General features: G+C 72.6%; 49 protein-coding genes and 1 riboswitch (1 of these 50 only partly in view). Of the genes, 28 read left to right on the top strand and 21 right to left on the bottom strand.

From position 1 onward, the window contains the following. Window positions 1-106: 106 nt before the first annotated feature. Complete coding sequence (locus ACIQCJ_RS35065; RefSeq protein ID WP_391043902.1) at window positions 107-1,396, bottom strand: glycosyltransferase 87 family protein; 1,290 nt, start codon at window positions 1,394-1,396, stop codon at window positions 107-109. Between the two features lie 91 nt (window positions 1,397-1,487). Between ACIQCJ_RS35065 and ACIQCJ_RS35070 the strand changes: the two genes are divergently transcribed. Together ACIQCJ_RS35070 and ACIQCJ_RS35075 are read left to right on the top strand one after the other, a co-directional pair. Then, on the top strand, window positions 1,488-2,618 hold the full coding sequence (locus tag ACIQCJ_RS35070; RefSeq protein WP_355334230.1) for a glycosyltransferase family 4 protein: 1,131 nt from the start codon (window positions 1,488-1,490) through the stop codon (window positions 2,616-2,618). Window positions 2,619-2,737: 119 nt separating this feature from the next. Then, window positions 2,738-4,375 (top strand): GMC oxidoreductase, encoded by a 1,638-nt coding sequence (locus ACIQCJ_RS35075; RefSeq protein WP_391159803.1) that lies wholly within the window; start codon window positions 2,738-2,740, stop codon window positions 4,373-4,375. Between the two features lie 10 nt (window positions 4,376-4,385). Here ACIQCJ_RS35075 and ACIQCJ_RS35080 read toward each other — a convergent pair whose 3' ends face one another. Then, window positions 4,386-6,182, bottom strand: coding sequence for an AMP-dependent synthetase/ligase (locus tag ACIQCJ_RS35080; protein ID WP_355334225.1), 1,797 nt, complete (start codon window positions 6,180-6,182; stop codon window positions 4,386-4,388). A gap of 242 nt (window positions 6,183-6,424) precedes the next feature. Here ACIQCJ_RS35080 and ACIQCJ_RS35085 point away from each other — a divergent pair, with 242 nt between their 5' ends. From ACIQCJ_RS35085 to ACIQCJ_RS35110, 6 genes are all read left to right on the top strand, one after another. Continuing rightward, complete coding sequence (locus ACIQCJ_RS35085) at window positions 6,425-7,186, top strand: metallophosphoesterase (RefSeq protein WP_355334223.1); 762 nt, start codon at window positions 6,425-6,427, stop codon at window positions 7,184-7,186. A 109-nt stretch (window positions 7,187-7,295) separates the two neighbouring features. After that, window positions 7,296-7,820: an SRPBCC family protein gene (locus tag ACIQCJ_RS35090; protein ID WP_391124148.1), complete on the top strand. Its 525-nt coding sequence runs from the start codon at window positions 7,296-7,298 to the stop codon at window positions 7,818-7,820. A gap of 4 nt (window positions 7,821-7,824) precedes the next feature. Continuing rightward, the gene (locus ACIQCJ_RS35095) at window positions 7,825-9,108 is read left to right on the top strand and encodes an ArsA-related P-loop ATPase (protein ID WP_402713891.1); all 1,284 of its coding nucleotides are present in this window, start codon (window positions 7,825-7,827) and stop codon (window positions 9,106-9,108) included. A 148-nt stretch (window positions 9,109-9,256) separates the two neighbouring features. Further along, window positions 9,257-9,661 (top strand): DUF5304 family protein, encoded by a 405-nt coding sequence (locus ACIQCJ_RS35100; RefSeq protein ID WP_355334216.1) that lies wholly within the window; start codon window positions 9,257-9,259, stop codon window positions 9,659-9,661. Between the two features lie 55 nt (window positions 9,662-9,716). Continuing rightward, window positions 9,717-10,658, top strand: coding sequence for an ROK family glucokinase (locus ACIQCJ_RS35105; RefSeq protein ID WP_355334214.1), 942 nt, complete (start codon window positions 9,717-9,719; stop codon window positions 10,656-10,658). 4 nt (window positions 10,659-10,662) lie between these two features. After that, window positions 10,663-11,508 carry an endonuclease/exonuclease/phosphatase family protein gene (locus tag ACIQCJ_RS35110; RefSeq protein ID WP_401852896.1) on the top strand — a complete coding sequence of 282 codons (846 nt, stop codon included), beginning with the start codon at window positions 10,663-10,665 and terminating at the stop codon, window positions 11,506-11,508. Window positions 11,509-11,542: 34 nt separating this feature from the next. Here the strand turns inward: ACIQCJ_RS35110 and ACIQCJ_RS35115 are convergent, their stop codons facing one another. Then, window positions 11,543-12,223, bottom strand: a complete 681-nt coding sequence (locus ACIQCJ_RS35115) for a hypothetical protein (RefSeq protein WP_402713894.1) — start codon at window positions 12,221-12,223, stop codon at window positions 11,543-11,545. Further along, window positions 12,216-13,040 (bottom strand): alpha/beta fold hydrolase, encoded by an 825-nt coding sequence (locus tag ACIQCJ_RS35120; RefSeq protein ID WP_355334207.1) that lies wholly within the window; start codon window positions 13,038-13,040, stop codon window positions 12,216-12,218. Before ACIQCJ_RS35120 ends, ACIQCJ_RS35115 begins: the two co-directional genes overlap by 8 nt. Window positions 13,041-13,304: 264 nt before the next feature. Here ACIQCJ_RS35120 and ACIQCJ_RS35125 point away from each other — a divergent pair, with 264 nt between their 5' ends. The 5 genes from ACIQCJ_RS35125 to ACIQCJ_RS35145 all read left to right on the top strand — a co-directional run bounded on the left by ACIQCJ_RS35125 (window position 13,305) and on the right by ACIQCJ_RS35145 (window position 18,116). Continuing rightward, entirely contained in the window at window positions 13,305-14,171 is an 867-nt protein-coding gene (locus ACIQCJ_RS35125; RefSeq protein ID WP_402713896.1) for a lysophospholipid acyltransferase family protein, read from the top strand. A gap of 25 nt (window positions 14,172-14,196) precedes the next feature. Beyond that, window positions 14,197-15,525: a MacS family sensor histidine kinase gene (macS, locus tag ACIQCJ_RS35130; RefSeq protein WP_402713898.1), complete on the top strand. Its 1,329-nt coding sequence runs from the start codon at window positions 14,197-14,199 to the stop codon at window positions 15,523-15,525. Continuing rightward, on the top strand, window positions 15,522-16,205 hold the full coding sequence (locus ACIQCJ_RS35135; RefSeq protein WP_188285457.1) for a response regulator transcription factor: 684 nt from the start codon (window positions 15,522-15,524) through the stop codon (window positions 16,203-16,205). The genes macS and ACIQCJ_RS35135 overlap by 4 nt, the downstream gene beginning before the upstream one ends. 71 nt (window positions 16,206-16,276) lie before the next feature. Further along, the gene (locus ACIQCJ_RS35140; RefSeq protein WP_355334200.1) at window positions 16,277-17,305 is read left to right on the top strand and encodes a 6-phosphofructokinase; all 1,029 of its coding nucleotides are present in this window, start codon (window positions 16,277-16,279) and stop codon (window positions 17,303-17,305) included. A 154-nt stretch (window positions 17,306-17,459) separates the two neighbouring features. Next, entirely contained in the window at window positions 17,460-18,116 is a 657-nt protein-coding gene (locus tag ACIQCJ_RS35145; RefSeq protein ID WP_355334198.1) for a hypothetical protein, read from the top strand. Between the two features lie 84 nt (window positions 18,117-18,200). Here the strand turns inward: ACIQCJ_RS35145 and ACIQCJ_RS35150 are convergent, their stop codons facing one another. Together ACIQCJ_RS35150 and ACIQCJ_RS35155 are read right to left on the bottom strand one after the other, a co-directional pair. Next, window positions 18,201-20,153, bottom strand: a complete 1,953-nt coding sequence (locus tag ACIQCJ_RS35150; RefSeq protein WP_402713901.1) for an anthranilate synthase family protein — start codon at window positions 20,151-20,153, stop codon at window positions 18,201-18,203. A gap of 262 nt (window positions 20,154-20,415) precedes the next feature. After that, window positions 20,416-23,181: an N-acetylmuramoyl-L-alanine amidase gene (locus ACIQCJ_RS35155; protein ID WP_402713951.1), complete on the bottom strand. Its 2,766-nt coding sequence runs from the start codon at window positions 23,179-23,181 to the stop codon at window positions 20,416-20,418. A gap of 375 nt (window positions 23,182-23,556) precedes the next feature. Between ACIQCJ_RS35155 and ACIQCJ_RS35160 the strand changes: the two genes are divergently transcribed. Together ACIQCJ_RS35160 and ACIQCJ_RS35165 are read left to right on the top strand one after the other, a co-directional pair. Further along, window positions 23,557-24,906, top strand: a complete 1,350-nt coding sequence (locus ACIQCJ_RS35160; protein WP_355334194.1) for a class II 3-deoxy-7-phosphoheptulonate synthase — start codon at window positions 23,557-23,559, stop codon at window positions 24,904-24,906. 151 nt (window positions 24,907-25,057) lie between these two features. Further along, a complete protein-coding gene (locus tag ACIQCJ_RS35165; protein WP_391159792.1) occupies window positions 25,058-25,387 on the top strand; it encodes a (2Fe-2S)-binding protein in 330 nt (109 codons plus the stop codon). A gap of 57 nt (window positions 25,388-25,444) precedes the next feature. On the opposite strand, the gene bfr is transcribed toward ACIQCJ_RS35165, so the two are convergent. Next, window positions 25,445-25,924, bottom strand: coding sequence for a bacterioferritin (gene bfr, locus ACIQCJ_RS35170; RefSeq protein WP_188284346.1), 480 nt, complete (start codon window positions 25,922-25,924; stop codon window positions 25,445-25,447). Between the two features lie 159 nt (window positions 25,925-26,083). Between bfr and ACIQCJ_RS35175 the strand changes: the two genes are divergently transcribed. Beyond that, window positions 26,084-26,698, top strand: a complete 615-nt coding sequence (locus ACIQCJ_RS35175; RefSeq protein ID WP_355334188.1) for a sulfite oxidase-like oxidoreductase — start codon at window positions 26,084-26,086, stop codon at window positions 26,696-26,698. 4 nt (window positions 26,699-26,702) lie between these two features. Here ACIQCJ_RS35175 and ACIQCJ_RS35180 read toward each other — a convergent pair whose 3' ends face one another. The 6 genes from ACIQCJ_RS35180 to thiO form a co-directional block, all read right to left on the bottom strand. Beyond that, complete coding sequence (locus tag ACIQCJ_RS35180; protein ID WP_402713904.1) at window positions 26,703-27,263, bottom strand: DUF4396 domain-containing protein; 561 nt, start codon at window positions 27,261-27,263, stop codon at window positions 26,703-26,705. 95 nt (window positions 27,264-27,358) lie between these two features. Continuing rightward, window positions 27,359-28,216, bottom strand: coding sequence for a deoxyribonuclease IV (locus ACIQCJ_RS35185; RefSeq protein ID WP_402713906.1), 858 nt, complete (start codon window positions 28,214-28,216; stop codon window positions 27,359-27,361). Between the two features lie 40 nt (window positions 28,217-28,256). Then, window positions 28,257-30,245, bottom strand: coding sequence for a Stk1 family PASTA domain-containing Ser/Thr kinase (gene pknB, locus ACIQCJ_RS35190; RefSeq protein WP_402713908.1), 1,989 nt, complete (start codon window positions 30,243-30,245; stop codon window positions 28,257-28,259). Window positions 30,246-30,472: 227 nt separating this feature from the next. Continuing rightward, window positions 30,473-31,285, bottom strand: coding sequence for a thiazole synthase (locus tag ACIQCJ_RS35195; protein ID WP_402713910.1), 813 nt, complete (start codon window positions 31,283-31,285; stop codon window positions 30,473-30,475). Window positions 31,286-31,288: 3 nt separating this feature from the next. Further along, a complete protein-coding gene (gene thiS / locus ACIQCJ_RS35200; protein ID WP_188284340.1) occupies window positions 31,289-31,495 on the bottom strand; it encodes a sulfur carrier protein ThiS in 207 nt (68 codons plus the stop codon). Then, the gene (gene thiO / locus ACIQCJ_RS35205; RefSeq protein ID WP_402713913.1) at window positions 31,492-32,763 is read right to left on the bottom strand and encodes a glycine oxidase ThiO; all 1,272 of its coding nucleotides are present in this window, start codon (window positions 32,761-32,763) and stop codon (window positions 31,492-31,494) included. Before thiO ends, thiS begins: the two co-directional genes overlap by 4 nt. After that, window positions 32,759-32,871: riboswitch (TPP riboswitch) on the bottom strand. It overlaps the preceding gene by 5 nt. A gap of 109 nt (window positions 32,872-32,980) precedes the next feature. Here thiO and ACIQCJ_RS35210 point away from each other — a divergent pair. The 5 genes from ACIQCJ_RS35210 to ACIQCJ_RS35230 all read left to right on the top strand — a co-directional run bounded on the left by ACIQCJ_RS35210 (window position 32,981) and on the right by ACIQCJ_RS35230 (window position 37,795). Continuing rightward, entirely contained in the window at window positions 32,981-34,153 is a 1,173-nt protein-coding gene (locus ACIQCJ_RS35210) for an NAD(P)/FAD-dependent oxidoreductase (protein ID WP_402713953.1), read from the top strand. Between the two features lie 65 nt (window positions 34,154-34,218). After that, window positions 34,219-34,593 (top strand): Rv2175c family DNA-binding protein, encoded by a 375-nt coding sequence (locus ACIQCJ_RS35215; protein ID WP_355334168.1) that lies wholly within the window; start codon window positions 34,219-34,221, stop codon window positions 34,591-34,593. Window positions 34,594-34,621: 28 nt separating this feature from the next. Beyond that, window positions 34,622-35,287 (top strand): thiamine phosphate synthase, encoded by a 666-nt coding sequence (gene thiE, locus ACIQCJ_RS35220; RefSeq protein ID WP_402713915.1) that lies wholly within the window; start codon window positions 34,622-34,624, stop codon window positions 35,285-35,287. A gap of 583 nt (window positions 35,288-35,870) precedes the next feature. Continuing rightward, window positions 35,871-36,788: a methylenetetrahydrofolate reductase [NAD(P)H] gene (gene metF, locus ACIQCJ_RS35225; RefSeq protein ID WP_355334163.1), complete on the top strand. Its 918-nt coding sequence runs from the start codon at window positions 35,871-35,873 to the stop codon at window positions 36,786-36,788. 44 nt (window positions 36,789-36,832) lie between these two features. Further along, on the top strand, window positions 36,833-37,795 hold the full coding sequence (locus ACIQCJ_RS35230) for a hypothetical protein (protein WP_402713918.1): 963 nt from the start codon (window positions 36,833-36,835) through the stop codon (window positions 37,793-37,795). Between the two features lie 24 nt (window positions 37,796-37,819). On the opposite strand, the gene ACIQCJ_RS35235 is transcribed toward ACIQCJ_RS35230, so the two are convergent. The 4 genes from ACIQCJ_RS35235 to ACIQCJ_RS35250 all read right to left on the bottom strand — a co-directional run bounded on the left by ACIQCJ_RS35235 (window position 37,820) and on the right by ACIQCJ_RS35250 (window position 43,376). Further along, a complete protein-coding gene (locus ACIQCJ_RS35235; RefSeq protein WP_402713920.1) occupies window positions 37,820-40,102 on the bottom strand; it encodes a germacradienol/geosmin synthase in 2,283 nt (760 codons plus the stop codon). A gap of 219 nt (window positions 40,103-40,321) precedes the next feature. Next, the gene (locus tag ACIQCJ_RS35240) at window positions 40,322-41,836 is read right to left on the bottom strand and encodes a phytoene desaturase family protein (RefSeq protein ID WP_402713921.1); all 1,515 of its coding nucleotides are present in this window, start codon (window positions 41,834-41,836) and stop codon (window positions 40,322-40,324) included. 35 nt (window positions 41,837-41,871) lie between these two features. Further along, a complete protein-coding gene (locus ACIQCJ_RS35245) occupies window positions 41,872-42,480 on the bottom strand; it encodes a DUF4126 domain-containing protein (RefSeq protein ID WP_355334153.1) in 609 nt (202 codons plus the stop codon). Window positions 42,481-42,761: 281 nt separating this feature from the next. Next, window positions 42,762-43,376: a TetR/AcrR family transcriptional regulator gene (locus ACIQCJ_RS35250; protein WP_402713923.1), complete on the bottom strand. Its 615-nt coding sequence runs from the start codon at window positions 43,374-43,376 to the stop codon at window positions 42,762-42,764. Between the two features lie 164 nt (window positions 43,377-43,540). On the opposite strand from ACIQCJ_RS35250, the gene ACIQCJ_RS35255 reads away from it, so the two are divergent. The 3 genes from ACIQCJ_RS35255 (at window position 43,541) to ACIQCJ_RS35265 (ending at window position 45,636) form a co-directional block, all read left to right on the top strand. After that, window positions 43,541-44,038 carry an SAV_6107 family HEPN domain-containing protein gene (locus ACIQCJ_RS35255; protein WP_355334148.1) on the top strand — a complete coding sequence of 166 codons (498 nt, stop codon included), beginning with the start codon at window positions 43,541-43,543 and terminating at the stop codon, window positions 44,036-44,038. A gap of 151 nt (window positions 44,039-44,189) precedes the next feature. After that, window positions 44,190-44,960 carry a methyltransferase domain-containing protein gene (locus ACIQCJ_RS35260; RefSeq protein WP_391043951.1) on the top strand — a complete coding sequence of 257 codons (771 nt, stop codon included), beginning with the start codon at window positions 44,190-44,192 and terminating at the stop codon, window positions 44,958-44,960. Window positions 44,961-45,207: 247 nt separating this feature from the next. Continuing rightward, complete coding sequence (locus ACIQCJ_RS35265; RefSeq protein WP_355334142.1) at window positions 45,208-45,636, top strand: DUF3040 domain-containing protein; 429 nt, start codon at window positions 45,208-45,210, stop codon at window positions 45,634-45,636. A gap of 448 nt (window positions 45,637-46,084) precedes the next feature. On the opposite strand, the gene ACIQCJ_RS35270 is transcribed toward ACIQCJ_RS35265, so the two are convergent. The 4 genes from ACIQCJ_RS35270 to ACIQCJ_RS35285 all read right to left on the bottom strand — a co-directional run bounded on the left by ACIQCJ_RS35270 (window position 46,085) and on the right by ACIQCJ_RS35285 (window position 51,757). Continuing rightward, the gene (locus tag ACIQCJ_RS35270; RefSeq protein WP_391043952.1) at window positions 46,085-48,487 is read right to left on the bottom strand and encodes a transglutaminaseTgpA domain-containing protein; all 2,403 of its coding nucleotides are present in this window, start codon (window positions 48,485-48,487) and stop codon (window positions 46,085-46,087) included. Continuing rightward, a complete protein-coding gene (locus tag ACIQCJ_RS35275; protein ID WP_402713926.1) occupies window positions 48,484-50,019 on the bottom strand; it encodes a DUF58 domain-containing protein in 1,536 nt (511 codons plus the stop codon). The genes ACIQCJ_RS35270 and ACIQCJ_RS35275 overlap by 4 nt, the downstream gene beginning before the upstream one ends. Then, window positions 50,019-51,041, bottom strand: coding sequence for a MoxR family ATPase (locus tag ACIQCJ_RS35280; RefSeq protein WP_188283215.1), 1,023 nt, complete (start codon window positions 51,039-51,041; stop codon window positions 50,019-50,021). The genes ACIQCJ_RS35275 and ACIQCJ_RS35280 overlap by 1 nt, the downstream gene beginning before the upstream one ends. A 152-nt stretch (window positions 51,042-51,193) precedes the next feature. After that, window positions 51,194-51,757 carry a carbonic anhydrase gene (locus ACIQCJ_RS35285; RefSeq protein WP_355334136.1) on the bottom strand — a complete coding sequence of 188 codons (564 nt, stop codon included), beginning with the start codon at window positions 51,755-51,757 and terminating at the stop codon, window positions 51,194-51,196. A gap of 268 nt (window positions 51,758-52,025) precedes the next feature. Here ACIQCJ_RS35285 and mraZ point away from each other — a divergent pair, with 268 nt between their 5' ends. The 4 genes from mraZ to ACIQCJ_RS35305 all read left to right on the top strand — a co-directional run. Beyond that, a complete protein-coding gene (gene mraZ / locus ACIQCJ_RS35290; RefSeq protein ID WP_355334133.1) occupies window positions 52,026-52,457 on the top strand; it encodes a division/cell wall cluster transcriptional repressor MraZ in 432 nt (143 codons plus the stop codon). 198 nt (window positions 52,458-52,655) lie between these two features. Continuing rightward, entirely contained in the window at window positions 52,656-53,633 is a 978-nt protein-coding gene (gene rsmH / locus ACIQCJ_RS35295) for a 16S rRNA (cytosine(1402)-N(4))-methyltransferase RsmH (protein ID WP_355334131.1), read from the top strand. 356 nt (window positions 53,634-53,989) lie between these two features. Continuing rightward, window positions 53,990-54,484 carry a cell division protein FtsL gene (locus ACIQCJ_RS35300; protein WP_391043959.1) on the top strand — a complete coding sequence of 165 codons (495 nt, stop codon included), beginning with the start codon at window positions 53,990-53,992 and terminating at the stop codon, window positions 54,482-54,484. Between the two features lie 66 nt (window positions 54,485-54,550). Then, window positions 54,551-56,280 carry the 5' portion of a peptidoglycan D,D-transpeptidase FtsI family protein gene (locus tag ACIQCJ_RS35305; protein ID WP_402713929.1) on the top strand. It continues 397 nt past the right edge of the window, so the window shows 1,730 of its 2,127 coding nt (coding positions 1-1,730); its start codon is at window positions 54,551-54,553; the stop codon falls past the right edge of the window.

The following is a 56,280-nucleotide window of genomic DNA, read 5'->3' on the forward strand; positions in this document are numbered from 1 at the left end:
CAAGGCGGAGGGTCGTCCTCATAGTGGGCCTATTCGGATGAGCCCGACAACGCAGCGAGCGTGCGTGCCAGGCGCCGCCAGCCAGGCGAGACTTTGCGGACACGCTCTAGCCCTTGTCGTGCACCCCGACCCGCTCGGCTCGGGTCAGCACCGCGGCCGGGGCGTCGGCGGGCTCCCCCTCGACCGCGCCGCGCGCCGCGCGGCGCGGCACGGTGGCCGCCCACAGCCGACGGCAGGCGCTCAGGGACGCCAGGACGAGCAGGCCGTTACGGGTGACGATCAGCGCCACGCCCAGCTTGTCGCTGTGGGCGATGTCCTCGAAGAAGATCGGGAACTCCAGCGTGGTGAAGAGCGTCGCGCCCAGCATCAGCGCGACCGGCCGCCGTACCACCGACTCCCGCAGCGTCATGCAGACCGCGCCGATGCCGACCAGCCACACCATGTACTGCGGGCTGATCACCCGGCTGGTGGTGGTGAAGACCAGCACCGCGGTGAAGGCCGCGTCGAAGGGCGTGGCGACCGAGTACGAGCGGGCCCGTACCCGCCACAGCAGCAGCCAGGCGAAGGCCAGCAGGGACAGCGCCATCGCCGCGGTGCTCACCAGGTGCACATGCGGGCCGATGAACTCGACCGACCCGTAGTGCATCCGCGCGGTGCCGTGCCAGCCGAAGTGCCGGGCGATGTGGAAGACGGTGGCGCCCAGCGACTCGACCTCGGTGCCGCGGTCGCGCTGGAAGGTGAGGAAGGACAGCGAGCCCGGCATGGCCAGGTGGAAGGCGAGCGCGATCACCGCCATCGTCACCGCCGCCGAGATCCACGACCGCCGGGTGGTACGGCCGCGGGGCGTCCCGATGAGCAGCAGCAGCGGCCACACCTTGAGCATGGCGCCCACCCCGGCCAGCACCCCGCCCGCCTTCGGGCGGCGCGGCAGCAGGAGCAGCCCCGCCACGGCGACGGCGGTGACCATCACGTCGTAGCGGGCGTAGATGATCGGGCCGAGCAGCGCGCCGCCGCCGACCCAGACCCACACCCCTGCCATCCGGCCGCCGCGCCTGACCCGCGAGTCGCGCAGCAGCACCGCCAGGATCACCGCGTCCGCCAGGAAGGCCAGCCAGAAGAAGGCGGCGGTGTAGCTGAGGAAGGGCAGCAGGCCGGGCGCGAGGATCACCAGCGCGGCCCCCGGCGGGTACTGCCAGGTCACGTCGTGCAGCGGGAAGCTGCCCGTGCTCAGCACCCCGTACCAGCGGTGGTAGACGGACGAGACATCGTGGGCGATGTACTGGCCGGGAAAGTGGACGACCTCGAACACGAACAACAAGAACGCGGCTCGGGTGACGACCCAGGTGAGCACGGCCCAGCCACGACCGCTGATATGTGTGTTTGTCACGATACGCATCATGCGGTGAGCGGCGGCCCGGTCGCGGGACGGACGCGGCCGGTGGCGGCCAGCCGGGTGAACACCGCGTGAGCGGGTACTGTCGGCGGCGATGGACAAGACCCTGATCGTGACCAACGACTTCCCGCCCCGGCCCGGCGGCATCCAGTCCTTCGTGCACAGCATGGCGCTGCGGATGGACCCGGGACAGGTCGTCGTCTACACCTCCACCTGGAAGGACGGCGCCGAGGTCGCCCGCTTCGACGCGGAGCAGCCCTTCCCCGTGGTCCGCGACCGCACCTCGATGCTGCTGCCCACCCGCAGGGTCACCCGGCGCGCCGCCGACCTGCTGCGGGAACACGGCTGCTCCTCCGTCTGGTTCGGCGCCGCGGCCCCGCTCGGCCTGATGGCGCCCGCGCTGCGCAAGGCCGGGGCGCGGCGGCTGGTCGGCACCACGCACGGGCACGAGGCGGGCTGGGCGCAGCTCCCCGCCAGCCGCTCGCTGCTGCGCCGGATCGGCGAGGGCACCGACACCCTCACCTACCTCGGCGAGTACACCCGCTCCCGGATCGCCGCCGCGCTGACCCCGGCCGCCGCCGCCCGGATGGTCCAACTGCCGCCGGGTGTCGACGAGAAGACCTTCCACCCCGGCTCGGGCGGCGCGGTGGTGCGGGCCAGGCTCGGCCTCGCCGACCGCCCGGTGGTGGTGTGCGTGTCGCGGCTGGTGCCGCGCAAGGGCCAGGACACGCTGATCCAGGCCATGCCCCGGATCCTGCACGAGGTGCCGGACACCGCGCTGCTGATCGTCGGCGGCGGACCGTACCGGGGGGACCTGGAGAAGCTGGCGGAGCGGACCGGCGTCGGCCACGCGGTGCGCTTCACCGGGCCCGTGCCGTGGGAGGAGCTGCCCGCCCACTACGGCGCCGGTGACGTCTTCGCGATGCCGTGCAGGACCCGGCGCGGCGGCCTGGACGTCGAAGGGCTCGGCATCGTCTACCTGGAGGCGTCCGCGACCGGGCTGCCGGTGATCGCGGGCGACTCCGGCGGCGCGCCCGACGCGGTCCTGGACGGCGAGACCGGCTGGGTGGTCGCGGGCGGCTCGCCCGCGCAGTGCGCCGACCGCGTCCTGACCCTGCTGCGCGACCCCGAACTGCGCGCCCGGATGGGCGAGCGCGGCCGTCGCTGGGTCGAGGACGCCTGGCGCTGGGACCTGCTGGCGCAGCGGCTCACGTCCCTGCTGTAACCCGATGGGCGCGGTCACGGCCGCCGTCCCGGCGCCGTCGTCGTACGAGAACCGGCCGCCGTAAAAGACCATGCGTCATGGGCATGGAGGGTTCACGCGGACCCGCCCATCATGCGCGCATGACATCAGACCTGACGCGCCGTCACTTTCTGGGACTCGGCGCCCTCCAGACCGCAGCAGCACTCGGCCTCACCCGTATCGCGCTCTCCGCGACCCCCGCGTCCGCCGCGCAGGCGGAGCCCGCCGCCACCACCTTCAGCCCCGCGATCGTGATCGGCTCCGGCTACGGCGGCGCCGTCGCCGCCCTCCGGCTCGGCCAGCGCGGTGTCACCACCACCGTCCTGGAGATGGGACGGCTGTGGGACACCCCCGCCGCCGACGGCAAGATCTTCTGCAACACCAGCTCGCCCGACCAGCGGTCGATGTGGTTCCGCAGCCGCACCGAGGCGCCGCTGGCGACCTTCCTCTGGCTCGACCTCGTCAACAAGGACATCACCCCCTACCCCGGCGTCCTGGACCGCGTGCACTACGGCGACATGTCCGTCTACGTCGGCCGCGGCGTCGGCGGCGGCTCCCTGGTCAACGGCGGCATGGCCGTCACCCCGTCGCGCGCGTACTTCGAGGAAGTCCTCCCGCAGGTCGACTCCACCGCGATGTACTCCACGTACTTCCCGCGCGCCACCAGCATGCTCGGCGTCAACACCGTCGACCCCGCCTGGTTCGAGTCCACCGAGTGGTACCAGTTCGCCCGCGTCTCCCGCGACCAGGCCCACAGCGCCGGCCTCAGCACCACCTTCGTGCCGAACGTGTACGACTTCTCGTACATGAAGGCCGAGGCCGCGGGCACCGCCACCAAGTCCGCGCTGGACCAGGAGGTCATCTACGGCAACAACCACGGCAAGCGCAGCGTCGACAAGACCTATCTGGCCTCGGCGCTCGGCACCGGGCACGTCACCATAGAGACCCTCAGCCGGGTCAGAGCCGTGAGAAGAGCAGCCGACGGCACGTACGTGCTCACCGTCGACCGGATCGACCTGACCGGCGCGGTCGTGGAGACCCGCGAGGTCGGCTGCCGCTACCTCTTCCTCGCCGCGGGCAGCCTCGGCTCCACCGAGATCCTGGTCAGGGCCCGCGAGACCGGCACCCTCCCGCGGCTCAACGCGAGCGTGGGCACCGCCTGGGGCGGCAACGGCAACATCATGCTCGCCCGCGCCAACTACCTGTGGAATCCCACCGGGGCGCACCAGTCCACCATCCCCGTCATGGGCATCGACGACTGGTCCAACGCGAGCAACCCGGTCTTCGCCGAGATCGCCCCGCTCCCGATCGGCTTCGAGACCTGGATCAGCCTCTACCTGGCCATCACCAAGAACCCCGAACGCGGCACCTTCTCCTACGACGCCGCCACCGACTCCGCCCGGCTGAACTGGACGCTCGCCCAGAACCAGCCCTCGGTCAAGGCCGCCAAGACCCTCTTCGACCGGATCAACCGCAAGCAGGGCACGATCTACCGCTACGACCTCTTCGGCGGCAACAAAGCCTTCGCCGACGACTTCTGCTACCACCCGCTGGGCGGCCTGCCGCTCGGCCGCGCCACCGACGCGTACGGCCGTGTCAGCGGCTACGACCACCTCTACGTCACCGACAGCTCCCTGATCCCCGGCTCCATCGGCGTCAACCCGTTCGTGACGATCACCGCGCTCGCGGAGCGGCTCATGGACAGCGCCCTCGCCGAAATCAGCCCGTCCGGCGTGTGAGGACAGAACCTCAGCGCTGGTAAAGGGCCTCGATCTCCGCCGCGAAGTCCGTCAGGACGACATTCCGCTTCAGCTTCAGCGACGGCGTGACGTGGCCGGACTCCTCCGTGAACTGGGTCGGCAGAATACGGAACTTCCGCACCGACTCGGCCTTGGAGACGGCCGCGTTGCCCTCGTCCACCGCGCGCTGCACGGCCGCCAGCAGCTCCGGGTCGGCCGCCAGCTCGGCGACGCCCGCGCCCGCCTTGCCGTGCTGCTCGGCCCAGTGCGGCAGGAACTCCTCGTCCAGGGTGATCAGCGCCGCCACGAACGGGCGCCCGTCACCGACCACCATGCACTCGGCGACCAGCGCGTCCGCCCTGATCCGGTCCTCGATCACCGCGGGCGCGACGTTCTTGCCGCCCGCCGTCACGATGATCTCCTTCTTCCGGCCGGTGATCGACAGATAGCCGTCCTCGTCGAGCGAGCCCAGGTCACCGGTGTGGAACCAGCCGTCGGAGACCGCCTCCGCGGTCGCCGCCTCGTTGTTCCAGTACCCGGTGAACAGGTGCTCGCCGTGCAGCAGCACCTCGCCGTCGTCCGCGATCCGCACGGTCGACCCGGGCAGCGGCTGGCCGACCGAACCGATCTTCGTACGGTCCCAGGGGTTGAACGCCGTGGCCGCGCAGGACTCGGTGAGGCCGTAGCCCTCCAGCACCGTGAAGCCGATACCGCGGTAGAAGTGGCCGAGGCGCTCGCCCAGCGGCGCGCCGCCGGAGATCGCGTGGGTGGCCCGGCCGCCGAGGACCGCGCGGAGCTTGGCGTACACGAGCCGGTCGAAGACCTTGTGCGTGAACCGCAGCTTCAGCGACGGGCCCGCCGTGGTGTCCAGCGCCCGGCTGTACTCGATCGCGGTGGCCGCCGCGCGGTCGAAGATCTTGCCCTTGCCGCCCGCCTCCGCCGTGGCCCGCGCGGTGTTGTAGACCTTCTCGAAGACCCGCGGCACCCCCAGGACCATCGTCGGCCGGAACGAGCCGAGGTCGTCGGTGAGGTTCTTGACGTCCGGCACATGGCCGAGCCTGATCGGCGCCATCACGGCCGCGACCTCGACCAGCCGCCCGAAGACGTGGGCCAGCGGCAGGAAGAGCAGCACCGAGGAGTCGCCGGTACGGAACAGCGGGCTCAGCCGCTCCACCACGTTGCCGCACTCCGCGAAGAAGCTGCGGTGGCTCAGCACACAGCCCTTGGGGCGGCCCGTGGTGCCCGAGGTGTAGACGACGGTCGCGGGGGAGTCGGCGCCCGCGCTCGCGCTGCGCTCGTCCACCACCGCGTCGGAGATGTCGGTACCCGCCGCGTTCAGCGCGTCCACCGCGCCGGTGTCGATCCGCCACAGGTGCTTGAGCCGCGGCAGCCGCTCCCGTACGGACTCCACCGCGCTCTCGTGCGGCTCGGACTCCACGACCGCCGCGACCGCGCCCGAGTCGCTGAGGATCCACTCGATCTGGGACGCCGACGACGTCTCGTAGACCGGCACGGTGACCGCGCCCGCGCTCCAGATAGCGAAGTCCAGCAGCGTCCACTCGTACCGAGTCCTGGACATCACGGCCACCCGGTCGCCCGGCTGCACGCCCGAGGCGATCAGACCCTTGGCCGCGGCGCGCACCTCGGCGAGGAAACCCGTCGCGCTGACGTCCTGCCACCGGCCCGCGGAGTCCTTGCGGGCGACGACGGCGGTGTCCGGATGCTGAGCGGCGTTGCGGCGGATCAGATCCGTCAGATTGGCGTCCGCGGGGACCTCGTACAGGGCCGGAAGACTGAACTCACGCAAGGCGGCTGCTCCTCATCGGTGCCACGGCGCACCCGGAGGGAAGATGTGGACGGCGTGGACGTTACCCATCGGTAAAGCTCTGGCGATAGGGGGGCCGTACAGATGTTCTCAGCGTCACACACACATCACACGCGCTTCACACACCGGGGCGGAGCGGCTGGGTTCCTGCCCGGAAGAGTAGTCCAGCGCCCGGCCGGGCCGCCGCTGACCCGCTAGGGCTTGCCCAGCTATAAAGTGTCCGCATGCGGGTCCATGTGGTGAGTGACGTCCATGGCGCTGCCGAGGCCCTGAGCCGGGCCGGGGACGGCGCGGACGCGCTGGTCTGCCTGGGCGACCTGGTCCTCTTCCTCGACTACGCCGACCACTCCCGCGGCATCTTCCCCGACCTCTTCGGCGTCGCCAACGCCGACCGGATGGTCGAGCTGCGCACCGCCCGCCGCTTCGACGAGGCCAGGGTCCTGGACCAGGAGCTGTGGGCCGGGACCGACCGGCGCACCGCCATCGAGTCCGCGGTACGCAAGCAGTACGCGGAGCTGTTCGCCGCCTTCCCCGCCCCGACGTACGCCACCTACGGCAACGTCGACATCCCGGCCCTCTGGCCGGAGTACGCGGGCCCCGGCACCACCGTCCTGGACGGCGCGACCGCCGAGATCGGCGGCCGGGTCTTCGGCTTCGTCGGCGGCGGCCTGCGCACCCCGATGCGCACCCCGTACGAAATCTCCGAGGAGGAGTACGCGGCCAAGGTCGCCGCCCTCGGCCCGGTCGACGTGCTCTGCTCCCACATCCCGCCCGCGATCCCGGAACTCTGCTACGACACCGCCGCCCGGCGCTTCGAGCGCGGCAGCCAGGCGCTGCTGGAGGCGATCCACACCGTCCGGCCCAAATTCGCGCTCTTCGGCCACGTCCACCAGCCGCTGGTGCCGCGCACCCGGATCGGCCGCACCGAATGCGTCAACGTCGGGCATTTCAACCACACCCGCCGGCCGTGGGTCCTGGAGTGGTGACCCGGCCGCCGGACGCGACCGGCGGCGCCCGCAGCGGTGACGGCCGCCCCACCTGCACGCGGTAGCCTTCAGCAGCAATGGCATGCGATGTCCCGGAGGGGCTACGGCGATGGCGGAACACACGAAGTCGAGCATCACGATCGAGGCGGCTCCGGCCGCCGTCATGGGCGTCATCGCCGACTTCGGCCGCTACCCGGAGTGGACGGGAGAGGTCAAGGAGGCGGAAGTCCTCGCCACCGACGCCGAAGGCCGCGCCGAGCAGGTCCGGCTGGTGCTCGACGCCGGGGCGATCAAGGACGACCACACCCTGGCGTACACCTGGATCAGCGCCACCGAGGTGCGCTGGTCGCTGGTCAAGTCCCAGATGCTGCGCACCCTCGACGGCTCCTACGCCCTCGCGCCGCGCGACGGCGGCACGCGCACCGAGGTGACGTACCAGCTCACCGTGGACGTCAAGATCCCCATGCTCGGCATGATCAAGCGCAAGGCGGAGAAGGTCATCATCGACCGGGCGCTCGCGGGCCTGAAGAAGCGCGTCGAGTCCGGGAGCGGCGAGGGCGGGGACGCGGCCGGCGTGCCGGACTCCGCCGACGCCGCGGCCGACTCCGCCGCCAAGCCCGACGACCCGGCCTGACCCGGTGACCCGCGCCCCGCGACCGCCCCGCACCCTGCTCGTCACCGGCCACGGAGGCGCGGGCCGCACCACGGTCGCGGCGGCGACCGCCGTGGCCGCCGCCCGCGACGGCGTCCGTACGGTGCTGCTCACCGGCGACCGCGCCGACGTGGCCGCCCTGCTGCCGCTGTCCGCCGCGCCCGAGGCCGCCGGACCGCTGTCCGGATCACCCGCGCTCGGCCGCCCCAGCGCGGTGGACGGCGTGCCGGAACTGCGGGTCGCGGCCGTCGACACCGCCGCCTCCTACCGGGCCGCCACCCTCGACCTCCAGCAGCGGATCGGCACCCTGCTCGACATGCTCGGCGCGGCCCCCCTCGACCCCGAGGAGCTGACCGAGGTCCCCGGCGCCGACGCGCTCGCCCTGCTGCGGGCGCTGCGCGACGTGCACACCGTCGGCCACGACGACCGGCCGCCGTGGGACCTGGTCGTCGTCGACCTGCCGCCCGTGCGCGACGCCGTCGCGCTGCTCGCCCTGCCGGAACAACTGCGGCGCTACCTGCGGCGGTTGCTGCCCGCCGACCGGCAGGCCGCCCGCGCGCTGCGCCCGGTGCTCGCCCAGCTCGCCGGGGTCCCGATGCCCGCCGAGTGGGCGTACGAGGCCGCCGCCCGCGCCGACCGCGAGCTGTCCGCCGTGCAGTCGGTGATCGAGGACACCGGGACGACCGTGGCGGTCGTCGTGGAGCCGGGACCGCACGCCGAGCGCGTGCTGCGCGACGCCCGTACCGGACTCGCCCTGTTCGGCCACCGCCTCGAAGCCGTGGTCGCCAACCGGCTGCTGCCCGCCGACTCCGCCGACCCCTTCCTCGCCGGGCTCGGCGCCCGCCAGCAGGACCGGCTCAAGGCGATGGCCGAGACCTGTGCGGCCGACGCGGTGGCGCTGCGCGAACTGCCGCACCTGGGCGCGGAACCGCAAGGACCCGCGGAACTGGCGGCGCTGGCCGTCGACACCTTCGAGCACCGCTCTCCTCGAGCCGGTGTCTCGGGTTCGCGGGCCGCGGACCCCTGGACCGTCGACGACCGCCTCGCGGCCGAGGGCCACTTCGTGTGGTCGCTGCCGCTGCCCGGCGCGAGCCGCGAAGGGCTCGACCTGGTCCGCCGCGGCGACGAACTCGTCCTGGACGCGGGCGGCTTCCGGCGGATCGTGCCGCTGCCGTCCGCCCTGCGCCGCTGTACGGTCTCCGGCGCCGCGCTGCGGGACGGCGTGCTGCGCGTACGGTTCACGCCCGACCCGGCGCTCTGGCCGAACTGAGCGGGCGCCCCCGGCCCTCCCCGGGCTCCCCGGCGCCGGCTGCCCGTTCCCGGCTGCCTGCCGCCGGTACCCGCTGTCCCGTCGGCCGGTCGGGTACCGTCGAGGGAGCCGACGCAACCAGCCCGGAGCGCCCCTTTTGGAGCCGATCATGAGCGAATCCACGGAACGTCCCGACGCCGACGCCTGGGCGAAGGCCAGCGCCGAGGACATCGCGGCCGAGCACGCCAGACGGCGCGAGCAGGCGGGGCAGGGAGTCGGCAGCGCGGGCGAGGAGCTGCGCCGCCTCGCGGAGGCGTTCGGCGAGGCCGTCACGGACAAACTGGGGGCGCTGCGGAACCCCGCGGTACAGATGGCCGCCCAGGGCGTCATGTCCCAGGTGCGTTCAGTTGTCGAACCCATCAAGGACCGTAATCCGGATGTGTTCGACCATCTGACGGCCGCGGGAGCCGAACTGCTCGCCGCATACCGCTCTGCGGTGGCCCAACACGAGACGCGGTGGACGGGCGAGGACCGCGCTCCGAGTTCACCGACTGAACACATCGACCTCGACTGACCTCCCCTCCGGTACGGTTCTCCTAAGCGGGGATCGACCGAAAACTGAGGGACACATGGGACTCACCATCGGCGTCGACATCGGCGGCACCAAAATCGCGGCCGGCGTGGTCGACGAGGAAGGCTCGATTCTCGAGACCGTCAAGGTGCCGACGCCGCCGACTCCCGAGGGCGTCATCGACGCGATCGTGGAGGCGGTACGCCAGGTCAGCACCGGTCACCAGATCGAAGCCGTCGGCATCGGCGCCGCCGGCTATGTCGACGACAAGCGCGCCACCGTCCTCTTCGCCCCCAATATCAACTGGCGGCACGAGGCACTGAAGGACAAGGTCGAGCAGCGTGTCGGGCTCCCCGTGGTCGTGGAGAACGACGCCAACGCGGCGGCCTGGGGCGAGTACCGGTTCGGTGCCGGGCAGGGCCATTCCGATGTGATCTGCATCACGCTCGGAACGGGTCTCGGCGGCGGCATCATCATCGGCAACAAGCTGAGGCGCGGCCGGTTCGGCGTCGCGGCCGAGTTCGGTCACATCCGGGTCGTGCCCGACGGGCTGCTGTGCGGTTGCGGCAGTCAGGGCTGCTGGGAGCAGTACGCGTCCGGGCGCGCGCTGGTCAGGTACGCGAAGCAGCGGGCCAACGCGACCCCGGAGAACGCGGAAGTGCTGCTCGCCCTCGGCGACGGCACGGTGGACGGCATCGAGGGCAGGCACATCAGTGCCGCCGCCCGCCAGGGCGACCCGGTCGCCGTCGACTCCTTCCGCGAGCTGGCCCGTTGGGCGGGCGCGGGGCTGGCCGACCTGGCCTCGCTCTTCGACCCGTCGGCGTTCATCGTCGGAGGCGGTGTGTCGGACGAGGGCGAACTGGTCCTCGACCCGATCCGCAAGTCCTTCCGGCGCTGGCTGATCGGCGGGGAGTGGCGTCCGCACGCGCAGGTGCTGGCCGCCCAACTCGGCGGCAAGGCGGGGCTGGTGGGCGCGGCCGACCTGGCACGACAGGGCTGACACGATGACAGTGGAGGATCTGCCGAGTTCCGCCACCGAGCCGGGGGGCTCGGCGGTCGTCCGCGTGCTCAGCTACAACATCCGTTCCATGCGGGACGACACGGCGGCGCTGGCCCGGGTGATCCGAGCCTGCGCCCCCGATCTCGTCCTCGTCCAAGAGGCTCCGCGGTTCTTCCGATGGCGTAAGGCCGCGGCCCGCCTCGCCCGTGCGTCCGGCCTGGTGTACGTGACCGGCGGGGCGACCGCCGCGGGCCCGATGATCCTTTCCTCGCTCCGCGCGCATGTGGAGCGGGTGGAGGATCCGCTCATGCCGCACCGGCCCCCGCTGCACCAGCGGGGGTTCGCGACCGCCGTGCTCAGGATCGGCGGCGCGCGGCTGGCCGCCGTCTCCACCCACCTGAGCCTGTCGCCCGCCGAGCGGTACGAGCAGGCCGGATACGTACTGGACCGGGTGGCCGCGATGGGCGAGCCGTATGTGGTGCTGGGCGGCGACTTCAACGAGCCGCCGGACCGCCCCGGCTTCTCCCGGATCGCCGACGTCCTCCAGGACGGCTACGCCACCGCGCCGTGGGGCGCCGAGATCACCAACCACCGGGCGCCGTTCCAGCGGATCGACGCCGTCTTCAGCACACCGGGCATCGAGGTGCTGGGCTGCGGGGTCCCGTTGGGCCTGCCCGGAGTCAACGAGGCCGATCTGTACGCGGCCACCGACCACATGCCGGTGCTCGCCGCGCTCCGCGTACCCGCCACCGCGATGGAGGCGGAAGCGGAGGGCGACGCGGAAGCGGAGGCCGGGGCGGACGCGCGGGCCGGTACCGAGGCAGAAGCCGAGGCGGAAGCGGCGGGTTAGCCCCGCCGCCGCTCCTCGTCAGGGACGCGGGGCCTCAGACGACGGCCCCGCCGCCCGGCAGGTCGTCGTCGTCCTCTCCCGTACGCATCCGCGCGACCAGCGTCGTGAAGCCGCCGAGGAATCCGCCGACGCCCAAGAGGATGGCCCACCAGGTGAGTTCGACCTGGAAGAGGACGAAGCCCAGCATGAGCAGCGGTCCGCCCAGGACCGCGATCCAGGCGAATTTCGTGGTGACGTCCGCGTCGGGCAGCGGCGGCGGCTCGGGCGGCACGTAATGCGCGTCCTCGTCGTCGTCGGCCAGTTCGTAGTCGCGCGGACCCTGGATGACCGGGTGCACGACGATGCTGCGGCTGGAGCCGGGCAGCGCGGGACGTCCGGCGTCCGCCTTCGTGCCGGTCCCGGCCTCGCCCTCGTCGTCCTTCTCGGCGTCCTGCTCCGCGTCCGCCGAGCCGTCCCCCGGGCTGTTCCCCGAGGCACGCCCGGAGCCGGCCCCCGAGCCGTCCGCCGACCGGTCGCCCGGCCGCTGACCCGTGCCCGACGTGGTGGGTCCCGAGGCCGTCTCCGTGACGTTCTCCGAGTCCGGCCACGCCACCGACCCCGGCTCGGGTTCGTCGTCGTATCCGGCGATCAGCGCGGCCCACGCCGCGTCCTCGTCGAGCGGCGGACGGGCCGGCTCCTCCTGCGGTGCGGTGCCCTCGTCCTCGCGGTCAGCCACCGGCCGTACCCCCCTTTACCGCTTCGTCGGCCGCGCCGCCCTCGGCGAGGTCCCCTGCGGGCTCCCCACCCGGCCGGGACAGCCGCTGGATGAAGTCGTACGACTCCGTGAAGATCTGCTCGGCGTCGTGGTCGAGCGTGGCGACGTGGAAGCTGCGCTCCAGCACCCGCTCGGTGACATCGGTCGAGGAGACCTTGCTGAGCACCACCGCCGAGTTCGACGGGTGCACCACATGGTCGACCCTGCTGTGCAGGAGCAGCAGCGGCTGGGTGACCTGCGGCAGCCCGGCGTGCACGACGGGCCAGAACTTGCTGAGCGAGTGCACGGCGTGCAGCGGCGTCCGGTCGTAGCCGAGTTCGGCGCCGCCCTCACGGGCGATGTCGCTGGCGATACCCGGCACCGACGGCACCAGGTGCCGCAGCACGGGCACCGCCTTGAGCTGGAGGCTGTCGGCCTTCACCGACGGGTTCACCAGCACGAGCCCGCTGATCGCGGCGCCGTGCCGCTCGGCCAGCCGCAGCGCCAGTGTGCCGCCCATCGACAGACCGCAGACGAAGACCTGCGAGCAGCGGTCGGACAGCGACCGCAGCTCGCGGTCGACCTCGGCGTACCAGTCCTGCCAGCCGGTGACCTGCATGTCCTGCCAGCGGGTGCCGTGGCCGGGCAGCAGGGGAACGGAGACGGTCAGCCCGCGGGCGGCCAGATATTCGCCCCAGGGACGCATGGACTGCGGTGTACCGGTGAATCCGTGACAGATCAGGACGCCGATCTCGCCGCCGTCATGGCGGTACGGCTCGGCTCCGGGCATGAGCGGCACCGTGGGTCTCCTGTTCGAGGGCGCGATCGCGGGTACACGAAGGTGAGAGGTTCAGCGTACGCGGACCGGATACCAAGCGGTAAGCCCCGTCGGTGGCCGCGGCGAGCGTGGCCCGGCGACCGTGGCGTGACCATGGCACCTTCATGGCGGCGGCACGACGGTGCCGTGATGTCGTCACGGCGTGGCCGCGGTGCCGGGGTGCGTGGGGAGAGACCGGGCCCGACTGGCGTTAAGGTCTTCCCGTCGGCTACAGGAGGTCCTCGGTTGTTCTACGGTGCGATGAAGATCGCCATCGGCTCGCCGCTCAAGGCTGCCTTCCGCCCCTGGGTGGAGGGCCTGGAGAACATCCCCAGGGAAGGGCCGGCGATCCTGGCGAGCAACCACCTGTCCTTCTCGGACTCCTTCTTCCTGCCCGCGATGCTGGACCGCAAGGTCACCTTCATCGCGAAGGCCGAATACTTCACCTCCCCCGGAGTCAAGGGGAAGCTGACGGCCGCCTTCTTCAAGGGCGTCGGACAGCTCCCGGTGGACCGCTCGGGCGCGCGCGGCGCGGGCGAGGCCGCGGTCAAGAGCGGCATCGCGGTGCTGGAGCGCGGTGAGCTGTTCGGCATCTACCCCGAGGGCACCCGCTCGCCCGACGGCCGCCTCTACCGCGGCAAGCCCGGCGGGCTCGCCCGTGTCGCGCTGGCCAGCGGCGCCCCGGTGATCCCGGTCGCGATGATCGACACCGAGAAGGTGCAGCCGGTCGGCCAGGTGATGCCCAAACTCTCCATCCGCCCCGGCATCCGGATCGGCAAGCCGCTGGACTTCAGCCGCTACCACGGCATGGAGGGCGACCGCTTCATCCTGCGCTCGGTCACCGACGAGGTGATGTACGAGATCATGAAGCTGTCCGGCCAGGAGTACGTGGACATCTACGCCACCGCCGCCAAGCGCCAGATCGCCGAGGCCGCCAAGCGCGCCGCCGAACTGGAGAAGGCGGGGGGCCGGGACTCCGGTACGGGCGGGGAATCCGGTACGGGCGGGGAATCCGGTACGGGCGGGGACTCCGGCACCGGGGACTCCGGCACCGGGGGAACCGGCGAGGGCGGCCCCGGCGACATAAAGCAGGAGCAACCCGCAGGCCAGTGACCGGCCGCGGGGGAGGGGACCCGGCATGAGGATGTCCGTCGAACAGCCGCTGTGGCGCGCGCTGGTCGCCTACCGTGTCCTGACCCTCGGCTACGCGCTGTCGCTGTACGTCTACGCGTACCACGACCTGCTGCACCCGCTCGGCGCGGGTGCGTACATGCTGGTGCTCGCGGTGTGGACGCTGTCCACGCTCGGCCGCGTGATGTCGGCCGAGCGCTGCACCAAGCGCTTCCTGACCATCGACCTCACGGTCGCGATCACCGGCATCCTGCTCACCGCCGTGGTCGACACCCAGGCCAGGATCGACTCGGGCTCCTTCACGCTGCCGTCGATATGGACCGCGGGCTCGGTGCTGGCCTTCGCCGTCAAGGGCGGCTGGCGGTGGGCCGCGGTCGCCTCCACGCTGGTCGCCGCCGCGGACCTGATCGAGCGCGGCACCCCCAGCCGCGACACCCTGCACAATGTCGTGCTGATCTGGGTGGCGAGCATCGCCATCGGCTATGTGGTCGAGGTCGCGCGGGCCAGTGAGCGCACCCTGGCCCGCGCCCTCCAGATCGAGGCCGCCACCCGGGAGCGCGAGCGGCTGGCCCGCGACATCCACGACGGCGTCCTCCAGGTGCTCGCCATGGTGCAGCGGCGCGGCAACCAGGCCGGGGGAGAGGCCGCGGAGCTGGGCCGGATGGCGGGCGAGCAGGAGGCCGCGCTGCGCACCCTGATCACCGGCGGCCCGCTGCCCGAGGCGCGCGGCGCCGGTGACGCCCTGACCTCAGGCCCGCACGACCTCACCACGCTCCTCACGCCGTACGCCTCGGCGAGCGTCACGCTGTCCGCGCCCGGCACGCCCGTCCTGCTCGCACCGGACGCGGCGGCCGAACTGACCGCCGCCGTGGGCGCGGCGCTGGACAATGTGCGCAAGCACGCGGGTGACGGCGCGCACGCCTGGATTCTGGTCGAGGACGAGCCGGACGCGGTGCTGGTCAGCGTGCGGGACGACGGCCCGGGCATTTCCGAGGGGCGGCTGGCCGCGGCGGAGGTCGAGGGGCGGCTCGGTGTCGCCCAGTCGATCCGCGGCCGGCTGCGGGACCTCGGCGGCACCGCCGTGGTGGAGTCGGTGCCGGGCCAGGGCACGGAGGTCGAACTGCGGCTGCCCAGGGGGCCGTCGAAGGACACCGACCCCGCGCCCGCGTTCGAGCCCGCTGCCGAGCCCGACCCCGACCGCGCGCCCGTGTCCGAGCCCGGACCCCCGCCCGTGTCCGAGCCGGAGGACACCGACCCCGCGCCCGTATCCGGCCCTGACCCCGTGTCCCGGCCCGTGCCCGTACTCAGCGAGACAGAGGGAAGCAGGACCGCATGACCGATCAGTCCGTGACGGTGATGGTCGTCGACGACCACCCCATGTGGCGCGACGCCGTGGCCCGCGATCTGTCCGACTCCGGCTTCACGGTGGTGGCCACCGCGGGCGACGGCCCCGAGGCGATCAGGCGGGCGCGCGCCGCCCGCCCGCAGGTGATCGTCCTCGACCTCAACCTGCCCGGCGCCTCAGGCGTGCAGGTGTGCAAGCAGGTCATGTCGGACGACCCCGCCGTCCGCGTCCTGGTGCTGTCCGCCAGCGGCGAGCACGAGGACGTCCTGGAGGCGGTGAAGTCCGGTGCCACCGGCTATCTGCTGAAGTCCGCGGGCCGCGACGAACTGGTCGACGCGGTGCGCAGGACCGCCGTCGGGGACCCGGTGTTCACACCGGGCCTGGCCGGACTCGTGCTCGGCGAGTACCGCAGGCTCGCGACCGTGCCGCCGCCCGCCACGACCGGCGAACCCGCCGCGCCCCGGCTCACCGAGCGCGAGACCGAGGTGCTGCGGCTGGTCGCCAAGGGCCTGAGCTACAAGCAGATCGCGCAGCGCCTGGTCATCTCCCACCGGACCGTGCAGAACCACGTGCAGAACACCCTCGGCAAACTCCAGCTCCACAATCGCGTCGAGCTTGTCCGATACGCGATCGAGGCCGGTCTTGACGGCGACCTGGACGGCGACATGTGACCCAAGTCACGCTAGCTTGGCCGGTGTTTGTCACATCCGGCACAGCTGGCTTGCGACGAAGGGAAGAGTCCATGCGGGTCGGAGTTCTGACCGGCGGCGGTGACTGCCCAGGTCTCAACGCGGTCATTCGCGGCATCGTCCGTAAAGGCGTCCAGGAGTACGGGTACGAATTCACCGGCTACCGGGACGGTTGGCGCGGTCCCCTCGAAGGGGACATCGTGCCGCTCGACATCCCGGCCGTGCGCGGCATCCTGCCGCGCGGCGGCACCATACTCGGGTCCTCCCGCACCAACCCGCTCAAGGTCGAGGGCGGCGTGGAGCGCGTCCAGCGCAATCTCGTCGAACAGGGCGTGGACGCGCTCATCGTGATCGGCGGCGAGGACACCCTCGGCGTGGCAGCCACCCTCCACGACGAACACGGCGTCAAGGTCGTCGGCGTCCCCAAGACCATCGACAACGACCTCGACGCCACCGACTACACCTTCGGCTTCGACACCGCGGTCAACATCGCCACCGAGGCCATCGACCGGCTGCACACCACCGCCGAGTCCCACATGCGCGTCCTGGTCGTCGAGGTCATGGGACGGCACGCGGGCTGGATAGCCCTGCACTCCGGCCTCGCGGGCGGGGCCAACGTCATCCTCATCCCGGAACAGCGCTTCGATCTCGACCAGGTCTGCGCGTGGGTCGAGAGCCGCTTCAAGATCCGCTACGCGCCGATCGTGGTCGTCGCCGAGGGCGCCATGCCCAAGGACGGCGACATGGTCCTCAAGGACGGCACCCTGGACTCCTTCGGCCACGTCCGGCTCTCCGGGATCGGCGAATGGCTGGCCAAACAGATCGAGAAGCGCACCGGCAAGGAGGCCAGGACCACCGTCCTCGGCCACGTCCAGCGCGGCGGCACCCCCAGCGCCTTCGACCGCTGGCTCGCCACCCGCTTCGGCCTGCACGCCATCGAGGCGGTCCGCGACGGGGACTTCGGCACGATGGTCGCGCTGCGCGCCACCGACATCGTCCGGGTGCCGATCGCGGACGCCACCGCCCGTATCAAGACCGTCGATCCGCTGCTCTACGAGGAGGTCGGCGTCTTCTTCGGCTAGGGCTGCTCCCCGCCGGAAATTCTTTTGCCCGTCGCTTGCCCGACACCGCTTGTCACCAGCGATCTCCTCGCCCTATTCTCCCTCCACCCGGCATCGGACCTGTCCAGTCCCGCCGCTTCGTTTCCCCCCATTGAGCACATGAGGAGCGCCCGGTATGACGGGTGTGGCGAGTGGGCAGCACGTGCCCCTACTGGCGGTCGCAGGCGGCACCGCATCCGGCAAGTCCACGCTTGCCGAGGCGTTGGCGCGGCATGACCCGGAGACCGTCGGTCTCATCCATCTCGACGACTTCTACGTCCCCGCGCACGATCCTGTGCGCGGGGTACGTACGCGGAGCGCCTCGGGCGCCGACACGCTGGACTGGAACCATCCGGGTTCCATCGACGAGGGGGCCGTCACGGCGGCCGTCGACGCCGCGACCTCCGGCGGGCGGTACCGGCTGGTCGTCGTCGAGGGCCTGTTCGCCCTCACCCTCCCCGCCGTCGTCGCCCGCGCCACCTGGCGCGTCTACGTCGACACGCCGGACGACATCCGGCTGGCCCGGAAGATCCTCCGCAAGATCGACGTCCTCGGCCAGGACCCGCGGCTCTCCCTCCTCAACTACCTTCAGAGCGGACGCGAACGCCACGCGGCCTACGTCGCCCCGTCCCGGGCCCGTGCCGATCTCGTGCTCGACGGCACGGCGGACGGCGCGTCGATGCTGCGTGCGGTGACCGCGCTCATGACGCTGCCCCCGAGGAGCGCGGGGAACTGCGCGATCAGCCACAGCGTGGCGGCACTCGCCCCGCAGGCCGAGCCGCTCGCGGTCTGATCCCTCCCACCGGCCGGTGGGACGTGGCCGCGCGGTTCCTCGCGCCCCCGAGGAACGAGGAACCGCCGCCCGCCGGGCGGACCTTCAGGCGACCGTCACCGACGTCAGCAGCTCGGCCACCAGGGCGGGGCCGTTCAGGGTCAGGACGGACTCGGGGTGGAACTGGACGCCGGCGAAGCCGGGGCCGCGCAGGGCGTGGACGTCGCCGGTGGCGGGGTCCAGGCTCAACTCGACCTGGTGCATGGCCAGTTCCTCCGCGACGGCGGAACCGGGGGCGCAGCGGGCGGTGAAGGTGTTGTAGAAGCCGACGGTCTCGGGGCGCCCGAAGAAGTCGATCCGCTCCTGGGCACCCTGCGCGGGACGCGCCTTGCGGACGATGCCGAGGCCGAGTTCGGCGGCGAGCAGTTCGTGGCCGAGGCAGACCCCGAGGATGCCGTGCCGGTGCCGGGCGACGAGATCGGCCGCCAGGCCGCGCAGCAGCCGCATCTTGGGGTCGGCGGTGTCCGACGGGTCGCCGGGCCCGGGGCCGAGGACGACCGGCCCCGGGTGGCCCAGGGCGGCCTCCCGCAGACCGGGCTCGTCGAAGCGCCGTACCGTCACGGCCAGCCCCGAGGAGCGCAGGACGTGCGCGAGCATCGCGGTGAAGGTGTCCTCGCCGTCCACCACCAGCGCGTGCCCGGCCGGCGGCGCCTCGTCCGTGCGCGCGGTCCGCATCCGCAGCCAGAACGGGGCGAGGTGCGCCCGCCGGGCGTCCAGCGCCGCCCGTACCCGGATGTCGTCGGCCAGCCTCGGCCGTACCCCGCTCGCCGGGGCCGCGGGGGCCGGGCGGACCCCGAGGGCGGTCAGCACCCCGGCGACCTTGGCGTGGGTCTCGGCGACCTCGCCGTACGGATCGGAGTGCCGGACGAGGGTCGCGCCGACCGGCACCTTCAGCTCCCCGGCCGGGGAGATGTCGGCGGTGCGGATGAGGATCGGCGAGTCCAGGGTCTGCGCGCCGCCCGCGTCGCGGCCGAGCAGGGCGAGCGCGCCCGCGTAGTAGCCGCGCCCCGCGCCGTCGGGCCCGACCGGCTCGTAGCGCTCGATGACCCGGCACGCGTTCTGCACCGGTGAGCCGGTCACGGTCGCGGCGAACAGCGTCTCGCGCAGCACGTCCCGCACGTCCATGGTGGAGCGCCCGCGCAACTCGTACTCGGTGTGCGCGAGATGGGCCATCTCCTTCAGCCGCGGGCCGACGACGACCCCGCCGAGGTCGCCGACGGTGCACATCATCTTCAGCTCCTCGTCCACGACCATCGTCAGCTCCTCCACCTCCTTCGGGTCGTGCAGGAACGCCAGCAGCCCCTCGGCCGACGGCCCTTCGGCCGGATAGCGGTAGGTGCCGCTGATCGGGTTCATCACCACCGCGCTGCCCGACATCCGTACGTGCACCTCGGGGCTCGCCCCGACCAGGGTGCGCTCGGGCGTGTGCACCACATACGTCCAGTACGCGCCGCGCTCGCCGCGCAGCAGCCGGGCGAAGAGCGCGAGCGCCGCGTCCGGGCCGTGGTCGGCGACCGTGCCCCGGAAGGTGCGGCGGATCACGAAGTTGGCGCCCTCGCCGCGCCCGATCTCGTCCTCGATGACCCGCTCGACGATGCCCGCGTACGTGTCGTCGTCCACGTCGAAGTCGCCGCCCTCGACGCGTACCTCGCGGTCGGGCAGCGCGGCCAGCAGGTCGGCGAGCGCGAACGCGTACGACTCGTCGGGCCGCAGGACGGTCAGCGGGGTGCCGTCGTCGTGGACGTCGAAGCCGCGCTCGCGGATCTGCCGGAACGGGACGAGGGCGAGCGCGTCGGTGGCCGGGGAGCCGTCGGCGGGCGCACCCGTCGGCAGCGGGATGTCGGCCAGCCGCTCGACGGACCCGACCGGGCCGAGCAGCACCTCCACCACGGCGTCCGGGCGGCCGGGCGTACGGCGGTGCAGCAGCGCGAACGGCGGGCAGCCGGGGGCGGTCAGGCGCTCGACGAGGGCGTGCGGGGTGGGCTGGGTGACGTGCACGGCGGTTCCTTCCAAGGGAGTTCGGAAGGGGCGGCCGGCCCGGCGGGGAAACGCCGAAGGCCGCCCCTGGGGGCGGCCTTCGCGAAGTGTCGTGCGCGCGATCAGTGGGCCGCCGGAGGAGCGGTCCACCACCAGTTCTGGTTCAGCGACTGAATCGTCGTTGTCGGCGCGTTCATACCGCCGACCTTAGCGCACGGCCCGCGGGTGGGACAGCCGGTTCCACCCGCGGGCCGGGCCCGTGGTCACGCGCGGCGGCGGTGGGTCAGAACAGCAGGTTGTACGCGTTCCAGCCGCCGCCGATCTGGGACTTGGCCGCGAAGGGTCCGCCCGTCGCCGTCCCGGTGCCCTTGTAGAACCACAAGGTGCCCGAGGCGTCCCGCGCCACGGCGTCCGGCTTCCCGTCGCCGTTGAGGTCGCTGACCCCGACGATGGTGTTGTACGCGTTCCAGCCGCCGCCGACCTTCACCCGCGCCGCGTACGGGGCGGTGGGGCTGCCGGTGCCCTTGTACAGCCACAGCACACCGGCGGTGTCGCGGGCCAGCAGGTCCGCCTTGCCGTCGCCGGTGATGTCACCCGTGCTGATCAGCATATTGAAGATGTTCCAGCCGGGACCGATCTTCACCTTGGCCGCGAACGGCGCCGCCGGGTTGCCCGTGCCCTTGTACAGCCACAGGTTGCCCGAGGAGTCGCGCGCGATCAGGTCCGGCTTGCCGTCCCCGGTGATGTCCCGGGCGCCGATGATCATGTTGTAGACGCCCCAGCCCGCCCCGGTCTTCAGCCGCGCCTTGAACGGCCCGGACGGCTTGCCGCTGCCCTGGTAGTACCAGAGCACGCCCGAGGTGTCGCGGGCCACCAGGTCACCGGTGCCGTCCGCGCGCAGCGCGGTCATCGCGGTGACCGTGTTGAAGATCTGCCAGCCGGGACCGACCTTGAACTTCGTGTAGAAGGGCGTGGTCGCGCTGCCCGTGCCCTGGTACTGGTACAGGCCGCCGGAGGCGTCGCGGGCCAGCAGGTTGTAGCGCGTGGTGCCGGAGTCCGCCGCCGTGCTGGTCTTGAGCTGGACGTCGCTGGCCTTCACCCAGGCGATCCGGTGGTTGTACCGGATCGGGTAGAAGAGGTTCGTCTTGCCCTGCACCAGCGTGCGGTCACCGGCCGCGGTGCCCGCGAAGGTCCCCGCGAACCAGTAGTCGCCCGCCTTCTGCACACCCGCCGTCGGGTACGCCTGCCCGGACAGCACGCTGTACTTCGTCAGCGACGCGTTGTTCTGCGACTGCACCGGCACGTTGGTGCCGGTGTACGCCGCGTCCTCCGGGTACGCCCGGCCGTAGACCGGGATCGAGGTCGCGCCGGTCTTCGGGGTGATCACGCTGGTCGGCGTGACGACCGAGGTGTACTGGCCGCCGGGGTTGCGGAACCACAGCTTCTTGCCGCCGTACCAGATGGCCGTCCAGTCGTTCTGCGCCTCGGCGACGACGTAGGCGCCGCCCGCGAGGACCTTGTTCGACCAGTTGGAGCCCTCGGTCGGCAGCGGGCCCGTACCGACGTACGGGTCGGTCGGCTGCGCGGCCGTGGTGGACGGCGAGGTGTACAGGTACAGGAAGTTCGCGGGCTGCGCGGCCACCGCGGTGCCGCCATTGGTCAGCTTCGGCTGGTTCGCCGTGCTGTACGGCGGGACGACCCGCACGAGCTGGCCGGCCTTGACCGGTCCGCCCGCGCCGCCGGCGCCGTCGGGCGCGCCGAGCAGCGACATGTAGTGGTTCCAGTCGAAGAACGGTCCCGGGTCCCAGTGCTGCGCGCTGACGTTGGTGTCGAGCACGCCCGGCACCTCGTCGTGGCCGATGATGTGCTCACGGTCCAGCGGGATGTTGAACTTCGCGGCCAGGTACTTCACCAGCGTCGCCGAGGACTGGTACTCCTGCTCGGAGACCCACTGGCCGTTCTTGATCGCGTAGCCCTCGTGCTCGATGCCGACCGAGTGCATGTTCACGGTCTTGTTGGCAGCGTGCCACGCCTCGTTCTTGGTCTCCACGGCCTGGGCGACCTGGCCCTGGCCGCCGACCACGTAGTGGGCGCTGGCGTACCGGGACACGTCCTTGAACGTCGCCAGGGTGCCCGCGAAGGTGCCCTCGGCGTCGTGGATGACGATGTAGCGGATGTCCTCGCCGTTGGCGGGCCGGTTCGACTCGTTGTAGTTGCCGAAGTCGTCCGCCGCGGAACCGGCCTTGGCGTAGGCGGCCGGGTCGAAGGTGCAGTGCAGCTCGGCCGGGCACTCCGGAGTCGGGACGGCCGCCGTGCTCGCGAACGTCGCCGTCACCGGGACCTTGGCGGGCTTGACCACCCGCACCGTCGGGTCCGCGGGCAGCGTCAGCGACTGGCCGTCGGTGGTGACCCGGCTGACGCCGGTCTTCACCGAGCCCAGCACGCGCTCCGCGAAGAGCTGCGCGCCCTGCGGGTCGGTCGACTGGCTGTAGCGCGCGATGCCCGCGTACCACTGGCCGGGGTCGGCCGGCAGCGAGCCGGTGGCCTCCTTCTGGTACCGCGCGAGCAGCGCGGCGCCCGCGCGGACGCTCTGCCGCTCGTCGGTGCGTACGTCCTCTTGCGAGGTACGGGTCAGCTTGGCCGCCGCGTCCAGCGTGTGCAGCCGCGGGTCGTCGGTGTTCACCTTCGCCGGGTCGGACCTGAGCGCCCGCGCGGCGTTGAAGTGCTTGGTGACCACCGGGTCGCCGCTGAGGTTCACCTCCGCCAGCTTGTCGGCGGTGCTCGACTCCTCCAGGTCCTCGGGCTCGACCTGGGTCAGCCCCATGACGTTGTACGCGCCCGTGGTGCTCGGCTGTCCGTTGTGCGCTTCCCACAGCGTCTGCTGGTACGAAACGGCCATCAGCACGCTCTGCGGGACCTTGAACTCCTTCGCCGCGGACGCGAAGGCGTCCTGCAACGAGGTGGTGGAGCCATCCGCCTTCGCGTCCGTCCCGCCCCCGGATGACGGTGTCGCGATGGCGATGGTGCCGTAGGTGGCGACGGAGGCCAGCACGACGGCGGCGGCTCCGTAAGCGATCAGTGATTTCTTCCGGCGGTGTCTACGTGTCAACGCGCAGCCCTCGGCTATTCCGGCACGCGAGTCGCGCGCCCTCCCCTTGATGACCGCGGGGTTTGGCGGTCACCGGCCCTGGGGCCGGTCCGGCGGATCGCGAACGGCCCCTTCGGCTGCTGGACCGCTCGTGCAATCAGCCCGACGGGCCTAGGCGGCCAGACATTAGCAGTCACGGAAGGGGCAGGAGTGGACCGGGTCCGTGTCGCCCGCCGGACCTTTCGCCTCCGTTTTCGACCGATGGTGGCCACCGGGTCCGTCTCACTTCCTGAGCGGGGCCATAAGCACGTGACACGACCCCGTAATGTTGGGCCCGTGACCGTGAACGCAGATATCCACGCCGGTGACAACACCTGGCATTCTCTTCCCGCGGCGCAGCAGCCTGAGTGGCCCGACTCCGAGGCTCTGCGCGATGTGATCGCCGACCTCGCCTCGTATCCGCCGCTCGTCTTCGCGGGGGAGTGCGACCAGTTGCGCAGTCGCCTGGCGGCTGTGGCCAAGGGTGAGGCGTTCCTGCTCCAGGGCGGTGACTGCGCGGAGGCGTTCGACGCCGTCGGCGCGGACCAGATCCGCAACAAGCTCAAGACGCTGCTCCAGATGGGAGCGGTGCTCACCTACGCGGCGTCCGTGCCGGTGGTCAAGGTCGGCAGGATCGCCGGGCAGTACAGCAAGCCGCGCTCCAAGCCGACCGAGACCCGCGACGGCGTGACCCTGCCGACCTACCGCGGCGACTCGGTCAACGGCTTCGACTTCACCCCCGAGGCCCGCATCCCGGACCCCGAGCGGCTCAAGCGGATGTACCACGCGTCCGCGTCCACGCTGAACCTGGTGCGCGCCTTCACCACCGGCGGTTACGCCGACCTGCGCCAGGTGCACGCGTGGAACCAGGACTTCGTCAAGTCCTCGCCGTCCGGGCAGCGTTACGAGGCGCTGGCCCGCGAGATCGACAACGCGCTGAATTTCATGGCCGCCTGCGGCACCGACCCGGCCGAGTTCCGCACGGTCGAGTTCTACGCCTCCCACGAGGCGCTGCTGCTCGACTACGAGACCGCGCTGACCCGTACCGACTCGCGGACCGGCCGGCTGTACGACGTGTCGGGCCACATGGTGTGGATCGGCGAGCGGACCCGGCAGCTCGACGGGGCGCACATCGAGTTCGCGTCCCGGATCAGCAACCCGATCGGCATCAAGCTCGGTCCCGGCACCAGCCCGGAGGAGGCGCTCTCCTACATCGAGCGCCTCGACCCGGAGCGCGAGCCGGGGCGGCTGACCTTCATCGTGCGGATGGGCGCCGACAAGGTGCGCGACAAGCTGCCGACGCTGGTGGAGAAGGTCACCGCGTCCGGCGCGCAGGTCGCCTGGGTCTCCGACCCGATGCACGGCAACACCTTCGAGGCGGCCTCCGGCCACAAGACCCGGCGCTTCGACGACGTGCTCGACGAGGTCAAGGGCTTCTTCGAGGTGCACCACGCCCTCGGTACGCACCCGGGCGGCATCCACGTCGAGCTGACCGGTGACGACGTCACCGAGTGCGTCGGCGGCGGCGACGAGATCTTCGTCGACGACCTGCACCAGCGGTACGAGACGGCCTGCGACCCGCGGCTCAACCGCAGCCAGTCGCTGGACCTGGCCTTCCTCGTGGCCGAGATGTACCGCGGGCAGTAGCGCGCGGCGGCCCCACCGGCCGTTTCGTCCAGAGGGGCGCGGATCACACCGATCCGCGCCCCTCGGCGCTTTTCCTGACCAGGGGCGCCGGGTAAGGTAAGGGTAACCTCAGCTCCTGAGGCACTCCTGGGCCCTGATCGGCGGTGACCGCGTGTACGTCTGCTCCTGCTTCGGCATCACCGAGCAGCAGGTCAAGCAGCACGCCGACGACGGCCGCTGCACCCCGCGCCAGATCGCCTCCGCCTGCAAGGCGGGCACCGACTGCGGCTCCTGCGTCAAGCGCATCCAGGGCCTCCTCGGCCGCGGCGCCGCCCCGGCCACCACCCGCACCCAGCGCCTCGCGGCGATGCTCGCGGACGCCCGCGGCGCGGAGCAGCCGGCCGCGGCACGGGTCGAGCCGGACGTCCCGGCGGCGGCCCGCGCCGAGCGGATCGCCGTGCCCGGCGCCAACGAGCCGCCCGCCGCCGCGCAGGCGGCCTGACCGGGGCCGCGAAGCGCGGCTACGGGACCGCGGGGCACCGGCCGGCGGGACCGTCCGTCAGGATTCCGGCTGCTCGATGAGCTGCGCGATGTACAGCGGCTCGCCCAGCTTCTCGACCAGTTCGAGCTGGGTGTCGAGGTAGTCGATGTGGTGCTCCTCGTCCTCCAGGATCGACTCGAAGATGTTCGCCGAGGTGATGTCGCCCTTGGCGCGCATGACCTCGATGCCGCGCCGCAGGCGGTCGATCGCCTCGACCTCGACCTGGCGGTCGGCCTGGAACATCTCGGTGACCGTCTGGCCCACCCGGACATGGAAGAGCCGCTGGTAGTTCGGCAGCCCGTCGAGGAAGAGAATCCTGTCGGTCAGGATCTCCGCGTGCTTCATCTCGTCGAACGACTCCGACCGGGTGTACTTCGCGAGCTTCGTCCAGCCGAAGTTCTCCTGCATCTTCGCGTGCAGGAAGTACTGGTTGATCGCGGTCAGCTCAGCGGTCAACTGTTCGTTGAGGAACTCGATGACCTCGGGGTCGCCCTGCATGGCAACGCCGTCCTTCCGATCGGGCTGTCAGGTTCCGCGCATCTTCGCACTGCTCAGGCATCTGATCCAGTAAGTGCAGGCTTACGTTCCGGGGCCCGGCTTGCCCGGAAAGACCCCGCCCGGTCGGAAGCATCACGCCCCGTCTGTCACCATGGAGACATGGGTCAGTCCGAACGCCAGACGGGGGAGCTTCCTCCGGGGCAGCGGATCCAGCGGGGCTGGCCGGTCACGCACTACGGCCCCGTACCCCGTTTCACGGCGGACCGCTGGGAGTTCCGGGTCTTCGGCGCGACCGCCGACAACGACAAGACCTGCTGGAACCACGAGGAGTTCTCCGCGCTGCCGTATGCCACGGTCGTCGCCGACTTCCACTGCGTCACGAAGTTCTCGATGCTCGGCATCGAATGGGGCGGGGTTTCCACCGATACCGTGCTGAAACTGGCACCGCCCGCCGACGACGTCACGCATGTGATGGTGTGGGCCGAATACGGATTCAGCTCGAATCTGCGGATCGAGGACTTCATCGACGACAAGTCGATATTCGCGACCCATAAGGGCGGCGAACCCCTCACCGCGGAACACGGATTTCCGGTCCGCCTCGTCGTCCCCGGCCTCTACGCCTGGAAGGGCCCCAAATGGGTCCGCGGGGTGGAGTACATGACGGCGGACCGCCGCGGCTTCTGGGAGGAGCGCGGCTATCACAACCTCGGTGACCCCTGGAACGAGCAGCGCTACTCGTACCAGGAGGAGCCGGGCGACGGGCCCGAGCTGTAGCGGCTCAGTGGTGGTACTGGTGCACCACCGCGTGGCCATTGCCCCGCCCGATCAGCCACTTGTTGACCGGGGTCGTGACGGCGAAGGCCACCACGAAGGAGAGGGCCAGGCTCACCCAGAACAGGGCGTCGGCCAAGGTCGCGTCCATGGCGCCGGGGAAGACCAGGATCGTGCCGTTGTCGGCCAGCTCCATGAAGATGATCGACACGGTGTCGGCGGCGAGCGCCACCCGCAGCGCCGAGCGCGGGTCCAGGCCCGCGCGCAGCACGCCGCGCATGGTGAGCGAGTAGCCGAAGACGAAGGCGAGCACGATCGCCAGCAGCATCGTCCGCACGTTGTCCCAGCCGAGCGCCGTGCCGATCAGCATGCCGAGGACCTCGCCGATGGCGCAGCCGGTGAGGCAGTGCAGGGTCGCCTGGGCGGCCGTCCGCCAGCCCGCCCCGCCGCCGCTGCCGCCGTGGTGCGCGTGCGCCGCGTGGTCGTGGGCGGTGTGGTCGTGAGTTGCCTGGCCATGAGCTGCCTGATCGTGCGCCGCGTGGTCGTGGGCCGTGTGCTCGTACGCCATGGGATGTCCCCGTCCTCAGGAAGTGCGTGCGGTGCCTTGCGGTCAGCACAACCACATACCCCCTGGGGGTATTCCTGAGGGGCCGGGAACAGCCCCTATCCGCGCAGCTCCTTCAGCAGCTTCACGTCCGACGCGTGCCCCTCGGGCCCGCCCGGCGTCTCGATGACCAGCGGCACGCCCTCCGTCGCCGGGTGCCGCAGCAGCTCACGGAACGGCTCCGCGCCCAGATGGCCCGCGTCGATGTTCGCGTGCCGGTCCTTGCGCGCCCCGCACACGTCCTTGCTGCCGTTGGCGTGCACCAGCCGCAGCCGCCCCTCGCCCGCCGTCGCCGCCAGCTCGTCCAGCATCGCCGTCATCCCGCCGGGCGCCGCCATGTCGTGCCCCGCCGCGAAGGCGTGACAGGTGTCCAGGCACACCCCGAGCCGGGGATGCCGGTCGAGCGCCGCCATGTACGGGCCCAGGTCCGCGACCAGCGAGCACAGCGAGGAGCCCTGCCCCGCCGTCGGTTCCAGCAGCAGCCACGGGTCGTCGTCGTGCGTCAGCTCGTCCAGCAGCGGCCGTACCCGCTCGCGCACCTGCGCCAGCGCCACCTCGCGGGTCCTGCCGCCGGTCGCCGAGCCGGTGTGCACCACCACGCCCAGCGCGCCGATCGCCCGCGCCCGGCGCAGCGAGTGCCGCAGCGACTCCACCGAGCGGTCCACCGTCGCCTCGGTGTGCGAGCCGAAGTTGATCAGATAGGGCGCGTGCACGTACGCGGGCAGGTCCAGCTCCGCGCAGCGCGTCCGGAACTCCTCGTCCTGGACAGGGCTGCCGGGCGGAGTCGCCCAGCCGCGCGGATTGGCCGCGAAGACCTGGACGGTCTCCGCGCCGATCCGCTCCGCGTACCCCAGCCCCACGGTGGCCAGCCCGCCGGCCACCGGCACATGGCTGCCCACCGGATTGCGCGACCGCATCAGCCCGCCGCACCCGTCGGCGCGTCCGTCACCACGCGCATCAGCGCACCCAGATGGTGATCGTCGCGCCCTTGGGCGCCTGCCCGCCGCCGTCGGGGGACTGGCTGAAGACGGTGTCGCCGAAGAACACGGTGATCACCCGGACGTCGAAGCCCGCGTCCTGGAGGATCTGCTTGGCCTCGTCCTTCTTCTTGCCCGTCACGCCCGGCACGTCGAACTGCTGCTGGCCCTTGGACACGGTGATCGTCACCGTGTCGCCGGTGCCGACCTGCGTCCCCACCTCCGGGGACGCCAGCGCGACCTTGTCCTTGTCCGCGACGTCGGAGAACACCTTGTCCGGCGCCAGGACGACCTTCAGACCCGCGTCCTCGAGCTGCTGCTGCGCGTCGGTGACCGAGTCGCCGATCACGTCCGGCACGTCGACCGGAGCCCCGCGCGACACCTTGATCGCCACCGGGGTGTCGGGCGCCCGGCGGATGCCGCCGGCGGGGTCGGTGGAGACGACCTGACCGCGGGGCACGTCCTCGCTGAACTCCCGGGCCACCGTGCCGGGCGTCAGACCCGCGTCCTTCAGCTCCTTGCGCGCGGTCTCCAGCGGCTTGCCCCGGACGTCGGGCACCTGGACCTGCTGCGGGCCCTTGGAGACCTTCAGCGTCACCGTGCCGTTGTCCCGGACGCGCTTGCCGGGACCCGGATCCGTCGAGATCACCTTGCCGCGCGGCACCGTGATCGAGAAGTCCCGCGTCACCTTCGCGCGCAGCCCCGCCGCGTCCAGCTTCTTCTCCGCGTCGGCCTGCGACAGCGCCAGCACCGCGGGCACCTTCGTGAACTGCCCGTCGCTGATGTACCAGACGCCCGCGCCGACCCCGAGCAGCACCAGCAGCGCCAGCACCACCGCCAGCGGCCCGCGCCGCCGCGGCGCACCGTCCCCGCGGCCCCGCCGCCGCGGCTGCCGCGGACCCGCGGGCGGCTCCTCGGGCGGCGGGGGCGGCAGCAGCAGCCTGCTCGTACGGTTCAGCTCGCCGCTGTCGGCCGCCGCCGGTACCGGCGGCGCGGACGCGGGCATCGGCTCCGACGCGAAGGCCGCCGACGGATAGCGGTGGACGACGCTGGTCGGGTCCTCGGACCCGGCGCCGCTCATCTCGCCGACGGTGTCCGCGGGCTCGCGGTCCAGCTGCGCCGGGGTCAGCGCCGCCCGCACGTCGCGCACCTCGGCCAGCAGGTCCACGGCGTCCGCGGGCCTGCCCCGCGGGTCACGGCAGGCGGCCCGCGCCACCAGGGCGTCCAGCGCGGGTGCCAGACCGGCGACGACCGAGGACGGGGCGGGCACGTCCTCGTTGAGGTGCTGGAACATCACCTGCGCGGGCGTCGTCCCGTCGTACGGCTTGCGGCCGGTCAGCGTCTCGTACAGCACGACCCCGCACGCGTACACATCCGTGCGCTGGTCGACCACGCCGTGCCCGATCTGCTCGGGGGCGAGGTACGAGACGGTGCCCAGCAGCGAGCCGGTCGACGCGCTGGTCTGAGTGTCCACCGCCCTGACCAGGCCGAAGTCGGCGACCTTCACGCGGCCGTCGTCCCCGATCAGCACATTCTCCGGCTTCATGTCGCGGTGGACCAGGCCCGCGCGGTGCGCGGCGCCGAGCGCCGCCAGCACCGGCTCCATGATGTCCAGCGCCGCCCGCGGCTGGAGCGCCCCGCGCTCGCGCACCACGTCGCGCAGCGTGCAGCCGGCCACGTACTCCATGGCCAGATACACGTAGGTGCCGTCGGCGCCCTGGTCGAACATCCCGACGACATTCGGGTGCGCCAGCTTCGCCACGGCTTTGGCCTCGCGGATGAAGCGCTCGACGAAGCCGGTGTCGGTCGCCAGGGCCGGGTGCATCACCTTGAGCGCGAGCACCCGGTCGAGGCGGGTGTCCACGGCCCTGTACACCGTGGCCATCCCCCCGACAGCGATGCGCGCCTCGACCCGGTAACGGCGGTCGAGCGTCTGCCCGACGAGCGGGTCCTGCACGGTCGTGTCCACGATCGCCGATTCTACGAGGCCGGAATGCCCCGAACGGCGCTGCGCGCCCGGTCTGTACCCCACCTGTTGCGTGCCGCAACGCTTCCGTGACCTCCCGTCCCCCTGCCCGGGTCGGCGCCCTTCCCCGGGGCTCCGCCCCTGTACGGCCCTTCACGGAGGGCGGCGGCCCGATCCTTCAAGGGTCGCGGTGGGCACGTCCTGTGCGCGGTGGACGCGGGGCCCTGGACCTAGAAGGCGGGGCGTTCGGGGTCGAGGGAGGGGAGACCTTCGGGCGGGGAGGAGGGGAGGGCGAAGTGGCGGCGGGGGATACGCCCGGCACGAAAGGCCAGGCGCCCGGCCGAAACGGCGTGACGCATGCCCTCGGCCATGAGAACCGGCTGCCGCGCCCGCGTGACGGCCGAGGCCAGCATGACGGCGGCGCACCCGAGTTCCATGGCGAGCGCGGCGTCGGACGCCGTCCCCGCCCCGGCGTCGAGGACGACGGGAACACCGGCCCGCTCGGTGATGAGCTGAAAATTGTGCGGGTTGCGGATTCCGAGCCCCGACCCGATCGGCGACCCGAGCGGCATGATCGCCGCGCACCCCACGTCCTCCAGCTTCCGCGCCAGCACCGGATCGTCGCTGGTGTACGGCAGCACCGTGAAGCCGTCGTCCACCAATGTCTCGGCGGCGTCGAGGAGTTCGACCGGATCGGGCAGCAACGTCCGCTCGTCCGCGATGACTTCCAGCTTCACCCAGTCGCTGCCGAGGGCCTCACGCGCCAGCCGCGCGGTCAGCACGGCCTCACCGGCCGTGAAGCACCCGGCGGTGTTGGGCAGCACACGGATGCCGTGCCGCCGCAGCACCGACAGCACCGACCCCTTCGTCGTGGGGTCGAGCCGCCGCATGGCGACCGTGGTCAGCTCCGTACCGGACGCGAGCAGCGCCTGCTCCAGCACCTCCAGGCTCGGCGCCCCGCCGGTCCCCATGATCAGCCGCGAGGAGAAGACGGCGTCCCCGATCCGCAACGGGTCGCTGACGTCGACAGCGGAAGTCGTCATCCCTCAGCCCCCCTGCACGGCGGTGAGGATTTCCACGCGGTCACCGTCGGACAGCGGCGTCGCCGCCCACCGGGTGCGCGGGACGACCGTCTCGTTGAGGGCGGCGGCCACGCCGGAGGCGGCCGGGGTGAGGTCGGCCACCAGGGCGTCGAGGGCGAGGGGCGCGGGCAGGGAGCGGCGCTCGCCGTTCACCAGGACCGTGATCGTCATACGGTCTGCTCCTCACGGGCGGCGGCGGCCGGGGGTCCGGATACCGGGAAGACGGGCACCGGGACGGCCGCGAAGCGGGAGGCGGCGAACGGCCGCGCGTACGCGGGCAGTTCGCCCGTGACCAGCGCCTCCGCCATGATGTCGCCGGTGATCGGGGTGAGCAGCACGCCGTTGCGGTGGTGGCCGGTGGCCAGCAGCAGGCCGTCCAGCGCGCCGCGGCCGAGGAGTGGAGCGTTGTCCGGGGACCCCGGCCGCAGGCCCGCCAGGGTCTCGGTGAGCGGCAGTTCGGTGATGCCGGGCACCAACTCGTGGGCGTCCCGGAGGAGTTCGTAGACCCCGCCCGCGGTCACCGTGGTGTCCCAGCCCAACTCCTCGCTGGTCGCGCCGAGTACCAGCTCCCCGTTCTCGCGCGGCACCAGGTACACGTGGCTGCCGCGTACCACCGCCCGGACCGTACGGGACAGGAACGGCGCGTGGCCCGGCGGGATGCGCAGCCGCAGGATCTGCCCCTTCACCGGCCGTACCGGCGGCAGCGCGGCCTCGGGCACGCCCGCGATCCGGCCGCTGTCGCTGCCCGCGGCCAGCACCGTACGACCGGCCGTGACCGCCGTACCGTCGTCGAGCAGCGCGCCGACGGCCCGGCCGCCCGAGATCTCGACGCGGGCCACCGCCGAGCGGTGCAGGACCACACCGGCCAGCTCCGCGGCCCGCAGCAGCGCCGTGGCGAGACGGCGCGGGTCGACCTGGTGGTCGCCGTCCACCCGCAGTCCGCCGCGGACACCGGGGGCGAGCAGCGGTTCGAGGCGGCGGCAGTCCCGGCCGCTCAGCCACTCCGAGGGCAGGCCCAGCGAGGTCTGGAAGGCGTGCAGATCGCGCAGGTGCGCGCGGTCGTCGGCGTCCAGCGCGACGGTCAGGGTGCCGCAGGCGCGGAAGCCGACGTCGAGGCCGGTCACCTCGGTCAACTCGGCCACGAAATCCGGGTATCGGCGCGCCGACGCCAGATTGAGGTCCAGCAGCGTCTGCTCGCCGTACTGCGATTCGGTGACCGCGGCCAGCATGCCCGCCGCCACCCGCGCCGCGCCGCCGCCGGGGTCCGGGTCGGCCACGGCGGTCCGCAGGCCGCGCTGCGCCGCCCGCCAGGCGGTGACCAGCCCGATGATGCCGCCGCCCACCACCAGGACGTCGTACGACGCCGCCGCGCGGGAACTCCGCGGACCGGCCGTCGGAGCCGCCGGTCCGCTCGGCGCCGCCGGTTCAGGTGTACCCATCGAATACCGCCCTCCCTTCGCCGGAATGACCCGGATCAGGTTCGTACGGTCGGCGGCCGTCCAGCCGCCCTCTCAGCCCGGTGCGTCCGGGCTCCCGCGTGTTCTCTGGCCCCGACACCATATCCCCGCCCGCCGCCCGGGGGTGGCCCGGCGTCGTCGGCGGCCCGTACCGACTACCGTGAATCATGTGAACGACGTCGTGATTGTCGGGGCCGGGATGGCCGGGGTGCAGACGGCGGTCTGCCTGCGCGAGCAGGGCTGGCGGGACGGCATCGTGCTGGTCGGCGACGAGCCGCACCCTCCGTACGACCGCCCGCCGCTGTCGAAGGCGGTCCTGCTCGGCACGGCGGGCGAGGACACCGACGTCCGCTTCGACGTCGACTTCGACGCCCTGGACGTGGATCTGCGCCTGGGCGTACGGGCGCAGGGGCTGCGGCCAGCCGACCACGAGGTCGTCACCGACAAGGGCGGCCTGCGCTACGGCCGTCTCGTCGTCGCGACCGGCGCCTACCCCGTGGCACTGCCCGGCACGGCGGGCCTGCCCGGCGTCCACCTGCTGCGCACCCTGGACGACGCGGCGGCGCTGCGCCCGGTGCTGGACGCCCACAAGGACGTCGTGGTGGTCGGCGCGGGCTGGATCGGCGCCGAATTCGCCACCGCGGCGCGGCAGGCGGGCTGCGAGGTGACCGTCGTGGAGGCCGCGGACCGGCCGCTGTCCGGCGCGCTGCCCGCCACCATCACCGGCCACATGCGGGCCTGGTACGCCGACGCCGGGGTACGGCTGCTCACCGGCACCCCCGTCGCCGAGGTCGAACCCGGCGCCGTGGTGCTCGCCGACGGCACCCGGCTGCCCGCCGCGGCCGTCGTGGTCGGCATCGGCGCCAGGCCCGCCACCGGCTGGCTGGCCGGTTCCGGCGTCGGCCTCGGCCCGGACGGCGCGGTACTCGCCGACGACCGGCTGCGCACCACCGCGTCCGACGTGTACGCGGTCGGCGACTGCGCGTCGTTCCCGTCCGCGCGCTACGGCGAGCGGCTGCTCATCCACCACTGGGACAACGCCGTGCAGGGCCCGCGGACCGCCGCCGCCAACGTCCTCGGCGGCGACGAGGCGTACGACCCGGTGCCGTACTTCTGGTCCGAGCAGTTCGGCCGCTTCGTGCAGTACGCAGGGCACCACACGGGCGCCGACACGATGCTGCTGCGCGGCGACCCGGCCAGCCCGTCCTGGTCGGTGTGCTGGCTGCGCGGCGGCGCCCTGGCCGCGCTGCTGGCCGTGGACCGGCCGCGGGACCTGGCACAGGCCCGCAAGCTGGTCGCCCGCGCGGCGGTGCTGGACCCGGCGCTCGCCGCCGACCCGGCGGTGCAGCTCAAGTCGGCGGCCCTGCGCTGAGCGGGGCGTCCCGCTAACGGCGCAGTGCCGCAGCGGTTGTCGGCGGCGGGTGGCACCCTTGTCCTGTGACTGTTTTCTCGTCGGTTGACGCACACATTGACGCTCTCGTCCCCTCGTGGCTCACGCTGCCCGAGGTCGCGGAGCGGCTCGGACTCGACATCACCCGGATTCGCCCCCTCATCAAGGAGGGCCAGCTCATCGCGGTCCGCCGCGGTGAGAACAAGGTGCTCATGGTGCCCGCGGACTTCGTCGGCGAAGGCGCCATCACCAAGGGCCTGTCCGGCACGCTCACCGTGCTCAAGGACGACGGGTTCTCGGACGATGAGGCGCTGGAATGGCTCTTCACGCCCGACCCGAGCCTCCCCGGCACCCCCGCCCAGGCACTGCGCGAGAATCGCGGGACCGAGGTGAAGCGCCGAGCGCAGGCGCTCGCCGTGTAACCCGTACGCCTCAGGGGGAACCGCCCGCATGACGACCACCGCCGCCGCCACCGCCGTGGGCACCGCCCGTGACCGGCTCGCCGCCGCCCGGCTCTATCTGTGCACCGACGCCAGGACCGAGCGCGGCGACCTCGCCGAGTTCGCGGACGCGGTACTGAGCGGCGGGGTGGACGTCATCCAGCTCCGGCACAAGGGCATCGAGGCGGGGGCCGAACTGGCGGCCCTCGCCGTCCTCGCCGAGGTCTGCCGCAGGCACGGCAAGCTCCTCGCGGTCAACGACCGCGCCGACGTGGCGCACGCGGCCCGGGCCGACGTCCTGCACCTCGGCCAGGGGGACCTGCCGGTCCCGGCCGCGCGCGCCATCCTCGGCGACGAGGTGCTGATCGGGCGGTCCTGCCATGCCGCTTCCGAGGTGGACGCCGCCGCCGTGGAGCCCGGCGCCGACTACTTCTGCACCGGGCCCGTCTGGCCCACGCCCACCAAGCCGGGGCGTCCCGCCCCGGGGCTCGACCTGGTCCGGCACGCCGCCGGGCTCACGACCGACCGGCCCTGGTTCGCCATCGGCGGCATCTCCCTCGACAACATCTCCCAGGTCCGCGCCGCCGGTGCGCGCCGCGTCGTCGTCGTCCGCGCCCTCACCGAGGCCGCCGATCCCGCCGGCGCGGCCTCCGCCCTCCGCGCCGCCCTCGCCTGACACCTAGGCGGTGAGCATTCCCGGGGCCCGGCCCCTGGACGGTCCTCTCCCGCAGGCGGCAAGCCGATCCTTTCGGGGCGCGGCCCCGAGGCGGTCTTTCTGCCAGGGCGGCTGGCCGATCTTTTCGGGGCGGGCCCCGAGGCGGTCTTTCTGCCAGGGCGGCTGGCCGATCTTTTGAGGGGCGCGGGGAACTGCGCGACCAGCCCCCACCGGGCTGTCAGCCCGGAAACAACAGCGTCTGCCCCGCTGGGGCCGGTTTCCAAAGGCGCGCCACCGCCGTGGCCGAGCGCGCAGTTCCCCGCGCCCCTAAAAACCCGGCGTACCGCCCCGGAAAACCCGGCGTGCCGCCCTGGCAGAGGAACCGCTCGGGGTCGCGCCCCGGGAAAGCGGGGACCCGCGGGAGGGGAAGGTGGCTTCAGCGGGGCCTGACCGGGGGGGCGAGCCCCGGGGAAGGCGCGGGCATGGGTGCCAAGCCCACCCGGTGTCCAATCCGTGGACCGCCGGTGGCCAGGAAATGGACGTACGAGGTCATATCGCCCCGTCCGGTTACGGACGGTGGCCAGCCGGGGCTAGCCTTCAAGGCATGGCTTTGGGGACACCTTCCACGCGAACAGACCGGGCGATCACGATCCGTGAGCTCCTGGCGCGGGGCGAGCGCTCGTACTCGTTCGAATTCGCCGCGCCGAGGACGGAGAAGGGCGAGCGGACGCTGTGGAACGCGATCCGCAGGATCGAGGCGGTCGGCCCCACGTTCGTGTCGGTGACCTACGGCGCGGGCGGCTCCTCGCGGGAGGGCACGGTGCGGGCCACGGACCGGATCGTGTCGGACACCACGCTGACCCCGTGCGCGCACCTCACGGCCGTGAACCACTCGGTGGCCGAGCTGCGCAACATCATCGGTCAGTACGCGGACGCCGGAATCCGCAACATCCTGGCTGTGCGCGGGGACCCGCCGGGCGACCCGCTCGCGGAGTGGGTGCCGCACCCGGAGGGCCTGACGTACGCGGCGGAACTGGTCCGGCTGATCAAGGAGTCCGGCGACTTCTGCGTCGGCGTGGCCGCGTTCACCGAGATGCACCCGCGCTCCACCGACCCGGCCGAGGACACCCGGCACTTCCTGGACAAGTGCCGCGCGGGCGCCGACTTCGCCATCACGCAGATGTTCTTCGACGCGGAGGACTACCTGCGGCTGCGCGACCGGGTCGACGCGGCGGGGTGCAGCACCCCGATCATTCCCGAGGTCATGCCGGTCACCAACGTCCGGCAGATCGAGCGTTTCGCCCAGCTCGGCAACGCCCCCTTCCCCTCCGACCTGGCCGAACGCATCCTCGCGGTGCAGGACGACCCGGTCGCGGTCCGGGCGATCGGCATCGAGTTCACCACCGAGATGTGCCGCCGTCTGATGGCGGAGGACATTCCGGGGCTGCACTTCATTACTCTTAACCACTCGACAGCGTCGCTGGAGATCTACGAGAACCTCGGTCTGCACCAGCGGACGTGACCGGCTCGGTACAGTCGGCTCGGTCCAGTTAAGGAAGTGGGCGCATGGGCTACTCGGTGCTGTACGTCGCCTTCGGAATCGTCGCGCTGTGGCTGCTCGGTGAGGTACTGCTCCAGTACAAGGCGCGGCTGCGCTATCGCGTACTGGCCTTCGCCGGGTTCCTGGGCGTGGTCGTCGGTGTGTCCCAGCGCAATGTGATCATCATCGTGCTCGGCGCGCTCGCCTTCGGCGCGGGCCAGTCCTTCGTGACGCTCTCCTACAAGCGCGGCTTCTCCACCGGCTGGGCGCTCGGCGGGCGTCCCGGCTCCAGCCGCCGCCGCAGGAAGGGCGGGGTGACCGAGCCGGTGCTGGAGGTCAGCCCGGTCGAGGAGGAGTACCCGGAGGAATTCGCCGCCGCCCGGCAGCCGGGTCCGCGCGACGAACTCGACGCGGACGAGCCCGATCTGTTCGGCGGCGGGCGGCCGTTGGACTCCGGCCAGATCTACCAGCCGGTCCCGATGCACGAGGACAGCGGCGAATACCCGGTCTACGACGGCCAGTCGACGTACACCCCCGACCCGTACACCAGCGGCGGCTACGAGGGGTACGGCGCGCAGGGCTATGCGGGCTGGGGCGGCGAACCCCAGCCCGCGGCGGCCTCCTACGCCGGTGACGGCTCCGACCAGTCCGGCTGGGGCGGCCACGAATACGGCTACGACCCGGGCGCCTACCAGGAGCCCGCCCCCGCCCCCTACGGCTACGACACCCCGGCCGGCGGCGGCGAGCCCTACCCGTACCCGTATCCGCAGCCCCAGCCGCGGTACGAGACCTACGGCGGTCAGCAGGAGCAGGAGCAACAGCCGCTGGGCAGCGACCCGTACGGCTACCCGTACCAGCAGCAGCCCGACCCGCAGACGCAGCCGTACATCCCCCAGCAGCAGTACCAGTCGCCGTACGAGCAGCAGCAACCGCCCCAGCAGGAGCAGCAGCCGCAGTACGCCGACCCGTACGACCCCTACCGCTACTGAGAGTTCGCCCCGCCGACCGCCCCGCTACCCGGCCTGGGCGCGGGCCGCGTGCAGCAGTGACGGCAGCCGGGCCGCCGCCGTGCCCAGGCCGTTGGGCGCGGCCCAGGTCTGGGCGGGCAGCACGGCGGCCACGTGCGGGAAGTCCCGCCGCAGCGTCTCCTCCTCGTACCGGTGGCAGCCCTCGTGCCAGGTGAGGATGCCCGCCAGCCAGTCGCGCAGCTCCTGCGCGTAGCCGAGCAGCACCTCGCGCGCCGCGTCGTCGAGTGCGAACTCCTCGAAGAGCGTGGGCAGTTGGTTCTCGGTGATGTGCTGGAACTCCTGCATCCGCGCGGCCATCAGATCCCCGACCACGTCCATCGCCTCCTGCGGCGAGCAGTCCAGGAAATTCTGCACGACGAGCACCGCGTTGTGGATCTCCCCCTCGAACTCGATCTCCTTGCGGTACGAGAACACGTCGTTGAGCAGGCAGGCGAAGTCGGCGGCGGCCACCTCCATGGACTGCACGGGCCGCGAGCGGTAGACGGCGTCCGGCAGCGCGTCACCGTGGCCGATCCGCGACAGGCTCATCGTCAGGTCGGAGCCGAAGGTCTTGCGGCGCATCTCGATGTAGTCGACCGGGTCCGGCACCCGGTTCTGCTTCTGGTTGGCCAGCTCCCACAGCCAGCTCTCGCACATGTCCTCGACGGCGAAGCGGAATTTGCCCCGCGCGTCGGGGGACATCGGGCCCGCGGTGCGCCGCCACAGGTCCGCCAGACCCCGCTCCAGCGCGCTCACCGGCGTGGGCGCGGGCTCGTCGCCCAGCGGCATGAACAGCTTGAACCGCTCGGTGGCCAGCCGGGCCGCTCCGGTGTCGGGGGACCGGCCGAAGACCAGCGGGTAGTAGTCGTCGCCGTAGGTGCCCCAGGTCAGCCAGTCCGTGGTGAGGTTCAGCTCCTCCGGCGAGGCCGCCGGGTGGATGCCCGCCGCGCACAGCGCGAAGTCGTAGTCGGCGAGCTTGCGTTCGTTCCACAGCCCGCCGGGGACGGGGAAGCCGGGCTCCGCGCCGAGGATGCCCATCGCCCGGCCCCACTCCATGTTGTGCCGCCGGGCGGTGTCCAAGTGCGGGCTGAGCGTGGTCTCGAACGGCATGTGGATCTCGGCGCGCCGGACCGTGTCGGTGCGCTGGTGCGGGGCGTGCGAGAAGGACCGGGCGCGCTGCGGCAAGGTCGCGGCCAGTGAGTGCAGGATCTGCGCGGCCGAGGTGCCCAGGCCCGTCGGCCCGCCGATCGCGCCGCCGCCGATACCGGCGCCCGCGCCCACCGCGCGGGAACTGCCGTCCGCGCCGTTCATGTACCGGCTGGAGCGCATGTGCCACTCGTGGCCGCCCGACTGCCAGTCCTGGAGTCCCTTGACGTACGCGAAGACGCCGAGACGTTCCTGCGGGGTCAGGCCGAACTGCCCGAACAGCGGCTCCACTTCGGTGAGAGCGGTGTGCTCGAACTGGTGCAGCCGCGAGGTCAGCAGGTCGTTCACCCGGTCCGCTGCCTGCTGGGCGGTCAGACCGAGGAACCGCTCAAGGACCAGGACGGCGTTGGAGAGTTCGCCCTCGTCCTCGATCTCGCGCTGGTACGAGAACAGGTCGTTGCGCAGGTGCACGCTGTCCGCGAAGCAGTCGCGCAGCACCCGCATCGCACGGCTCCCGGCGATCCGCGCCGGTACCTCGGCGCCCGCCGCGTGCTCGATCAGATTCGCCGACCAGGGCGCGCCGCCCACCTTGCGGCGCATCTCGATGTACTCGATCGGATTCGAGACCCGGCCCGCGTTGATGTTGGACAGCTCCCAGAGCGACTCCTCCAGCAGGTAGTACGTGCTCTCGTGGAACCGCTCCCTGAAGTCCTGCGACATCGTCGGCACCGTGCGCGCCCACAGGTCCGCGAGCCCCGCCTCGACCTGGTTGGTCGGCTCCGGCACCGGCTGTCCGGGATCCACCGGCATGAAGGCGGGCAGCCGGTCCAGGTACGCCTTCGCGCCCTGCATGTCCTGGCTGCGCTTGAAGATGTCCAGGAAGTGGTCGTCGAAGAAGAACACCCACACGTACCAGTCGGTGACCAGGTCCAGTTCGGGACCCGACGCGTCGGGATGGGTGTACGCGCACAGCAGCGCGTAGTCGTGGGCGTCGTAGTCCGCCTCGTCCCAGATCCCTGAGCCCTCGATCATGTCCATCTCGCGGGCCCACGCCTTGGAGTGCTCCCTGGCCCGTTCCAGGTGGGGGTTGAGCCGCGCCGGATACGGCACGTAGAACTGCGGGAGTTCGAAGGGCTGCGGCATGCTTCGTACGGCCTTCCGCTCGGTGATCACGGGCCGCCGTTCACGCTAGGCGGCCACCGCGCGCCCCCGGAGCGCCCACCGGGCTTTTCCGTCCGATCGGTTGAATCCGGGCGGTGGTCCGCTTAAGGATCTTCGCGGCGGTAACGGGGGCGGCAAGAGGCGGACAGCGGACGGGAATCCGTCGAGCGAGCCGTCAACGAGCGCGCGGCGCACGCCCGTTCACCGGCTGCCGCCGGGCCCGCCCATGATCAGGTCGGCCACGATCGCGCCCGACATGCCCGCGTGCGGCAGTCCGCCGCCGGGGTGGGCCCAGCCGCCGACCCGGTAGAGACCGGGCAGCGCGTCGGCGTTGGGGGAGCGCAGCAGTGAGCCGTGCGCGCCCGCGAGCGCCGGGGCGGGGACCGAGCCGCCCGGTGCGCCGGTCTCGCGTTCCGTGTCCGCCGGTGTCCGCACGATCCGCCACAACTCCCGCTCCCGCAGGCCGGGTACGGCCGCCTCCGCGGCGGCCACCGCCCGCTCGGCGACGGCGTCGGCGGCGCCGGGAGCCGTCCAGTCCAGGCCGGCCCGGCCGTGCGGCGGCACGGTCACCCTCACGGTGACCGCCTCGTGCCCGTCCGGGCGCAGCGCGGGGTCGTCGGGCCGCAGCACCGTCACCGTGGGGACGGCGTCCGTGGTGCCGGGGGAGTCGAATGCCCAGGTCAGCGCGCGTTCGCGGTCCGGGGCGTGCACGACCGTACGGTGCACGGCGTCGGCCGGGCGCGCGCCGCGCAGCGCCAGGTGGACGGTGAGGACGCCCCGCGGGTGCCGCGGGCCCCAGTCGGGCAACTCGTCCTCGGACTCCCAGGGCAGCACGTGGTCCCGGTAGAGCGCGGGCAGCGGCGCGCCCGCCACCACGAAGTCGGCCTCCGCCGTACCGCCGTCGGCCAGTTCCACCCCGGCGGCCCGGCCGTCCTTCTCCAGCACCCCGGTGACCTCGGCGCCGAACCGGAACTCCACCTTCCGCGCCAGACAGCGCGCGTACACCGCGTCCGCCAGCGCCCGCAGCCCGCCGGGCACGTACCAGACGCCGAAGGTCTGCTCCACGTACGCCAGTACGGTCGCGGAGGCGGGAGCGGTGCGCGGGTCGAGGCCGTAGTCGAGCGGATAGCTCTCCAGCAGCGCGGCCAGCCGGGGGTCGCGCAACTCGCCGTCCGCGACGGCGGACAGGGTCCGCGCCTGCGCCGCGCGCCGCAGCAGACCGCGCTTCCCGGCCGCCGGATACGGATCCTCGCGCAGCGCGGCGGTCGCCCCGGACACCGCGTCCTCCAACAAGGGCCTGCGAGTGGCCTCCCAGGCTTCCCGGGCGCGCAGCATGACCTCGCTCCACCGCTCGCCGTTCCCGGCCCCCAGAGCGCCGTCCAGCGCCTCCATGACCCCGGAGCGCGACGCGTTGGGCAGCGTCAGATCCGTACCGTCGGCGAAGACGTGGCGGGCGGCCGGATCGGCCTGCGCCAGACCGACGGACTGTTCGAGCGACTCCCGGCCGGTCTTGACGAACAGATCGCGCTGCACGGCGGGCAGCAGCAGGAGACCGGGGCCGGTGTCGAAGGCGAAACCGTCCCTCTCGACCCGGCCCACACCGCCGCCGTACGTCGCCGACCGCTCGTGCACCACCACCCGGTGGCCGCCGATGGCGAGCCTGGCCGCCGCCGCCAGCGAGCCCATACCCGCGCCGATCACCGCAATCCGTGCCATGGCAGGGACTGTATCGAAGGCCGCCCGACAGGCTCTCAGGTGGGCGCCGGGGTGCCGTTCCGGTTCTTGCGCTCCCTGCGCTCCCTGCGGCGGCGCAGCGCGCGCCGGATCCGGGACAGCAGCAGGAGCACGACGGTCATGCCGAGCACCAGCAGCACCGCCGCGATGATCGCGGCGGGCAGCGGATGGAAGAGCGCGAAGGTGACGATGCTCGCGACGCCCAGGTCCTCGGCGAGGCTGACCACGATATTGCTCGCGGGCTCGGGCGAGGTGTTCACCGCCAGCCTCGTGCCCGCCTTCACCAGATGGCTGGCCAGCGCCGTGGACCCGCCGACCGCGCCCGCCGCCAGCTCCGACAGCGAACCCGACTGCCCGGCCAGCAGCGCCGCCACCACCGCGCCCGCGACCGGCCTGATCACCGTGTGCACGGCGTCCCACGCCGAGTCCACGTAAGGGATCTTGTCGGCCACCGCCTCGCAGAGGAACAGGGCAGCCGCGATCAGCAGCACATCGGTGCGCTGGAGCGAGAGCGGCACCTCGTCGGTGATACCCGCCCTGCCCATCACACCGAGCAGCAGCACGACGGCGTAGGCGTTGATCCCGCTCGCCCAGCCGCTGGTGAAGACCAGCGGAAGTACGGACATGCGCGGGACTCTAGCGAACCGCGCCCACTGTCACCGAGTGAAATCGCGCGGTCATGAGTATCCGTACCTAGACGCGCGGTTGAGTACGTTCGCGGATGGGGCGTCGGCCGGGAAACCGGAAGAGTGGGGACCGCGGACGGGCTTCGGTGCCAGAACCGCCGACACGGGGCGGCGGAAGTACACCGGTCCGTACGTGAACGGGGGGCGCACGGGGGAGGCGCTGTTCTGGCACGGACCTGCGGGGGACCGGACCCTGCCAGAACAGCGCACCCGCGGACCGCTCACTGGCGCGCCGAACACCCGCCGACCCTGCCCTGGAGCAGCCGGGACAGCGCCGCGTGCACCTCGTCGATACCGCGCTCCGGCTGGAACGCCTGCCAGTCCAGCGCGGCGACCAGCACCATCCCGAACAGCGCGGACGCCGTCAGCGGTACGTCGATCTCGTCGTTCAGCTCACCCGCCGCCACGGCCTCGCCCAGCACCTTCTCGACCACCGCCACCGCCTCCTGACGCAGGATCATCAGCGTGTCCTGCCAGGCGCGGTTGGTGCGCCACAGCTCGGCCACGTAGAGCTGCGTGAAGGACGGGTAGCGCACGATGAAGTCGAGCCCCGCGTGGATCATCGCGTCCAGCGCGTCGACCTTGCCGCCGCCCTTGGCCTCCGCGTCCTGCGCGGCCTCGCGCAGCGAGACGGTCAGCAGACCCACGCCGTGCCGCAGCAACTCCTCGAACAGGTCGTTCTTGCTGGCGAAGTTGTAGTAGACGGTGCCCTTGGCGACCCCGGCCCGTTCGGCGATCTCGTCGACCGTGGTGGCGGAGAAGCCCTGTTCGGCGATGAGGGTGACGGCGGCCTCGTACAGCTTCTGACGAGTGGCCTGGCGTCGTGCGGTGGTCATGGTGCCGATTCTGCCTGTCCGGCGTGCGGCATGTTCACCGGGCACGTTCACCCGGCGGATTCCGGCCACCGCGCGAATGTCCCGTTTTCGGGCGTTACCCCAGGTCAGGGCCGATTGTCAGTGGTAGCCCCCACTATGGGTGGCACGGAGAAAGGAGGCTCGCCATGGCAGCTCCCGTAAGCGACATCCATCCTGTGCTGCGCCGCGCCACCGCGTCACCCGCCGCCCTTGACCTGCTCACCCAGGCACACCTCGGCCTCGAAGAGGCCGCCGTCCTGGAGACTCCGAACGAGCGCTACGCCACCGCCCACCTCGCCGCCCTGCGCACCGCCGCCGCGGTGCTCGCGGTACGCGGCCGACCCGAGCCCGCCCCGCGCCGCCGCCAGCGGATACGCACCGCCTGGGAGGTGCTGCCCGAGGTCGCGCCCGAACTGGCGGAGTGGAGCGCCCTGTTCGAGGCGGGCGCGGCCCGCAGGGCCCGCGCCGAGGCCGGCATAGCCGGAGCCGCGGGCCCCCGCGACGCCGACGACCTGCTGCGCGCCGCGACCATGTTCCTGCGCCTGGTGGAGCGCATGCTGCTCCTCCAGCCCGCGCTCGCGGGCAAGCCGCCCCTGATCCCGGCCCCCGCGGCCGCGGAGCCACCCCGCAGACGCGCCAACTGACACCCGGCCGCGCGCGGCGGCCCCGTCGTCCTGGTCACGCACGAGCACCTGGACCACGACACCCGGCCGCGCGCGCGGCGGCCCCACCTCGGCCGGGGGCTCTAGAGTGGAGCCGCCCGATGTGACCAGCCCCTGCGAGGAGCCGCGCGCCATGTCCCGTCAAGGAGGGGTGGACCCGATGCGCCCCCGTGCCAGTCTGCGTACCGCCGTGGTGTGGGAGGTCCTCAAGGACGCTCTCGAACGGCGGGCCAAGACCGCGGACACGGCGGCACTCGACGTCCTGGACACCGGCGGCGGCACCGGCAACTTCGCGGTGCCCGTCGCCCGGCTCGGCCACCGCGTCACCGTCGTCGACCCCAGCCCCGACGCGCTCTTCGCACTGGAGCGGCGAGCCGCCGAGGCCGGGGTCACCGACCGGGTCAGCGCCGTCCAGGGTGACACCCACGGGCTGCCCGACATCGTGCCCCGCGCGAGCTGGGACATGGTGCTGTGCCACGGCGTCCTGGAATACGTGGACGACCCGGCGGAGGCCGTGCGCAACGTGGTCGGAGCCCTCCGGCCCTCCGGCGCCCTCAGCCTGCTCGCGGCGGGCCGCGGCGGCGCCGTACTGGCCCGCGCCCTCGCCGGGCACTTCGCGGAGGCCCAGCACGCCCTCGGTGACCCGGACGGCCGATGGGGCGACGGCGATTCGCTGCCCCGCCGCTACACCGCGGACCAGCTCACCCGGCTGGTCACCGACGCGGGCCTGCGGGCCGCCGCCGTGCACGGCATCAGGGTCTTCGCCGACCTCGTCCCCGGCGTCCTGGTCGACACCGAGCCGGGCGCCCTGGAGGCGCTGCTGCGGCTGGAGCTGGCAGCGGCGGAGGAGCCCGGATTCCACTCGGTGGCCACCCAGCTCCACGTCCTCGGCGAGCGCGGCTGACGGACCCCGCGCGACCCCCGGAAGGACCTCTTCCGCTTCACCCGCCCCCGCCACCGGCCGGAGTAGTCGGTCACAGGCCCCCCGTACCGCCATTGCTGACCGTATGCTGGCATGACGTAACGGCGGACGGGGAATGAAGCCCCCGTCGGATTGGCGTAGTGGGGCGGGTTTCATGGGGGCGAATCCCTGCCTATCCTGAAAGGGTCGGACCGGTCGCCCCCCTGCGACCGACGAGTAGGAGGACTCCGTGCCGCTCTCGGAGCACGAGCAGCGCATGCTCGAGCAGATGGAGCGAGCGCTGTACGCCGAAGATCCCAAGTTCGCGTCGGCGCTTGAGGGAAGTGGGCTGCGCACGTACACCAGGCGGCGTGTCTACCAGTCGGTGGCGGGCTTCCTGGTCGGTATCGCGCTGCTCATGGGCGGCATGATCGCCAAGCAGCCCTGGATCAGTGTGGTGGGCTTCCTGGTCATGCTGGCCTGTGCGGTGCTGGCCGTCACCGGTTGGCGCAAGGCGGGCAAGCCGGGCGAGGCGGCGCCCGCCGCCGGGGTTCCCGGTGCCCCCGGCGCACCCGGCCGGCGGCTCAGCCGCCGCAACCAGGCCAAGCGGGGCAAGGTCATGGACCGGATCGAGGAGCGGTGGCAGCGCCGCCGCGACGAGCAGCAGGGTGGCCGCTAGAGGGCCACTTCCGCCAGCACGGCGCACCGTCCGAGGGTCCCGCACCCTCCCGACGGTGCGCCGATCTTTATGCCCCCCGTGCGCCCACCTGTCGCCGTGCGGCGAGCCGATCCTTGAGGGTCGCGGCCCTGAGGCCGTGCCGACGCAAGGCGTGTGCCCGGAGGGGCGCTGGGGGCGCCTCCCAGCGTTAGCTGGGGGAGGAACCGCGCGGTCCGCCGCCGGCCGCGCTGAGGAACCGCGCGGTCGGCCGCCGGCCGCGCTGAGGAACCGCGCCGTCCGCCGCCGGCCGCGCTCCCGCAGGTCACCACCCGCCCCGGCGGGGCAGTCCGGTCGTTCCCGGACCACCGGCCCCTGGGGGCGGGCGCGCAGTTCCTCCCGCCCCTGACGGGGCACGCCCCGCGCGGACGGCGCAGCCCCCTGAGGGGCGCCCCACCCGCGCGGTGGGGACTCACGCCTGGCGGGCCAGGCGCCTCCTCAGCGGAGCGACAAGGCGATGCCCGGCCTCGGACAGACGGAGAGTGACCGCGGACCACCGGTCAGAAAGGTGCCAGATCACCCGGGCGGAGGAACGCGGCAGAAGCACCGCCCGAAGGCGACCGCGGCGCCCGGCCGCCGCGTGCAGGCCCTCGCGGACGTGCCGGACATCGGCCGGCAACCCGGTGACCGGCTGGGGCCTGGGCGAGTAGAGCACCTGCTCCACCGCCGTGGCCAGGGCGCCCGCGGAGACCGCGGCCTGGCCGGTCAGACCGCCGTCCTGGACCAGCCGGGCCATCGCCCGCCGCGGGGTCTCGGAGTCGTCCGGCGGGACGCCGTAGTCCCAGCCGGTGTCGACCACCTCGCGCCAGGCGGACAGGGCGAGCCCTTCGGCCCTGTCCCGTCCGCCGCCGAGCCGTCTGGACCGCTGTCGGCGCCGCCAGAGCATGGGCAGCAGCGGGACGGCCAGCACCAGCAGCGCGAGCAGCGTGAGCACGGCGATCCTGCCGCCGCCGAACCCGCCGCCGCCGGAACCGCCGGAAGCGGCCACCGCCGTGTTGTCGCAGGAGCTCTGCGCCCGGTTGTCGCTGCCGCAGCTCGCGCTCGCCGACGGCGTCGGGGTCGGCGTCGTCGCCGTGCCGTGCTGCCCCTGGTCGGCGGGCTCGTTGGTGCCCGAGGGCGTCGTGGTCTGGGTGTACGAGGGGGCCGTGCCCCGGTACGGGGTCGGCTCGAACCGGGTCCAGCCGATGCCCTCGAAGTACAGCTCGGGCCAGGCGTGCGCGTCCTTGAGGCCCACCGACATCGTGCCGTCCGAACCCTGCTGCGAGCCGGGCGTGAAGCCGACCGCCACCCGCGCCGGGATGTGCAGCGTGCGGGCCATCGCCGCCATGGTGAAGGCGAAGTGGATGCAGAAGCCTTCCTTGGTGCGCAGGAACCGCGCTATGGCGTCCACGCCGGTGCCCGACTGCGCCTTGGTGTTGTAGACGAACGCGCCCGAGGTGAAGTACCGCTGGAGCGCCAGCGCCTTCTCGTAGTCGTTGTTCGCCGACTCCGTCACCTGCTGCGCGGTCTGCGCGACCACCTTCGGCAGCGAGCCGGGCACCTTGGTGTACTCCTCGGCGACCCGTCCGGTGGCCGGGGGCGCGGCGGCGAGCTGCGCGGCCGTCGGCTGCACCTGCATGCTCGTGACCGAGTACGTCAGACCCGAGGTGTTCTGCCCGCGGTCGCCGATGATCGTCCGGCCCTCGGGCTCGAACCGCCAGTGCCCCGACACGTCGACGCCCAGCGCCGGGAAGGGCATCGGCAGCCAGCCCTGCGCGTAGCCGTCGTCGACCTTCACCGTCGTCTGGACCTTGGAGTACTTCACGTCGGAGGCCATGCCCGCGGGCTGCGGCAGCACCGACGGGATGTCCTCGATCTTCCGCTTCGACGGCTGCCACTGCGTGCCGTCGAACTGGTCGAGCGCCACAATCCGCAAGTACATGCTGGACAGATCGGTGGAGTTGGTCCTGTACGAGAGGACTTCGCGGTTGTCCTGCTGGTTGAGGTTGTCCTGGAGGGCCACCACCGGGTTGACCGCGGAGATCGTGCCGCCGCGCCCCGGTCCCGTACCGGTGCCCGAGGTGTCCAGCAGGCCGCTGCCCAGCGACGGCAGCACGGCGGGCGCGACCAGGGCCAGGCCCAGCGCCATCACGCCGATCCTGCGGCCGGTGCGCACCGGGGCCAGCGCCCGGCTGCCGGAGGCCGGGTTGGCGGAGCCGCCCCAGCCGTTGGCCGGCGGACCGCCGCCGAAGACCCGGCCCCAGCGCGAGAGCCGGTCCCGGCCCTCGGCCAGGAGCAGCAGCAGGTAACCGGCGGCGGCGACCACGAAGTACAGCCACTGCGCACCGCCGTTGGACAGCCCCGCGGCCACCGAGTACAGCGCCAGCAGCGGAAGTCCCGCGGGGGCCGCGCTGTTGTACGTGACGGCCAGCGCGTCCACCGCGAGCGCGACCACCAGCACACCGCCGACCAGCAGCATCCTGATGCCGGGGGTGACCGGCGCCGGGATGGCGAACTGGCTGACGTCGGTCAGCCCGTCGCGTACCAGGTCGCTGAGGTGGACGAAGGCGTTGGGACCGGGGATGACGCCGCCCAGCGCCTGGTGCGGCGCGAACATCACGGTCAGCACGAGCAGTGAGACCACCGCCTGCGCGAGGACGGTCAACGGCCGGGCCAGCGGCACCCGTCGGGCCAGCGCGCCGACCCCGGACTGGAGTGCCACGAAGAGCACGGCCTGGAACATCCAGCCCGCGGGGGTGGCCAGCGGCAGCAGCGAGCAGGCGGCCATCACGGAGGCGGCCGCCGCACACACCGTCAGCCGGGCACGTCCGCTCATGTTGTGGCCCCTGCCTCTTGCTGTTCCTCGCGTGAGCGGTAACGGTCGGCCCGCTGCCACAGTTCCGGCAGCGAGTCCCCGGCGCGTACCGACAGCACCGTCCAGCCCGCCTCGCGGAGCATCCGCAGCGGTGTCGGGGTGTCGTCGTCCTCGGCGCCGGTCTCCCGCGCGCCGTGCTCGGCCGGGGGCTCCGACCTGGCGCCCGGCTCGCGGGCCGTCCAGTCGTCGCTGTCCAGGACGAACGCGACGGCGCCGCCCGCCCGTTGCCGCATCCGGCCGACGTTGGCCGCCTGCTCCTCGTCCAGGTCGCCGAGGAAGGCCACCAGCAGGCCCTCGTGGCTGGACCGCAGCACCTCGTAGGCGCGGGACAGGCCGTCGCTGTGCGCGGAATCGGGGCCGGAGCCGGAGCCGGAGCCGGAGCCGGGCGACTGCGCCAGGTCGTCGGAGTGGTCGACCACGGCGAGGGTGTCCAGCAGGACGCCCGCCATGTCCGAGGAGTCGCCGACGTAGCCGCCGGTGCCCTCGGGGCCGGGGACGCTGCTGCCGGTGTCGGTCAGCAGCCGTACCGCGAAGCCGCGTTCCAGCATGTGGGTGGAGACCGAGGCGGCGGCCGAGACCGCCCACTCGAACGCCGAGTCGGGGCCCGCGCCGTAGTAGGCGGAGCGCCGGGTGTCCAGCAGGACGGTGCAGCGCGCGCGGTGCGGCTGCTCCTCGCGGCGCACCATCAGCTCGCCGTACTTGGCGGTGGAGCGCCAGTGCACCCGGCGCAGGTCGTCGCCGTGCCGGTAGCCGCGCGGGATGACGTCGTCCTCGCCGGCGAAGGCCAGCGCGCGGGTGCGGCTCTCGCCGTAGCCGTTGGCCTCACCGGCCAGGCGTACCGGCGGCAGCGCCTCGACGCGCGGCACCACGGTGAGGGTGTCGAACGCGCTGAAGGAGCGGGTCAGTTCGCACATGCCGAAGGGGTCGGTCAGCCGCAGTTGCAGCGGGCCGAGCGGGTAGCGGCCCCGCAGGTCGGAGCGGACCCGGTAGGACACCTCGCGGTGGCCGCCGGGCTCCACCCGGTCCAGCACGAAGCGCGGGCGCGGGCCGAGCACGTACGGCACCCGGTCCTGGAGCATCAGCAGTCCGGTGGGGATGCGCGAGACGTTGTCGACCCGCAGGTGCACGCGGGACTCCGACATGGCGGGCACCCGCGACGGGGCGAGCCGCCTGCTCCCCGCGACCCGGTAACGGGTGCGGTACAGGACGGCGACGCAGACCAGCGGCAGGATCGCCAGCAGCAGTCCGACCCGCAGCAGGTCGGGCTGGCCGAGCACGTAGGCGCATATCCCGGCGGCGACCCCGGCCGCGACGAAGGACCGGCCCCGGGTGGTGAGTCCGCCGAGCGCGGTACGGAATCCGCCGCTCGCCTGCTGCGGCCCCGCGGCGCCCGGCTGGCCGCCCTGGCGGCCCTGCGCCGGACCGCGCTGCGGCTGCGGCGCGGGTTGCGGCGGTCGGGTCGGCGGCGGGGTCCCGGCGCCGGGCGTCGCCATCACAGGCCCCGCAGGCCCTGCGGGCGGGCGGACGGCTTCTGCGGCCAGCCGCCGGCCGCCGGGTCGGGCACCGGGACGCGCTGCACGATCTCGGCGACCACCTGTTCGGGGGTGCGCCGGTTCAACTGCGCCTGCGCGGTGGGCAGCAGGCGGTGCGCCAGTACGGAGGAGGCCAGGCCCTGCACGTCGTCGGGCAGCACGTAGTCCCGGCCGTCCAGCGCGGCGGAGGCCCTGGCCGCCCGCACCAGGTGCAAGGTGGCGCGCGGCGAGGCGCCGAGCCGCAGATCGGGGTGGTTGCGGGTGGCGCCGACCAGCGTCACCGCGTACCGCCGTACCGGCTCCGAGACATGCACCATCCGTACGGCCTCGACGAGCTTGACGATCTCGTGGGCGTGCGCGACGGGCTGGAGGTCGTCGAGCGGCGAGACACCGCCGTGCACGTCGAGCATCTTCAACTCGGCGTCCGGGCTGGGGTAGCCGATCGAGACCCGGGCGGTGAACCGGTCCCGCTGCGCCTCGGGCAGCGGATAGGTGCCCTCCATCTCCACCGGGTTCTGGGTGGCGATCACCATGAAGGGGCTCGGCAGTTCGTACGTGGTGCCGTCCACGGTGACCTGCCGCTCCTCCATCGACTCCAGCAGCGCCGACTGGGTCTTGGGCGAGGCGCGGTTGATCTCGTCGCCGACCACGATCTGCGCGAAGATCGCGCCCGGCTTGAACTCGAAGTCCCGCCGCTGCTGGTCGAAGACGCTCACACCGGTGATGTCGGACGGCAGCAGGTCGGGTGTGAACTGGATGCGCCGTACCGAACAGTCGATCGACCGTGCCAGGGCCTTGGACAGCATCGTCTTACCGACACCCGGCACGTCCTCGATCAGCAGATGTCCCTCGGCGAGCAGCACCGTCAGTGCGATGCGGACGACTTCGGGCTTGCCCTCGATCACGTTCTCCACACTGCGGCGCACCCGGTCAGCGGTCGTCGTCAGATCGCTCAGGCTTGCTCGTGCGTCAAAGGTCGTCACCCGGTACTCCTCGGCCATGTTCCTCGGGACACGGTCATCCCTGGACCGGCCCACCCCACTTGCGTGCCGCTCGTGCTCGCGCCGGGCGAGGCAGTGCGGTGCCGCACGATGCATTCTTCCCTTACGCGGCACCCCACGTCACTCGCCTGCCGTTACTTGTTCGTGATTTCCCGGAGTAGACCAGTGTGCACGTCGAAGACGAACCCGCGCACATCGTCGGTGTGCGCGAGGAAGGGCGAGGTGCGCACCCGGTTCATCGACTGCCGGACATCCTGGTCGATATCGGTGAACGCCTCCACCGACCAGGTCGGCCGCTGGCCGACCTCCCGTTCCAGTTCGGTACGGAAGTCCTCGGTGATGCTCTGCAGGCCGCAGTTGGTGTGGTGGATCAGCACGACGGAGCGGGTGCCCAGTGCGCGCTGGCTGATGGTGAGGGAGCGGATGGTGTCGTCGGTGACCACGCCGCCCGCGTTGCGGATGGTGTGGCAGTCGCCCAGCTCCAGGCCGAGCGCCCGGTGCAGGTCGATGCGGGCGTCCATGCAGGCCACGACGGCGACCTTCAGAACGGGCCTGGCATCCATGCCGGGGTCTTGGAACGCGTCGGCGTAGCGCTGGTTGGCTGCGACGAGCCGGTCGGTAACGGACGCGGTGGCGGTGTCTCCGGAGCGGCCGCTGACGTCGGTCGGCGCTGGGGAACCACTGGCAGATATCGACATGTCTCTGACGGTACGGCTCCGGGTGCCGTTCCACCTGCTGTGAGGTCCCACGAAATTTCGGCTCAAAAAGGATAAGCATCGGCAATTCCACGATGTGTGAGGTAGCCCACACACCCTCCGGGGCTCACCGGAAAGGGGTGACGCGAGGGGACGTGAGGGGTGACGCGGAGGTCGCGCGGGACGTGACGCGCCCGGCTCCGCTCTGCGTTGACCGTGGGGGCCGGTGGAGTAAAGTGGCGCGAAGTGGTGCCGTCTGCTGGAGGTGTGCATGTTCCTCGGGACGTACACCCCGCGGCTCGACGACAAGAACCGGCTGGTGCTGCCCGCCAGGTTCCGCGAGCAGTTCGCCGACGGACTGGTGATCACCAAGGGGCAGGAACGCTGCTTGTGCGTGTGGTCGGTCGACGGCTTCAAGGCCGCCACCAGAAGCCTGTCCGACGCCCCGCTGACCTCGAAGGGCGCGCGGGACTACCTGCGCGTGCTGTTCGCCGGGGCGCATGACGAGGTCCCCGACAAGCAGGGCCGGGTCACGGTGCCGCAGCCGCTGCGCGCCTACGCCGGGCTGGTCAGGGACTGCGCGGTGATCGGCGCGGGCAGCCGGGTGGAGATCTGGTCCGCGACCGCCTGGGAGGGCTATCTCGCGGCCCAGGAAGACACCTTTTCGGCCCTGTCCGAGGAGGTTCCGCCCGGATTACTGTGAGCGCGGCCCGACCGGTCCGCGCCCCGGCGCACCTGCGCGCACCCCACGCTTGACTCCGTACCACCGCGCGGACGTACGGCCCGGCCTCCTCCCGCTCTGCCGCTCCGCTGGCACCACTTCCCCGGTGCCAGGGGAACGTTTCCTTTCGAGCGGGCGGGGACCCGGTTCTACGTCCCCCGTACCGCCGAGAAGGGCCCCATGAGCGACACCACCCCCGCGCAGCCCGAGCCGCGCCATGTGCCGGTCATGCTCCGGCGCTGCCTGGACCTGCTGGCCCCCGCGCTCGCCGAGCCGGGCGCGGTCGTCGTGGACGCCACCCTCGGCCTCGGCGGCCACAGCGAGGCGCTGCTCAGCACGTTCCCCGCCGCCCGGCTGGTCGCGCTCGACCGCGACACCGAGGCGCTGAAGCTCTCCGCCGAGCGACTCGCGCCCTTCGGCGACCGCGCCACCCTCGTGCACGCGGTCTACGACGAGCTGCCCGACGTCCTGGACCGGCTCGGCATCGTCCGCGTCCAGGGCGTCCTGTTCGACCTCGGCGTCTCCTCCATGCAGCTCGACGAGGCCGGCCGCGGCTTCGCGTACGCCCAGGACGCGCCGCTGGACATGCGGATGGACCAGACCACCGGGATCAGCGCCGCCGAGGTGCTCAACACGTATCCGCCGGGCGACCTGGTGCGCATCCTGCGCGCCTACGGCGAGGAGAAATTCGCCCGCAAGATCGTGGACGCGGTGGTGCGCGAGCGGGAACGGGAGCCGTTCAGCAACAGCGCGCGCCTGGTGGAGCTGATCCGTACGGCGCTGCCGCAGGCCGCGATGCGCACCGGCGGCAACCCGGCCAAGCGGACCTTCCAGGCCCTGCGGATCGAGGTCAACGGCGAGCTGTCGGTGCTGGAGCGCGCGGTCCCGGCGGCCGTCGGGGCGCTCGCGGTCGGCGGCCGGATCGCCGTGCTGTCGTACCAGTCGCTGGAGGACCGGCTGGTCAAGCAGGTCCTCGCGGCCGGGGCCGCCACGACCGCGCCGCCCGGCCTGCCGGTGGTGCCCGAGCAGTACCAGCCCCGCCTGAAGCTGCTCACCCGCGGCGCGGAACTGCCCACCGAGGACGAGATCGCCGAGAACCGGCGGGCCGCGCCCGCCCGGCTGCGCGGCGCCGAGCGGATCCGCGAGGACGCGCGGTGAGCCAGGACCGGCCGGGGGACCGGCGACGGCCCCCCGGCGACGACCGGGCACGCCGGGACCGGTCACCTGAGGGCCGGCCGGGCGACGGCCGGGCACGCGGGGAACCGGCGCGCGGACGGAGCCCGCGCGAGGACCCCGCCCGTGGCCGCGCCCCGCGCCAGGAACCGCCCCGTAAGCGGGCCGCCGGTCAGGAACCGTCCCGCGAGCGGCCCGCCCGCCAGGACCGGCCGCCGCGCCAGGACCGCGGGGAGCCGCGCCGCGGGACCGCGAGGGTGCCCAGGCCGCCGCGCGCGCCCGGCCTGTCCGTACGGCCCTCCGCGGGCCGCGGGTCCGCCCGGTCCGCAACCGCCGCCCGTATGCCGTTCGTCCTTCTTGTCGTGACCCTCCTCGCGGGCGGCCTGCTCTCCCTGCTGCTGCTCAACGGAGCGGTCAACCAGGACTCCTTCGAGCTGAACAAGCTTCAAAAGGAGACCAACGGTTACACGGACGAGCAGCAGCAGCTCCAGCAGGAGGTCGATCAGTACGCGGCCCCCGGCGGCCTGGAACAGCGCGCCCGGCAGCTCGGCATGGTGCCGGGCGGCAACCCGGCCTTCCTCAACCCGGACGGCAGCGTCCGGGGCACCCCCGAGGAGGCCACGGCGCCGCCCGCGCCGCCGCCGACCAGCAAGGCGCCGTCGGCCCCGACCGGCACGCCCACCGCGACCCCGCCGAGCGGCACCCCGACCGGCGCGGCCGACGCCGCCGCGACCGGGTCGCCGACCGGCGCGCCCGGCACCACTCCTTCGGCACCCACGACCCCCGGCGGCGCGCACGCCGCCGCCACGACCACTCCCACTCCTCCCGGCAGGTGACTTCGTGAAGCCTCAGCCACCCTCCCCGACCGCCCGTTCCCCGCGCCCCGCGCGGAGGGCCGGCCGGTGAGCGAGCCGAGACGACCGCAGCCGGGCCGCGCCCCGCGCCCTGGCGCGCCCCGCCCCCGCGCGTCCGGAGCGGGCAACGCGGGCGGCGCGGCGGCCGGAGCCGCAGGAGCCCCCGCGGGCCGGATTCGCCGCCCCCGCCCCGAAGGCGCCGCGCCCCGACCCGCCCAGCGCGCGGGCCAGCGGCTCGGCCAGCGCCCCGCCGCCCCCCGCCCGCGCCGCGCCGCCCCGCCGCCGCGGGCCCCCCGCGGCCCCCGGCTGGTCAAGCTCGGCAGGCCCAAGCCCCGGCTGCGGCTGGTCGGCGTCGCCCTCACCCTGGTAATGGCCGCCTTCGTGATCCGGCTGCTCCAGGTCCAGGCCGTGGACGCCTCCACCTACGCGGCCAAGGCCGCGGTGAACCGCTGGGTGACCCACGACGTCACCGCCGACCGCGGCACCATCACCGACCGCTCCGGCGTCGACCTGGCCACGACCGTGGACGCGTACGACATCACCGCCGACCCGTATCTGTTCACCCCGGAACAGACCAAGACCAAGGACGCGCCGCTCCAGGCCGCCGAACTGCTCGCGCCGATCGTCGGCGGCGACCCGACGGCCATCGCCAAGGCGCTGGCCACCCCCAAGTCCCGCTACCAGGTGATCGCCCGCCAGCAGTCCCCGCAGGTCTGGAACCAGATCAAGGACCTGAAGAAGGCGTTCGCCGCCACGTACGCCAGGGGACAGGGCGCCAACGTGCTGGCCGGGGTCTTCAGCGAGACCCACACCAAACGCGTCTACCCCGGCGGCGACCTGGCCGCGGGCGTCCTCGGCTTCGTCAACAGCCAGGGCGTGGGCGGCGGCGGCCTCGAATCCATGCTCAACAAGGAACTCGCGGGCAAGAACGGCAAGATCCGCTACGCCCAGTCCGACGGCCGCCAGGTGCCCACCGCGGGCGTCCAGGAACACCCCGCCGTGCCCGGCTCCGACGTCGAGCTGACCCTGGACCGGGACATCCAGTGGGCCGCCCAGAGCGCGATCACCGCCCAGGTGCAGAAGTCCAAGGCCGACCGCGGCTATGTGATCGTCCAGGACTCCAGGACCGGCGAGGTGCTGGCCATGGCCGACGCCCCCGGCTTCGACCCCGGCGACCTCGCCCACGCCGACCCGCGCGCGCTCGGCAACGCGGCGATGCAGGACGCGTACGAGCCCGGCAGCGTCAGCAAGCTGATGTCGATGGCCGCGATCCTCGACACCGGCACCGCCACCCCCGACACCCGGGTCACCGTCCCCGGCACCCTGCCGCGCGCCGACCGGGTCTTCCACGACGACGTCGACCACGGCACCTGGTACCTGACGCTCAACGGCGTCCTGGCCAAGTCCAGCAACATCGGCACCATCCTGGCCAGCCAGCAGCTCGGCACGACCCAGCCGCAGGCCAACCGGGTGCTCTACTCGTACCTGAAGAAATTCGGCATCGGCGACCCCACCGGCATCGGCTTCCCCGGCGAGACACCCGGCATCCTGGCCAAGCCGCAGGACTGGAACGCCTCCCAGCAGTTCACCATCCCGTTCGGCCAGGGCCTGTCGGTCAACGCGCTCCAGGCCACCTCGGTCTACTCGACGATCGCCAACGGGGGCGTACGCGTCCAGCCCACGCTGATCCGCGGCACCACGGGACCCGACGGCCGCTACGTCCCCGCGGACCCGGCCAAGAAGACCCGGGTGGTCAGCGCGCAGACCGCCAAGACGCT

Source organism: Streptomyces sp. NPDC093221, assembly GCF_044753885.1.
Taxonomy (GTDB): domain Bacteria; phylum Actinomycetota; class Actinomycetes; order Streptomycetales; family Streptomycetaceae; genus Actinacidiphila.

What these genes read in the sequence shown, in the direction of transcription:
- ACIQCJ_RS35065 (WP_391043902.1), bottom strand. Translation starts at nt 1,396, where the DNA reads ATGCGTATCGTGACAAACACACATATCAGCGGTCGTGGCTGGGCCGTG.
- ACIQCJ_RS35070 (WP_355334230.1), top strand. Translation starts at nt 1,488, where the DNA reads ATGGACAAGACCCTGATCGTGACCAACGACTTCCCGCCCCGGCCCGGC.
- ACIQCJ_RS35075 (WP_391159803.1), top strand. Translation starts at nt 2,738, where the DNA reads ATGACATCAGACCTGACGCGCCGTCACTTTCTGGGACTCGGCGCCCTC.
- ACIQCJ_RS35085 (WP_355334223.1), top strand. Translation starts at nt 6,425, where the DNA reads ATGCGGGTCCATGTGGTGAGTGACGTCCATGGCGCTGCCGAGGCCCTG.
- ACIQCJ_RS35090 (WP_391124148.1), top strand. Translation starts at nt 7,296, where the DNA reads ATGGCGGAACACACGAAGTCGAGCATCACGATCGAGGCGGCTCCGGCC.
- ACIQCJ_RS35100 (WP_355334216.1), top strand. Translation starts at nt 9,257, where the DNA reads ATGAGCGAATCCACGGAACGTCCCGACGCCGACGCCTGGGCGAAGGCC.
- ACIQCJ_RS35105 (WP_355334214.1), top strand. Translation starts at nt 9,717, where the DNA reads ATGGGACTCACCATCGGCGTCGACATCGGCGGCACCAAAATCGCGGCC.
- ACIQCJ_RS35110 (WP_401852896.1), top strand. Translation starts at nt 10,663, where the DNA reads ATGACAGTGGAGGATCTGCCGAGTTCCGCCACCGAGCCGGGGGGCTCG.
- macS (WP_402713898.1), top strand. Translation starts at nt 14,197, where the DNA reads ATGAGGATGTCCGTCGAACAGCCGCTGTGGCGCGCGCTGGTCGCCTAC.
- ACIQCJ_RS35135 (WP_188285457.1), top strand. Translation starts at nt 15,522, where the DNA reads ATGACCGATCAGTCCGTGACGGTGATGGTCGTCGACGACCACCCCATG.
- ACIQCJ_RS35140 (WP_355334200.1), top strand. Translation starts at nt 16,277, where the DNA reads ATGCGGGTCGGAGTTCTGACCGGCGGCGGTGACTGCCCAGGTCTCAAC.
- ACIQCJ_RS35145 (WP_355334198.1), top strand. Translation starts at nt 17,460, where the DNA reads ATGACGGGTGTGGCGAGTGGGCAGCACGTGCCCCTACTGGCGGTCGCA.
- bfr (WP_188284346.1), bottom strand. Translation starts at nt 25,924, where the DNA reads ATGCAGGGCGACCCCGAGGTCATCGAGTTCCTCAACGAACAGTTGACC.
- ACIQCJ_RS35175 (WP_355334188.1), top strand. Translation starts at nt 26,084, where the DNA reads ATGGGTCAGTCCGAACGCCAGACGGGGGAGCTTCCTCCGGGGCAGCGG.
- ACIQCJ_RS35180 (WP_402713904.1), bottom strand. Translation starts at nt 27,263, where the DNA reads ATGGCGTACGAGCACACGGCCCACGACCACGCGGCGCACGATCAGGCA.
- ACIQCJ_RS35185 (WP_402713906.1), bottom strand. Translation starts at nt 28,216, where the DNA reads ATGCGGTCGCGCAATCCGGTGGGCAGCCATGTGCCGGTGGCCGGCGGG.
- ACIQCJ_RS35195 (WP_402713910.1), bottom strand. Translation starts at nt 31,285, where the DNA reads ATGACGACTTCCGCTGTCGACGTCAGCGACCCGTTGCGGATCGGGGAC.
- thiS (WP_188284340.1), bottom strand. Translation starts at nt 31,495, where the DNA reads ATGACGATCACGGTCCTGGTGAACGGCGAGCGCCGCTCCCTGCCCGCG.
- thiO (WP_402713913.1), bottom strand. Translation starts at nt 32,763, where the DNA reads ATGGGTACACCTGAACCGGCGGCGCCGAGCGGACCGGCGGCTCCGACG.
- ACIQCJ_RS35210 (WP_402713953.1), top strand. Translation starts at nt 32,981, where the DNA reads ATGGCCGGGGTGCAGACGGCGGTCTGCCTGCGCGAGCAGGGCTGGCGG.
- thiE (WP_402713915.1), top strand. Translation starts at nt 34,622, where the DNA reads ATGACGACCACCGCCGCCGCCACCGCCGTGGGCACCGCCCGTGACCGG.
- metF (WP_355334163.1), top strand. Translation starts at nt 35,871, where the DNA reads ATGGCTTTGGGGACACCTTCCACGCGAACAGACCGGGCGATCACGATC.
- ACIQCJ_RS35230 (WP_402713918.1), top strand. Translation starts at nt 36,833, where the DNA reads ATGGGCTACTCGGTGCTGTACGTCGCCTTCGGAATCGTCGCGCTGTGG.
- ACIQCJ_RS35235 (WP_402713920.1), bottom strand. Translation starts at nt 40,102, where the DNA reads ATGCCGCAGCCCTTCGAACTCCCGCAGTTCTACGTGCCGTATCCGGCG.
- ACIQCJ_RS35240 (WP_402713921.1), bottom strand. Translation starts at nt 41,836, where the DNA reads ATGGCACGGATTGCGGTGATCGGCGCGGGTATGGGCTCGCTGGCGGCG.
- ACIQCJ_RS35245 (WP_355334153.1), bottom strand. Translation starts at nt 42,480, where the DNA reads ATGTCCGTACTTCCGCTGGTCTTCACCAGCGGCTGGGCGAGCGGGATC.
- ACIQCJ_RS35250 (WP_402713923.1), bottom strand. Translation starts at nt 43,376, where the DNA reads ATGACCACCGCACGACGCCAGGCCACTCGTCAGAAGCTGTACGAGGCC.
- ACIQCJ_RS35255 (WP_355334148.1), top strand. Translation starts at nt 43,541, where the DNA reads ATGGCAGCTCCCGTAAGCGACATCCATCCTGTGCTGCGCCGCGCCACC.
- ACIQCJ_RS35260 (WP_391043951.1), top strand. Translation starts at nt 44,190, where the DNA reads ATGTCCCGTCAAGGAGGGGTGGACCCGATGCGCCCCCGTGCCAGTCTG.
- ACIQCJ_RS35270 (WP_391043952.1), bottom strand. Translation starts at nt 48,487, where the DNA reads ATGAGCGGACGTGCCCGGCTGACGGTGTGTGCGGCGGCCGCCTCCGTG.
- ACIQCJ_RS35275 (WP_402713926.1), bottom strand. Translation starts at nt 50,019, where the DNA reads ATGGCGACGCCCGGCGCCGGGACCCCGCCGCCGACCCGACCGCCGCAA.
- ACIQCJ_RS35285 (WP_355334136.1), bottom strand. Translation starts at nt 51,757, where the DNA reads ATGTCGATATCTGCCAGTGGTTCCCCAGCGCCGACCGACGTCAGCGGC.
- mraZ (WP_355334133.1), top strand. Translation starts at nt 52,026, where the DNA reads ATGTTCCTCGGGACGTACACCCCGCGGCTCGACGACAAGAACCGGCTG.
- rsmH (WP_355334131.1), top strand. Translation starts at nt 52,656, where the DNA reads ATGAGCGACACCACCCCCGCGCAGCCCGAGCCGCGCCATGTGCCGGTC.
- ACIQCJ_RS35300 (WP_391043959.1), top strand. Translation starts at nt 53,990, where the DNA reads ATGCCGTTCGTCCTTCTTGTCGTGACCCTCCTCGCGGGCGGCCTGCTC.